The sequence below is a fragment of the Streptomyces crystallinus genome, from assembly GCF_039521265.1.
GTDB lineage: Bacteria > Actinomycetota > Actinomycetes > Streptomycetales > Streptomycetaceae > Streptomyces > Streptomyces crystallinus.
Genome location: NZ_BAAACA010000003.1, coordinates 1 through 55,452, shown reverse-complemented (window position 1 = coordinate 55,452; position 55,452 = coordinate 1). Strand labels below are relative to the sequence as shown.

The following is a 55,452-nucleotide window of genomic DNA, read 5'->3' as shown; positions in this document are numbered from 1 at the left end:
TTTCCCCCTTCCTCCACTTCGGAGCCCTCTCGGCGACCGAACTCGTCCATCTGGCGCGGCGCGAGGCGTCCTCGGGCGCCGAGGCGTTCGTACGGCAGCTGGCCTGGCGCGACTTCCACCACCAGGTCCTGGCGGCCCGCCCACAGGCGGCGCACACGGACTACCGCGCCCGGGGTGACCGCTGGCGCCACGACGAGCGCGAGATCGAGGCGTGGCGCACGGGCCGCACGGGCTACCCGCTGGTCGACGCGGCGATGCGGCAGCTCGCCCACGAGGGCTGGATGCACAACCGGGGCCGGATGCTGGCGGCGAGCTTCCTGACCAAGACGCTGTACGCCGACTGGCGCGTCGGCGCCCGCCACTTCCTGGACCTCCTGGTCGACGGCGACATCGCCAACAACCAGCTGAACTGGCAGTGGATGGCGGGAACGGGAACCGACACCCGCCCCAACCGCATCCTCAACCCCGTGGTCCAGGGCAAGCGCCTCGACCCCCGTGGCACGTACGTACGCCGCTGGATCCCGGAACTCGCCTCGGTCCCCGACCGCCACATCCACGAGCCGTGGAACCTCCCCCCGACGGAGGCGGCCGACGGGTACCCCGCGCCGCTGGTGGAGTTGGGGGAGGGGCGGGAGCGGTTCGAGAGGGCGCGGGGGCTGGTATGACGGGCTGTCCGGGGGGATGTCAGCCGTCCCCCGTGGTCAGCCGCGCCACCGTCAGCCCGCCCACAATCAGGAGCAGGGCGGCGATCCGCCCGGGCCCGAGGGGCTCGTGCCGCAGGACGACGCCGAGCACGATCGCTCCCACGGTGCCGATGCCGGTGAAGATCGCGTACGAGATTCCCGGCGGCAGGTCGGCCATGGCACGCGAGAGCAGATAAACGGCGCCCAGCATGAGGATGAGACACAGCAGGGTCTGCGGGACCTTCCGGAACCCGTCGGTCGGTTCGATGCTCTGCGACCAGGCGACTTCGACGGCACCGGCGAGCAGCAGCCAGATCCAGGGCACGGTTCAGCCCTCCCTGCCGATGCTGAAGTGGGCGAGTTTTTCGGCGAGTCGGCGGGCGGCGAGGACGGATGCCTCGTACGACTCGCGATGCTGCCCGAGGCGGGCGGCGAGCGTGGGGTCCACGTTGGCGTTGACGAGTTCCGCGCTGATGATCTCGGCGTCCTCGACGGCGTAGTGGCCACGGAAGAAGTCGAGGAGGTAGCGGCCCTGGTGGTCGTACGGCTCGCGCGGCATGCCGGGTCCGTAGGCGCCGCCGCGCGCGGAGGCGACGACGAACTTGCGCGGCGCCAGCACCATTTTGGGGAAGGTGACCTGGTCGATCCATGCCTTGAGGGCGGCGGGGACGCCGAAGTTGTACATCGGGGCCCCGATGAGCACGACGTCGGCGGCGACCAGCTCGGCGAGCAGCGGCTCGACGACCGCCCAGGCCACCCGCTCCTCGTCGGTGCGGACGGCTTCGGCGTACCGGTGGATGTCGGTGATGCCCTCGCGCAACAGCGTGTCGCAGATACGGGTCCACGCCTCCTGGATCGGCGGCACGGGCGCGGCGGCGAGGTCCCGGTAAGTGACGGTGCCTCCGCCGGCCGCCCGCCAGGTGGTCGCGAAGGTGGCTCCGACCCGGCGGGAGAAGGAGTCGCGGCGGGCGCTGGAGTCGAGGTGGAGGAGGTGCGGCATGGGGGACTCCCTGGTGGGTGCGGTGCGGGGGCTGACGGGCGCTGACGGACACACGGCTCGCTTCCGGGAACTAAGCGGACAGGGTGTCCACTTACTCCGCCGCTCGGGACGGTACGCCGAACTGGACACGCTGTCCACTTACTTCCTAGGCTTGCGGTCATGAGCGAACCCCCGCCGAAGCCCCCGCTGCCCGTCGCGCCGAGCGGCACGAGCGAGCTCCCGCTGGCGGGCGCGGCGCCCGCACCCCCGCCGGAGCGGGCGGACGCGGCCCGCAACCGGGCCCGGATCCTCGCGGCCGCCGAACGCCTCTTCTCGGAGCGCGACCCGGCCTCGGTGACGATGGACGACATCGCGAAGGCGGCGGGGGTGGGCCGGGGCACGCTCTACCGCCGCTACCCCGACCGCGCGACGATCGCCCGCGCCCTGCTGGACGAGCACGAGCGGGCCCTCCAGGAGAAGCTGCTGCGCGGCGCCCCGCCGCTGGGCCCCGGGGAGCCGGGCGCCCCGGCCCCGTCGCCGGCCGAGCGACTGGCGGCGTTCTACGAGGAGATGACGCTCCTACTGGAGGCCCACCTGCCGCTGGCACTGGGCGCGGAAACGGGCGCGACCCGCTTCACCACAGGCGCCTACGCCTTCTGGCACGCCCACGTAACCCACCTCCTACGCACTTCCCCCCACCCCACCCCCCACCCCCTGCCAGACCAACTACTGGCCCCCCTGTCCCCCGAACTCTTCCGCCACCAGCGAGAACAGGGCGTGAGCCGGGAGCGGATCGCGGAGGGGTTGGGGGGGTTGGCTCGGGGGGTGCTGGGGGCGTGAGGCGCCGCGCCGCCCCGCACCGGCCAACAAAAAAGCCCCGGGCCGACGGCCTGGGGCTTTCTGGTGGAGCGAGTGACGGGAATCGAACCCGCGCTCTGAGCTTGGGAATCAGCTACGCCTTGAGGCGCCTTCTACAGATCAGGCGTCACTTCAGCTCCAGCAACCGCGTCGAGGAAGATGTCCGGGTCGTCTTCCTTCCCGGTGTCCAGCAGCCATACCGGCCTCCACCGGCCGCTGACCTTCTGTGCAAGCAGGTTGGCGTGTTGGGGCTGGTGGCCTGTCACACGCTTGGCCAGCTGCTTTGCTTTCTCCCGCCCAATAGTTACCGCAGGCAGCTCAGGGTCGGGGTCAGGCCGAGAGGAAAAGTCCATGACGCGACCGGCCGACGTGACTGTGATGTCCAGCCGCATCGGCATCATGACGTTGTTCACGTATCGCCGGTATAGCACCACGTAAACCTTGTCCTTGCCGTCGCCGACTGGATACATTGTCCGACGGCTTTTTGTTACGCTCTGAGGAAACCATTTCCTGGCGAATTGGTCTCCGGTCTCCTCTATTTGGCTTCGCGTCAGATTCCCTATGTCGCCACGGTTGCGCTTCGACTCGGCGCGCTCCAGCGACTTGTCAGGCCACCAGCCGCTCACTTCTCCCCGGTTGGTGACCGCAGTGACATGCCATCGGCCACCATCCGCCTGGCTTCGGGTCTCTTCCACCTCAGTTCCGCGACCGAATATCTCCTCTGCTGCCTGTTCGATCCAGTCGCTCGCGCCCGAGAGGGTCTGTATTTGTGCTCGTTGGCGATCCTCTGCCGCGACGACATCGATAGAGCTCACCGAGAAGCTGAATAGGCCCACGAGAACAGAAGCGCCCGCGACAGCAACAGAGACACCCCAGCACACGTCCCTCTTCGCGTGGATGGAGCCCCTGCTGTCCAGGAGAACCCATACAGTTCCTACTCCAGAGCCAATGAGGGCGCCCAAGGCGTTTGCTGTTACATCCGTGGCGCTACATGACCGCCCCAGAGAGGCTGTCGCCTGGATAAGTTCAATGGACCCGCTGCACAGCACCGAGACGGCTGCAACCGTCGCGGGACGGCGAAACGTGATTACTGCCAGCATGGGTGCTGAAACGAACAATGCAATGTTGAGCAAAGCGCTTGACGACGTGAATAGATGCGTCGGTGCTCCAGTATCGCAATAGCCATCCATCGCCTCCCCGGCGCCGCCAGGGAGTAGCGTGACCGCAAGCACCCCAACAATGGAGACCGCGAGCAAGGTGGGCGCAATAACCGGCCGCTTTCGGGCCCGCGCAATCAGCGCCGTTGGCACGGCGGACAAGACAACCAGCACGAAGAATATCGGCAGGAGCCCGGAGACTGCCCCGATAGACGCTTTGATCAATGGAGTGCCCGTTTCGATGCTGGAGCCGGGGAGCAACAGCGCACCCCGGCATCAACGGCAAATGATCAGCAGAAGTGTACGGTCGGCGTCTCGTAGGTGCCCGTGTCCGCTGCCATGATTCCCTTGGCGGAGCAGGCCGGGTCGCTGGACCTGGCCACCACCCAGGTCTTCCCCTTCTTCTGTCCCTTCGAGATGGACTGCGAGCGGTCCTTGTAGAGGCCGTTACTCGTGTACATCTCCAGCGTGATGTTCACCGAGCTCCCGCCAGTCTTCTCGTACTGCGTCGTGCCGTACCACTTGGTGGGGTTGCCGTCCACGGCCGAGCCGTGCAGGGCCTCGAAGTAGAGCCTGCCGTTCGAAAGCTTCGTGCTCGTCGAGGCAGCGAACGCCGTGCTCCCGGTGAAGACAAGTGCGGCCGTCACGGCAGTGGCCGCCAGTGCGCGTCGGTACATACGAATCCCCTTCTGTCGCTGCGTCCCTCCCAGTCCCCCCGGGTCTCGGCAGCGTTGGAGAACCTACTCAAAGACGTAATCGAACACTTGGATTTATGTTCGATTTCAGTGGGAATCAGCCACGTTTTTACGCCCGATTCGCCCCATAAAGTCCTACTTCGTAAAGCGCGCAGGGGCAGGCGCCGGCGGCTTTACTCGGGAAGCGCACCGCACGGCCGTGAGCGCTCCCCGCCCCCCTGTGAATGGCTTGATGTGACCAGTTGAGCACGGTGAGTTTCATCTCAGGGGTGGGGCAGCATCGCCACCCTCCAGTTGGCGGCGGGGCAATGGCCAGGGAGATGCCCGGTCCCGTCTGGCACCTCCTTCACCCGGCGAAGGAAGTGATCACCCTTGGCTGGCCGTCTCCTCAGCGTCGCCGAGGCTGCTGAGCGCCTGCGAGTCGGCGAGCGGTTCATCCGTCGATTCGTCTCCTAGTGCCGCATTCGCTACGTCAAGGTGGGGCGCCCGCGCCAGAAGGCGCCGCGCCGCAGCTTCGGCGCGATACACAAGCTGCCCTCCGGGCGGTACCAGGCCCGCTATCCCGGCACGGACGGAATCCTGCGCCCGGCCCCAGAAACCGTCGAGACGAAGAAGGACGCCGAGTTCTTCCTCGCCCAGATCCAGGCCGGCTGGTCGCGCGGCGACTGGCTCGACCCGAGTGCCGGTGAGATGCCGTTCGCCGATTACGCCAATCGCTGGATCGACGAGCGCGGCGTCGTCCCGACGACGGACGAGCTGTACCGCTCCCTGTTGCGGCTCCATCTCGCCCCGGCGTTCGGGCAGCAGTACGTCAACGTCACCAGCCCTGCCAAGGTGCGCACTTGGCGGGCCAAGCGCCTCCGGGCCACCGGCAAGACCCAGGTGACCCCCTGACAACTCCCGCTGAGAGCGGGTTTTGATCGGCTCGGACCGGCGCTGTGGCGGGGCCGGCGGGTTACGGGATCAAGAACACCACCTGTTCGGAGCTGGCAGGGCAGACCCAGGCCGCGGTGTCGTCCAGTGCGGCAGCGGACATCGGGTGCGGGTGTCCTGGGCACGGGGGCAGGGCTTGGCCGTGTGTCAGCTCGATGGCCCAGTCCTGCAGCCGGTCGGCCAGGAGTACGAGAGCTTCGACGTCCTTCATGTCCGGAGGCAGGTGGACTCGCGTCGACTCGTCGGCGTTGGAGACCATCACGTGGACGCCTTCGTCCAGGGGTGGCTCATCATCGAGCGGTGCTGGCCCTGGCTGCACTGTGAGCCAGGAGTTGTACGCCTGCGTCGGGAAGGGCGCAGTAGCGGTAGGCCCGGGTTCCCTCGTGAGGACTGTGGGGTCGTACCCAACGGTCACGACCGAGATCTCGCATCGGCCCGTCAGGCCGAGACGGTCGACGATCGCCTCGGTCTGACGGGTCACCAGCTCAGGGGGATGCATGCGGGGATTATCCGTGGATCGGGACGGCGCCGCCCGCGGAGGTGAGGTGCGCCGTAGTAGGTGCGGGCCACGCGTTTTGCCTAGGTGTGCGAGCGCTCGGATTGGTCCAGACAACAAACAAGGCCCCGGTCGATGACCAGGGCCTTTGTCATGGAGCGAGTGACGGGAATCGAACCCGCGCTCTGAGCTTGGGAAGCTCATGTTCTACCATTAAACTACACTCGCGTAACGCGACGCCCCCGAAGGGCACCCGCATCGTTGCTCACCTTACCCCATGCCAGGCCCCCGGTGTATTCGCCCGGGGGCCTGTCGTGTGGGGTGTGGCGGGATTCGGGTGTGGGGGGCCGGAGTTGGGGCGTACCGTGAAGGGGGTGGGTGGGCTCGGAGTGCCGCCTGGAGTGGCGTCCCGTTCATCCCTTAATGTGGTGGTTTCTCCGTCCATGCTTGTTGTTGGGGAAGGGACTTGAGCCACTTGATGGACTCGCTGGAGCGCACCGTCGTCCGCTGTGCCGAGGGGCATGTCTTCACCACCGATTCGTTCCCGATGCAGCAGCTCGGGGCCGAGCGGATCGGGCCCGGTCGGCTGCTCCGGTGCCCCCGCTGCGCCCGGCTGCGGCACGCCGTCCCCGTCGCGGGCGAGGTCGTGGGCGACCAGCGGTAACCGGTACGCGGTGGCGCGCGCGGGTCTGTCCGATTACGGCAGCCCCGCGCACCCTGCGTATCCTCGGGACGTGCTTCTCTCAGACAAGGACATCCGGGCCGAGATCGACGCGGGTCGCGTCCGTATCGATCCGTATGACGAATCCATGGTCCAGCCGTCCAGCATCGACGTACGGCTCGACCGCTATTTCCGGGTGTTCGAGAATCACCGGTACCCGCACATCGACCCGGCGGTCGAGCAGGCGGATCTGACGCGGCTCGTGGAGCCCGACGGCGACGAGGCCTTCATCCTGCACCCGGGTGAATTCGTGCTCGCCTCGACCTACGAGGTCATCTCCCTGCCCGACGACCTCGCCTCCCGCCTGGAGGGCAAGAGCTCGCTCGGGCGGCTCGGCCTGGTCACGCACTCCACGGCCGGCTTCATCGACCCCGGCTTCTCCGGGCACGTGACGCTGGAGCTCTCCAACCTCGCGACCCTCCCGATCAAGCTCTGGCCGGGCATGAAGATCGGGCAGCTGTGTCTCTTCCGGCTGACCTCCTCCGCCGAGTCGCCCTACGGCTCGGAGCGGTACGGGTCCCGGTACCAGGGCCAGCGCGGACCGACCGCCTCGCGGTCGTACCTCAATTTCCATCGAACCCAGGTATGAGTGACATGAGCGACGTACGCGAGAACCTGACCTACGAGAAGTTCGGGGGCGCCATCCGCGACCTCGCGCAGACCATCGCGGACGACGGCTACGAGCCCGACATCGTCGTCTCCATCGCGCGCGGCGGCGTCTTCGTCGCCGGCGGCCTCGCGTACGCCCTGGACTGCAAGAACATCCACCTGGTGAATGTGGAGTTCTACACCGGCGTGGGCACCACCTTGGAAATGCCGGTCATGCTCGCGCCCGTCCCCAACGCCATCGACTTCTCCGGCAAGAAGGTCCTGATCACGGACGACGTCGCCGACACCGGCAAGACCCTCAAGCTCGTCCACGACTTCTGCGTCGACCACGTCGCCGAGGTCCGCAGCGCCGTCATCTACGAGAAGTCGCACTCGCTGGTGAAGTGCGAGTACGTCTGGAAGCGCACCGACGAGTGGATCAACTTCCCGTGGAGCGTGGAGCCGCCCGTGGTCCGGCGTGAGGGCCAGGTCCTGGACGCGTAGGCAGGCAGCCGTACGTACGTGAAGGGGCCCGGGGTTCGGCTGAACCCCCGGCCCCTTCCGCGTACCCGCTAGATCGTGCCCAGCTTGATCAGGCTCAGCAGCGCCACCAGCTGGATCGCGCTCGCGCCCAGTGCCCTCGGCCAGGCCAGGTCGTGCGACTTGCTCACCATCGACGTGAACAGCGCGCCCGCCGCCAGCCAGGTCGCCCAGCCGACCACCTGGACCAGGCCGTTGTCGCCGCCCAGGAACAGGGCGAGCAGCAGCCGTGGCCCGTCCGTGAGGGACATGATCAGCATGGAGAGGCCGACCGTCGGCTGCCAGGAGCCGTCACCGCCGAGCTGGCGCGCCATCGTGTGGGTGACCGCGCCGAGGATCAAGCCGCCGACCACGAAGACCAGACCGGTGATGAGCACCACCGGGACGGCCTTGCTGAGCGTCGTGTTGATGACGTCCTCGCGGGCCTTGTCGAAGCCGAAGACCGCCAGCAGACCGTAGAGGAACGTGATGGTCAGCGCGGGGCCCCAGACGGGGTAGTCGCGCATCTGCCAGAACGTCGGTCCCGGCCGCATCACGATGCCGTTGAGCAGTTCCTTCCAGCGCAGCCGGGGGCCGGACGGCGGCGCCGCCGCGCCGGCGCGATAGGTCGCGCCCTGGCCGTACGGGTCCTCGTCTATCCGGAACGCCTGGGTGTGGCCGGGGTTGTTGGCGTACGGGTCCTGGGCGGGCGCGTAGCCCTGCGGCATGCCCTGGCCCTGGCCGTAGCCGTCGCCGTAGCCCTGGCCGCCGCCGTGTCCCTGTGGCGCGCCCTGGCCGCCGTACGGGTCGCCGAAGTACTCCGGCTCGCCCTGATGTGGGTACGGCTGCTGCTGCCCGTACCCGTACTGCTGCTGTGCGCGCTGCTGCTGGGCGCTCGGCCACTGCTGTCCCTGGCCGTGCGCCTGCCCGTGGCCGTGCGCCTGCCCCTGGCCGTGCGCCTGCCCCTGCCGCGGTTGCCGTCGCGGGCCTCGGTCGTCCCGGCCTCGCCCCATCCTGAATCCTGCCACGCTTTCGAACGTACCTGTTCTGACGGGGCGCCAAGCCGGGGTGGGGGGAAAGGGGCGGGTTTGCGGCTGAGCTGTGACATCCCCTAGGGGGCCGGGAGAAGCGTCCCGGAGGGGTCCCGGCCCCGGCCCGGAGGCCCGCCCCCTCACCCCGCGTCCCTCACCCCTCGTACACGACAGCGGCCGGTCCTGCCCGAGGCAGAACCGGCCGCTGTGCGGTCCGCGGGCGTCAGCCCTTACTTCACCGGCTCCGGCTCCGGAGTCGACTCCGCCTCCTGCGACGGCGTCGGGTCACCCGGCGTCTTCACCGACTCGAGCAGCAGCTGAGCCACGTCCACCACCTGGACGGACTCCTTCGCCTGGCCGTCGTTCTTCTTGCCGTTGACCGAGTCGGTCAGCATGACCAGGCAGAACGGGCAGGCCGTGGAGACGATGTCGGGGTTGAGGGAGAGGGCCTCGTCGACGCGCTCGTTGTTGATGCGCTTGCCGATCCGCTCCTCCATCCACATCCGCGCGCCGCCCGCGCCACAGCAGAAGCCGCGCTCCTTGTGGCGGTGCATCTCCTCGTTGCGCAGGCCCGGCACCTTGGCGATGATCTCGCGCGGGGGCGTGTAGACCTTGTTGTGGCGGCCGAGGTAGCACGGGTCGTGGTAGGTGATCAGGCCCTCCACCGGGGTCACCGGGATCAGCTTGCCCTCGTCCACGAGGTGCTGGAGCAGCTGGGTGTGGTGGATGACCTCGTACTCGCCGCCGAGCTGCGGGTACTCGTTGGCGATGGTGTTGAAGCAGTGCGGGCAGGTCGCGACGATCTTCTTCGACGACTTGGGCTTCTTGGTCGAAGCGTCTTCGTCGTCCTCGCCGAACGCCATGTTCAGCATCGCCACGTTCTCCTGGCCGAGCTGCTGGAACAGCGGCTCGTTGCCCAGGCGGCGCGGGGAGTCGCCGGTGCACTTCTCGTCGCCGCCCATGATCGCGAACTTGACGCCCGCCATGTGCAGCAGCTCCGCGAAGGCCTTGGTGGTCTTCTTGGCGCGGTCCTCCAGGGCGCCGGCGCAGCCGACCCAGTAGAGGTAGTCGACCTCGGACAGGTCCTCGACGTCCTTGCCCACGATCGGGACCTCGAAGTCGACCTCCTTGGTCCACTCGACGCGCTGCTTCTTGGCAAGACCCCAGGGGTTGCCCTTCTTCTCCAGGTTCTTGAGCATCGTGCCCGCCTCGGACGGGAACGCGGACTCGATCATCACCTGGTAGCGGCGCATGTCGACGATGTGGTCGATGTGCTCGATGTCGACCGGGCACTGCTCGACACAGGCGCCGCAGGTGGTGCAGGACCACAGGACGTCCGGGTCGATGACGCCGTTCTCTTCGACGGTGCCGATGAGGGGGCGCTCGGCCTCGGCGAGGGCCGCGGCCGGGACGTTCGCCAGCTGCTCCGGCGTCGCCTTCTCGTTGCCCTCCATGTCCTTGCCGCCGCCCGCGAGCAGATACGGCGCCTTGGCGTGCGCGTGGTCGCGCAGCGACATGATGAGGAGCTTCGGCGAGAGCGGCTTGCCCGTGTTCCAGGCCGGGCACTGCGACTGGCAGCGGCCGCACTCGGTGCAGGTGGAGAAGTCGAGGATGCCCTTCCAGGAGAAGTGCTCGATCTGGGAGACGCCGTAGACGTCGTCGTCGCCCGGCTCCTCGAAGTCGATCGCCTTGCCGCCCGACGTCATCGGCTGGAGCGCGCCCAGCGCCGTGGAGCCGTCCGCCTCGCGCTTGAACCAGATGTTGGGGAAGCCGAGGAAGCGGTGCCAGGCCACGCCCATGTCGGTCTTGAGGGAGACCGTGATCATCCAGATGAACGAGGCGGCGATCTTGAGGCCCGCGACCGCGTAGGTGATGTTCTGGATGGTCGTCAGGCTCAGGCCCTTGAGGGCCAGGATCAGCGGGTACGAGGCGAAGAACCCGGGCTCGTAGCTGTCCACGTGGTGCTGGACGCCCTCCAGGGCGCGCAGCGTCATGATGCAGACGCCGACGATGAGGATGATCGTCTCGACGAAGTAGGCCTGGCCGGTGTTGGAGCCCGCGAACCGGGACTTGCGGCCCGGCTTGTCGGCCTTGCTCAGCTGGCGGACGATGATCAGCGTCAGGATGCCGAGCGTCGTCATCAGGCCGAGGAACTCGACGAAGATCTCGTACGGCAGCCAGTCACCGATGACCGGGATCAGCCAGTCGGCCTGGAAGAGCTGGCCCACCGCGTTCACGATCGTCAGCAGCAGCGAGAAGAAGCCCACCGCCACGAACCAGTGCGCGACGCCGACGATGCCCCAGCGGTTCATCCGGGTGTGGCCGAGGAACTCCTTGACCACGGTCACGGTGCGCTGCACGGGTTCGTCGGTGCGGGTGCCCGCGGGCACCGGCTGGCCGAGCCGGATGAACTGGTAGATCTGCCAGATCGCACGGCCGAACAGCGCTACGCCGACCGCGATTAGGACCAGCGACACGACGATCGCGGCGAGTTGCATGTGGGGGCTCCTCGGGCCTGCCAGGGATTACTAAGCAGTAACTTATCGAGCTCGTCTGAGCGTACCCATTTATGCGACGGCGATGTAGCCGCGCACGCGGTGATCTGTGTCGCTCAGGCGGCCCTCAGTGACCGGGCCGGCGGCGGGGTCGCCGGCCGGCCTGGGGGACCAGTGTCGGACAGGGTTCGGCACTTTTGAAATGTCCATCGTGTTATTCAGCCCATACACGGACATAACAATCTAACTTGGTTCGCATGATCTCCGGGCTCACGGCCGCCGTCGCCGCCCTGCTCTGCACCGCCCTGCTGGCCGCGGTGGTACGCGCGGCCGTTCTGCGCGCCGGGGCCGCCGACCGGGGCACGCGCCCCGCCCGCACCCCGCACCTCGGCGGGATCGCGGTCGCGGTGGGCACGCTCACCGCGGTCGGGGCCGGGCCGGTGCTCGGGCTCGCCCCCCTCGGGGACGGGGTGGGGCCGCTGCTCGGCGCCGCCGGGGCCGTGGCGCTGCTCGGTCTCGCCGGGGACCTGCGACCGCTGGGGGCGCGGGTGCGTATCGGGGTGCAGACCGCCGCCGCCACCGTGGTGGTCGCCCTGGCGTCCGGGCTCTCGCCCGGGCCGGGGGCGCTCGCCGTCGTCTGGATCGTGCTGGTCACCAACGCCTTCAGCCTCCTGGACGCCTCCGACGGGGCGATGGGGACGGTCGCCGGGGTCACCGCGCTCGGGCTCTCCGTCTGCGCCATCGCGGACGCGCTGCCGGGGCTCGCCCTGCTGCTGAGCGTCCTGGCCGCCTCGCTCACCGGGTTCCTGCTGCACAACTGGCACCCCGCCCGGATCGTCCTCGGCCACTGCGGCTCGCTCTTCACCGGGTTCCTGCTCGCCTCGGCCGCCGTGCTCGTCCACACCGAGGCCGACCCGGTCCGGGCCGGCGCCTCGCTGTTCGCCCTGACCGCCGTGGTGCTGGCCGACGCGGCCCTGGTCCTCCTCTCGCGCCGGCGCGCCGGGCGGGCGCTGGGCGACGGCGCCGCCGACCACATCGCGCACCGGCTGCGGCTGAGCGGGCTGACCGTGCAGGGCACGGCGGTCGTCCTCGGGCTCGCCGCGCTCGCCGGGACGGTGGTCTCGCTGCTCGTCCACGACGGCCGCCTCGCCCCGCCCGCCGTGCTGCCGCTCGTGCTGGGCGCGGCGGTCGCGGTGGTGCTGCTGCTGCGGGTGCCGGTGTACGGCGACGAGGCCCTGCGTACCCGACCGGCCCCCGGGGCCGCGCGTGAAGGAGCACCGGCGTGACCGCCATGACCGCCGCCATGACCGCCGCCGTGGGCGACCGCGCCCGTACGGCCCTGCGCCGCATCGTCCGCCCGCTCGGCGCGCCCGGCGGCCGGCTCCCCGACGACGACGGGTCGCGTCTGGTGCGGCTGCTGCGGCGGTACGAGATCGACCTCGTGCTGGACGTGGGCGCGTACGGCGGGGCGTACGGGTCCTTGCTGCGGCGCTGCGGCTACGAGGGGCGTATCGTCTCCTTCGAGCCGCTGCGCGAGCCGCGCGCCGAGCTGCGGCTGCGGGCCGCGGAGGACCCCTTCTGGTCGGTGCTGCCGTACGCGCTCGGCGAGCGGGCCGGGCCGCTGACGCTGAACATCGCGGGCGACGCGGGGGTGAGCAGCTCGGCGCTGCCCATGCTGCCGCGGCACCTCGCGGCGGCGCCGCACGCGGCGTACACCGGGACGCGCAGTGTGGAGGCGCAGCGCCTGGACGCCCTGTGGGAGGGGGTCACGGCGCCCGGCGAGCGGGTCTTTTTGCGGCTGGCCGTGCAGGGGTACGAGCGGGAGGTGCTGCGGGGGGCGGGGGCCTTCGCGGACGAGATCGTGGGGCTTCAGGCGGGGGCGTCGCTGGTGCCGCTGTACGAGGGCGGGGCGGGCTTCGACGACGTGCTGGCGTGTGCGCGGGGCGAACTGGGCCTGACGCTGATGTCGGTCCGCCCGGGGTTGACGGACCCCCGGGACGGGCGCCTGTTGCAGTGCGAACTGGTACTCCTGCGGGAGGACTAGGCCCGGCCTTCGTCTGCGGCTGTGTGGGTGGCTGGTCGCGCAGTTCCCCGCGCCCCTAGGTAGTCCGTGGCTGAGCCAGCCGCCTCGGCCAGCCGACTGATCGCCCCGCAGGGGCGCTTCAGGGGCGCGGGGAACTGCGCGAGCAACGGCCACCGGGGTGCAGGGACAGTCCGGGCACCATGAAAGTTGAGCCCGGGTGACTCAGCTCTGTTGACCGGGAGGAACTCGTCATGCATCCTTGAGTCAGTTCCACTCAAGATGTCAGTTGGAGGAATCAAAATGGCACGTGCGGTCGGCATCGACCTGGGCACGACTAACTCCGTCGTCAGCGTTCTCGAAGGCGGCGAGCCCACCGTCATCACCAACGCAGAGGGCGCCAGGACCACGCCGTCCGTCGTCGCCTTCGCCAAGAACGGCGAGGTCCTCGTCGGTGAGGTCGCCAAGCGGCAGGCCGTCACCAACGTCGACCGGACCATCCGCTCGGTCAAGCGCCACATGGGCACCGACTGGAAGATCGACCTCGACGGCAAGACCTTCAACCCGCAGCAGATGAGCGCCTTCATCCTGCAGAAGCTGAAGCGCGACGCCGAGGCGTACCTGGGCGAGAAGGTGACCGACGCGGTCATCACCGTCCCGGCGTACTTCAACGACTCCGAGCGTCAGGCGACCAAGGAGGCCGGTGAGATCGCGGGCCTCAACGTCCTGCGTATTGTCAACGAGCCGACCGCCGCCGCCCTGGCGTACGGCCTCGACAAGGACGACCAGACCATTCTCGTCTTCGACCTCGGCGGCGGCACCTTCGACGTGTCGCTCCTGGAGATCGGTGACGGCGTCGTCGAGGTGAAGGCCACCAACGGTGACAACCACCTCGGTGGTGACGACTGGGACCAGCGCGTCGTCGACTACCTGGTCAAGCAGTTCCAGTCCGGCCACGGCGTGGACCTGAGCAAGGACAAGATGGCGCTCCAGCGCCTGCGCGAGGCCGCCGAGAAGGCGAAGATCGAGCTGTCCTCGTCCACCGAGACCTCGATCAACCTGCCGTACATCACGGCGTCCGCCGAGGGCCCGCTGCACCTGGACGAGAAGCTGACCCGCGCCCAGTTCCAGCAGCTGACCGCGGACCTCCTGGAGCGCTGCAAGCACCCGTTCCACAACGTCATCAAGGACGCGGGCATCCAGCTCTCCGAGATCGACCACGTCGTTCTCGTCGGTGGCTCCACCCGTATGCCGGCCGTCGCCGAGCTCGTGCGCGAGCTGACCGGCGGCAAGGACGCCAACAAGGGCGTCAACCCGGACGAGGTCGTCGCCATCGGCGCCGCCCTCCAGGCCGGTGTCCTCAAGGGTGAGGTCAAGGACGTCCTGCTCCTCGACGTGACCCCGCTGTCCCTGGGTATCGAGACCAAGGGCGGCATCATGACGAAGCTCATCGAGCGGAACACGACGATCCCGACCAAGCGGTCGGAGATCTTCACCACCGCCGAGGACAACCAGCCCTCCGTCCAGATCCAGGTCTACCAGGGCGAGCGCGAGATCGCGGCGTACAACAAGAAGCTCGGCATGTTCGAGCTGACCGGTCTGCCGCCGGCGCCCCGCGGCGTCCCGCAGATCGAGGTCGCCTTCGACATCGACGCCAACGGCATCATGCACGTGACCGCGAAGGACCTGGGCACGGGCAAGGAGCAGAAGATGACCGTCACCGGCGGCTCCTCGCTGCCGAAGGACGAGGTCAACCGCATGCGCGAGGAGGCCGAGCAGTACGCGGAGGAGGACCACCGCCGCCGCGAGGCCGCCGAGTCCCGCAACCAGGGCGAGCAGCTCGTCTACCAGACCGAGAAGTTCCTCAAGGACAACGAGGACAAGGTCCCGGGCGAGGTCAAGACCGAGGTCGAGACCGCGGTCACCGAGCTCAAGGAGAAGCTGAAGGGCGAGGACACCGCGGAGATCCGTACCGCGACGGAGAAGCTCGCGGCCGTCTCCCAGAAGCTCGGCCAGGCGATGTACGCCGACGCCCAGGCCGCCCAGGGTGCCGCTCCCGGCGCCGAGGGCGCCCAGGCCAAGCCCGAGGACGACGTGGTCGACGCCGAGATCGTCGACGACGAGAAGCCGGGCGACGCGAAGGGTGGCGCGGCCTGATGTCTGAGGAGACCCCGGGCTTCGAGGAGAAGCCCGACGTCCCCTCCGGCGCACAGGAAGACGCCGAGCCGAAGGCCGCCGACACCTCCGAGGAGGCGAAGGCGGCCCCGGCCGGGGACGCTGCCAAGGAAATCGCCCTGCAGGCCCAGCTGGACCAGGCCCAGACCGCGCTCGGCGAGCGCACGACGGACCTCCAGCGCCTCCAGGCCGAGTACCAGAACTACCGCCGCCGGGTGGAGCGGGACCGGGTCACGGTCAAGGAGATCGCCGTCGCGGGTCTGCTGACCGAGCTGCTGCCCGTGCTCGACGACATCGGCCGGGCCCGTGAGCACGGCGAGCTGACCGGTGGCTTCAAGTCGGTGGCCGAGTCGCTGGAGACGGTCGCCGCGAAGATGGGCCTCCAGCAGTTCGGCAAGGAGGGCGAGCCCTTCGACCCGACGGTCCACGAGGCCCTGATGCACAGCTACGCGCCGGACGTCACCGAGACGACCTGCGTCGCGATCCTCCAGCCCGGGTACCGGATCGGCGAGCGCACGATCCGCCCCGCGCGGGTCGCGGTCGCCGAGCCCCAGCCGGGCGCGGCGAAGGAGGGCAAGGAAGGCAAGGCCGACGAGGAGAGCGGTGGCCCGGACAAGGGCTGACGCGGCGGCCGGGGATGAAGTGACCGTCCGGAAGGAGGGACGTCGATGAGCACGAAGGACTTCGTCGAGAAGGACTACTACAAGGTCCTCGGCGTCCCCAAGGACGCCACCGAGGCCGAGATCAAGAAGGCGTACCGCAAGCTCGCCCGCGAGTTCCACCCGGACGCCAACAAGGGCGACGCCAAGGCGGAGGAGCGCTTCAAGGAGGTCTCCGAGGCGAACGACATCCTCGGTGACCCCAAGAAGCGCAAGGAGTACGACGAGGCGCGCGCCCTCTTCGGCAACGGCGGCTTCCGGGCCGGTCCGGGCGCCGGCGGCGGCAGCTTCAACTTCGACCTGGGCGACCTCTTCGGAGGCGCCCAGGCCGGGGCGGGCGGCGGTGGCGGCTTCGGCGGCGGCCTGGGCGACGTCTTCGGCGGCCTCTTCAACCGGGGCGGCGCGGGCCCGGGCACCCGGACCCAGCCGCGCCGCGGCCAGGACCTGGAGTCCGAGGTGACGCTCAGCTTCACCGAGGCGGTCGACGGGGCCACGGTCCCGATCCGGCTCTCCAGCCAGGCCCCCTGCAAGGCCTGTTCGGGCACCGGCGACAAGAACGGCACGCCCCGGGTGTGCCCGACCTGCGTCGGCACCGGCCAGGTCTCGCGCGGCACCGGCGGCGGCTTCTCGCTCACCGACCCGTGCGTGGACTGCAAGGGCCGCGGTCTGATCGCGGAGAACCCGTGCGAGGTCTGCAAGGGCAGCGGGCGGGCCAAGTCGTCGCGGACCATGCAGGTCAGGATTCCGGCGGGCGTCTTCGACGGCCAGCGGATCCGGCTGCGCGGCAAGGGAGCGGCGGGCGAGCGGGGCGGACCCGCGGGCGACCTCTATGTGGTCGTGCACGTCGACAGCCACCCGGTCTTCGGCCGCAAGGACGACAACCTCACCGTCACCGTGCCCGTCACCTTCGTGGAGGCGACGCTCGGCGGCGAGGTCAAGGTGCCCACCCTCGGCGGGCCCCCGGTCACCCTGAAGCTCCCCGCGGGCACGCCCAACGGCCGTACGATGCGGGCCCGGGGCAAGGGCGCGGTCCGCAAGGACGGCTCCCGCGGCGACCTGCTGGTCACCGTGGAGGTCATGGTGCCCAAGGACCTCGGCGACAAGGCACGCGAAGCCCTGGAGGCGTTCCGCGAGGCGACTGCGGACGACGATCCGCGGGCAGAACTGTTCCAGGCCGCGAAGGGAGCATGAGATGGACGGCCGACGACGACGCTTCGACATGTCACAGCCGTACGAACTGACCGACGAATCGCCGGTGTACGTCATTTCGGTCGCCGCTCAGCTCTCCGGGCTGCATCCGCAGACCCTGCGCCAGTACGACCGCCTCGGCCTGGTCTCGCCCGACCGCACGGCCGGGCGCGGCCGGCGCTACTCGGCCCGCGACATCGAACTGCTCCGTACGGTGCAGACGCTGTCGCAGGACGAGGGCATCAACCTGGCCGGCATCAAGCGCATCATCGAGCTGGAGAACCAGGTGGCCGCGCTCCAGCAGCGCGTCGCCGAGCTCTCGGCGGCGGTGGACGGGGCGGCGGCCGCGATGCGGCAGCGCGAGGCCCAGGTCCACGCGTCGTACCGGCGCGATCTGGTGCCCTACCAGGACGTGCAGCAGACCAGCGCCCTGGTGGTGTGGCGGCCCAAGCGGCCGTCGGAGTAGTCCCTACGCGAAAAGGGCCCGCACCCCGTGAGGGAGTGCGGGCCCTTTTCGCGTTCCACGACAGGCTCTCAGTGGCCCGTGCCCTGCCAGACGCTCACCGCGAGGGCGGCGCAGGAGGTCAGGGCGGCGATCGCGGGCAGCGGCCAGCGGGCGCGCTCCAGCGCGTCCAGGCGGTCGTCGTGCTCGGAGAGGGTCTTGTCGGTCTGGTCGGCGCGCTGGAGCAGCAGCGCCAGATCGCCCCGGGTGGTGGCGAAGCCGACCTCCACCGACCGGCGCAGCCGTTCCAGCTCGATGGCGACCCCTTCTGCCTGGCCGCTGCTCACCATGACGGCTCCTTCGGTAGATGTCTGATCAGCACCGCGAGGCGGCGGGAGGAGAGCCGGCCGCGGTACCAGTCGAGGAGGTCCACGCCGTAGTGGCGCAGCAGCGCGGCTTCGAGCGCCTCGGCGTTGTCCTCCACGTACGCGCCGAGGCGCAGCCTTCCCCCAGGCCGAGCCCGGTGTCCCGGCCCCAGGAAGCGAGGACCGCCTCGATGTCGGGCGGCGTGGGGCGATGGCGGCGAAGGCGTGCGGACTGGGCCTCGCCGAGGAGGAGTTCGAGGGAGGCGCGCAGGTCGTCGCCGCCGAGGGCGCGCAGCCCGCGGGCGCTCTCCCGGGTGAGTTCCCGGGGCAGCTCGAAGAGCTCGCCGCCCAGCTCGAAGGCCCAGGCGCGGCCGAGCGCCTCCAGGCGCTGGGCGCGGGCCGCGTCGACCCGGGCGGCGCCGGGGGCGGGTGATACGGGTGGTCGGGGCATGCTGCCTCCGTCAAATGGCCTGATCCATCACGCTGTTGAGGGTCGAGTGGGCGTACCCGGGGGGCGGGTCAGCGGATACAGTCGGTGTCACCTCTACGGGTGAGGCAGGGGAAGAAGTGACCGTGAACGTGGACGAGGGCGAACGGCTGGCCGAGCGGTTCGAAGCCAACCGGACCCACTTGCGGGCCGTCGCCTACCGGATACTCGGCAACCTCAACGAGGCGGACGACGCCGTCCAGGAGGCGTGGCTGCGTCTCAGCCGCACCGACGCCGGCTGCGTGAAGAACCTCGGCGGCTGGCTCACCACCGTCGTGGGACGGGTCTGTCTGGACATGTTGCGCTCCCGCGACTCACGGCGTGAGCTGCTGTACGACGAGCCCGTGCCGGTGCGTGCGCGCGAGCACGAGGAGCCCGGCGACCCGGAGCACGAGGTGCTGCTCGTGGACTCGGTGGGGCTGGCGATGCTGATCGTGCTGAACACCCTGGCGCCCGCCGAGCGGATCGCCTTCGTGCTGCACGACATGTTCATGGTGCCGTTCGACGAGATCGCTCCCGTGGTGGGGCGGTCGGTGGTGGCCACCCGCCAGCTGGCCAGCCGGGCGCGGCGCCGGGTGCAGGAGTCCGCGCCGGTGCCGGACGCGGATCTGGCGCGCCAGCGGGAGGTCGTCGACGCGTTCTTCGCCGCCTCGCGGGCGGGCGACTTCGACGCGCTGCTCGCCCTGCTCGACCCGGACGTGGTGGTCCGGGCCGATCGGGCGACGGTGGAGGTCGGGGCGATGGGGGAGGTCCGGGGGGCGCTGGCGGTGGCCGGCACGTTCAAGGGGCGGGCACAGTTCGCCCAACTGGCGCTGGTGGAGGGGACGGTGGGCGCGGTGTGGGCCCCCGGCGGCGAGCTCAAGGTGGTCATCGGGTTCTCGCTGGCGGGCGGCCGGATCACCGAGATCACGCTGCGGGCCGACCCGGACCGGCTGCGGCGGCTGGACCTGGCGGTCCTGGCCGCGTAGGGCGTACGAGGGGGCCCACGGCCGGCGTTCGCGGGACGGCCGTGGGCCCCTGCTCTCGTCCGGCCCGCAGCCGCATCCGCGACCTGAGCGGGTCAGAACGCCACGATGCCCTCCGACCCGGGCGCGAGCCCGCCCGCGCTGGGGGCCAGGACCCCGGGGCTCACCACCCGCGGCGGGTCGTCGGCCACGCCGAAGCCCTTCAGGGTGGTCAGACCCGCGTTCGCCTCGATGCGGTACGCGCTGATGGACATCTTGTCGCAGTACGGCGTGCCCTCCACGTACGTGGGCAGCCGCGGGTCGGCGATCTTCTCGTCGATCCCGGCGGTGAGCACGTACATGTACAGGCCGTCGTTGGTGATCGCCATGTCCTGGGTGGCGTGCGAGTTGCGGGTGACGGCGAGGTGGCCGTCCGCCGGGAAGAGGGTGATGGCGCCCTGCTCGTCGATGCGGAAGGCGCCGATCGAACCGCTCTGCGCGTTCGCCACGTACACGACGCCCGGGTCGAGGACGCTGTTCGCCGTCCAGCAGGTGGTGAGCTCCGTGGTGGTCACCGCGGCGCTGATCACCTGGAGGGTGCCGTCGCGGTTGACGTGGTACGTGGACATGGAGCCCAGGAAGCCGGGGGCGCCGATGATCTCGGTCACCATCAGCACGTCGCCGTGGAAGGTGGCGGTGAAGGGGGCGAGGCCGGCCGACTGGTTGCGCACCGGCTCGCCCGCCCTGCCGTACGCGTCGACGGGGAAGACGTCGATGACATTGGTCTGCCGCTCGGTGACGATCAACTGGGTGCCGTCGGGCGTGAACTGGATCTGCGAGGGCCCGGCCGCCGCGCCGCCGATCAGGGACCGGTGGGAGCCCTCGATGGCGGTGAGGGTGCCGTCGTCGCCGATCTGGAAGCCGGAGATCGAGCCGTCGGTGGCGTTCACGGCGTACAGCAGGCCGCCGTGCACGGCCAGGCTGACCGGGCGGACGCCGCCGGTGGCGACCCGGCTGACCAGCCGCAGCCGCTCGCCCTCGACGGCGAGCGAGGAGACCTCGTCGCTGCCGGAGTCGACGCCGAACAGGAACCGCTGGTCCTCACTGGCGATCAGCGAGCCCTGCGAGACCAGCGGGTCGGAGGTGTCCTCCAGGTCGTAACTGCGGCCAACGCCGAGGCCGCCGGTGGGGTAGGTGCCCTTGCGGGTCAGGTTGCCGTAGACGTCACGGGTGAAGACCGTCACCGAGTTGCCGGTCTCCTGGTTGCTCATCACATAGACGAAGCCGCCGCGCCGGGACGTGGCCGGGGGCGGGTTGTCGCCGGGGTGGCCGGATCCGGGCTCGGTCACGGCCTCGGTCACGGCGTCGGTGGTCTCATTCGTTTCCACGGTGAATTCCTTTGCGGAATGCGGCTTGCGGCCGCGGAACAACAGATGCATCGGCGTGTGGCCCTAGGCCGCGGGGCCGGCCGCGCGGGAGGCGCGCAGACCGTGCCGGGCGATGTCGTTCGCGATGTCGAGTCCGAGCCGGACACCGCCGATGTTGAGACTCAGGTCCATGTCGCCCGAGGCGTTCGGGACCCAGCCGTCGTAATTCCAGTGCACGCCGAGGAAAACCCGGCTGAGGCTGTTCTCGCGGATCATTTCCCAGAGCCCGCCGGGGAAGGTGCGGACGACTCGGGTCCGGGCGATCCCGTTTGTGTCGGTGGTGGTGCCATTCAGCTCGTCGGACACGAATTCCAGACCGTCCGCGAGCTGGTCGGGGCCGTAATTCCCGTGGCGGTAGAACTGCCGTACCGACTGGAAGGCGGCGGCGCCGAGGGTGGCGTGGCCGGACGGGTAGGAGGGGAACGAGGGCGTCCTGTTGACCTTGCCGCCCGGGTTGTTGGAGTTGGGCGCGCCCAGCGGCAGCCACTCGGGGTCGGCGTCGGTGCCCAGCGCCGCCGTGCCTCTGCCGGCCGGGCCCGAGGAGATGTCCTGCTCACGGATGCCGACGACCGGCCGCCACAGGTCGTAGAAGTACTTGTCGTACCAGGCCAGGATGGCCGCGTCCGCCATGGCCGCGTTGGCCAGGGCGAACAGCCGGGCGTTCTGGCCGGTGTCGTTGTTCTGGGCCTGGGCGACCTTGCGGACGATCTGGTTGTAGAGCCGGGGCGGCGTGCCCAGGCCGACGACCCCGTCGTACGCCCAGAACGTGCCCACGGCGGTCTCCTGCTGGGAGCGCAGGCCCGCGCGCAGGTCCTGGGGCAGCGCGCCCATCAGGTGCGTGGCGATGCCCTTGGCGCGCACCTGGCGCAGCGCCGCCTGGTAGCGCGGGGTGCCCGGCTGCGGCGGGGCGTCGAGGTGGTGGCGGGTGGTGGCCGCGAAGAGGTGGGAGCGGGCGCCGTAGTAGGCCGCGTACGCGGTCTGGCCCGGGTCGACGGGGTCGGGCCGGTGGTGCGGGCGGTCGACGGAGTAGACATAGCCGTCGTCGCCGAGGCCGGGGTCGCCGTGCCGCAGCGACTGGAGGGCGCCCGCGACCTTCAGGCCGAAGGCGTGGCCGTCGCTGGTGCCCTGGCCAGCCGGGAGCCCGGCGGCCCGGTGCTGGGAGTTGAAGTAGTCCTTCTGGGTCGGGTAGAGCGCGTTGAGCGTGGCGTGCGCGGCGGCGGCGACCGCCGCGTCGGAGGAGGCGCCGACCGGTGCCTGGGGCAGTGCGGAGCCCAGGTAGCAGTCGTGGCCGGGGTGGATGCCGTAGTAGGCGTCGTGCATGGCGAGATGCACCATCGCCAGCGAGCGGGTGGCGCCGCAGGGCCCCCGTGAGCCGCTCTCGGCGGGGGCGCCCGTGGTGTGGGTGGTGCGGTCGGCCTCCAGGGCGACCGCGTTCCAGAACAGGATCTGATCCACTGGTGATGTTCCCTTCGCGATACCCCCCGGCGTGCTGGTGGTGACGCCGGCGGGAAATGCTGTGGCGCGTCGGATGGACAATGCGCCAGGGCAACACGAAGCGGCAGACCCGTCGCCCCGTAGGTGGGCGCAGTTCTGCCGCTGCGACAAGTGTGATCCAGGGCGCCGGAATCCGCAACCGGTCTTTTTTCAGGGGCATTTGGCGCCGGGCGGGAAGGCATGGGAAATGGCCCCGCCCGCAGGGGGCGAGGCCATTTCCCGATCGTCGGCAGGGGATTTCGGAGCTAGGGGTGGATCTCCTTGCGGTGTACGGTCCGCTCCGCCGCGAAGACGTCCTCGAGGCGGTACAGCAGCCGCCGGCCCTGCCTGCCGGCGGACCGCAGATGGCCGAGCTGGACCCACTTGCGGATGGTCGCGGGCGAGACGGCGACCTCGGCGGCGGCCAGATCGCCCGACACCAGCCCGGACACCGGGCCGGGCCCCGGCTTCGACACCACCCCAGGCACCGCCCCTGACACCGTCCCCGGCACCGCCCCCCGTACCGCGAACGCGCTCACGACGTCTCCTCCAGGGCCGTCTCCACGACATGGCGGCAGACCGGGTTCACACAGAGCACGGCGCCGCGCTCCGGGAAGATGCGCAGCGACACCGAGTCGCACGCCGGGCAGCGCCCGCCGAGCCGGATCATCTGCTCCGGGTCCCCGAGCTCACGGGCGCAGCGCCGGGCCATCCGCCGGGTCTCCTCCGTGAGATGGGCGGCCAGGTCGGGCAACTCCCGTATCCGGTCCAGGAGTCCGGCGACGCGGCGCAGCCGGACCACCACCGGGGCCGGGGCCGCCGGACGCAGGCCGAGCCGCTCCCGTACCGCCTCCTCCAGCTCGACCACGCCGTCGGTGATGTCCCGCACGGCGTCGGAGATGTGCAGCCGGATCGGGGCGGTGGTGGCGCGCGAGCCGCCGCCGGGCCGCTCGCGCGGGCCGGCGGGGGACGGGGCCAGCTCCGCGAGCAGGTCGGGGAAGCGGCGGGCCAGCGACTCCAGCCAGACCGCGTCCGTGTGCTCACCCGTCGCCGCGCCCGCGGCCCGCGTCGTCATCGCCCCGCCTGCCGGGAGGCGTCCGCCCTGGTCCTCTTGACCTCGCGGCCGTTGCGCCAGAGCCGTCCGCCGCTCACTCCGTCGAAGAAGGTGTGCGCGGGGTCGACGACCACCTCGCACTCCCTGCGGATGGGACATTGGTTGCATGCTCGCAATACCGGTTCCGCTTCGGAGGGAACACGGGTGAATACGGAGTGCTGTGGGAGGTTCACGCAGGCGGCGGCCCTGCGCCAGTCGAGCTCGTCCGCCGAGCGGGATAAGTCCGAGGTCAAGGGTGTCTTCGGGATGATCGTCGGTGCGGGCATGTGCAAACCCCTCCCCACGTATGGGAACACGAGTTCGGCAAATTGCGAACGCGTGATCAGGGTGGCACGGTGCGTGCGCGTACGCAAGCGACTCCTGCGCGCGAGCGCGCACCTACTGTCGTGCGAGCACCCCGGCGGTACGCTGTCCCCGGCGACGAGGGAGAGCGACCACATGGGTTCGAGCGCACGGGCCGGCGCCCGCAACGAGCAGGGCTACCGTGGCGAGGGCGGCCGCGGCCACGCGGGCGGCCTGGAGGAGTTCGCCGCCTGGATCGAGCGCCTGATGCGGCTGCGGAACTACGACATCGACAGCCCGCGCGGCGGCGGCAAGTCGAAGCTCGCGGACGACGCCGGGGTCCACCGGGCCGCCGTGAGCAGGCTGTTGCAGCGCCAGAGCATGCCCGACCTGGAGACCATGCGCAGACTGGCGGCCGTGCTCGGCGTGCCGCTGCGGGACATGCTCATCCGCTCCGGCCGGCTCTCCGAGGACGATCTGCCGATCGCCGTGAGCCGGGGCGGGCAGGACGGGGAGGGCGCCGAGGCGCTCAGCCCCGAGGAGGCCGCCCGGCGCATGGGGGTGCCTCCCGAACTGCGGGAGCTCTTCGTCCGTGTGACGCGGGCGTTCCTGCCGGAGAGCGGCGAGGGGGCGGGCGGCCCGGGGGCCTGAAGGAGGGCGGGGGATGGCGGACGGCGACGGTTCAGCGGCCGAACAGGACGCTCTGGCCCAGCTGTTGGGGGGCCTGCTGATCGAACTGGGCGAGAAGGTCCGGCGCGCCGGGCTCGACGGCGTACGTGTCCTCACCGACGCCGAGCTCCAGTCCGAGCAGTTGCGCTGGTTCCGGGAGGGCTGGGAGGAGCACGCCCGTGTCCTGGGCGGCCCCCCGGCGGGGAGGGGCGAGGACGGGCGCGGGCGGCCCCTGGAGGGGGAAGGGTATCCGGGGGGCGGGGACGCGGCCGGGCACCCCGAGGCGGGCCAACCCCCCGCGCCCGGGCGGCTGTTGCGCTTCCCCCAGTCCCCCGACGGGCGCCCCGCGCATCCGCTTCCGATCGTGGGCACGGGCGAGACGCGCGGCAGGGACCTGATGCCGCACCGCCCTCGCGGACGGCAGCGGGGAAGGGGGACGGACGAGGGCGATCCACCGGGCAGCCACCCTCACGTGTGAGCGCGCTCCGCGGCCGTGCGTACCGGTTCAGTCATCCTGCTCCAGGATCCCCGACTGGGCGATGAGATAGCCCAGTTGCGCCCGGCTGCCGCTGCCGAGCGCCGCGTTCAGCTTGGCGATGTGCGCGCGGCAGGTACGGACGTTCATCCCGAGCCGCCGGGCGATCGAGTCGTCCACATGCCCCTCCACCAGCAGCTTGGCGATGGAGCGCTGGACGCCCGTGATGCCCTCCGCCTTGGAGGAGCCGTACGGGACCTCCTCCTCCCACGGCACCGCGTGCAGCCAGAACTGGTCGAAGACGCCGACCAGGTACTGCACAAGACCCTCGTGCCGCAGTTCGAGGGCGACCCGGCGGTCGCTGCGCGCGGGGATGAAGGCCACCCGGCGGTCCACGATGATCAGCCGGTCGATGATCTCTTCCAGCGTGCGCACCTCGAGCCCGTAGGGCGCGATCCGCTCCACGTATCCGATGGTCGCGGAGTGGTGGCGGGCGGTGTGCTGGTAGAGGGTGCGCATGTCCACGCCCCGGTCGAGCAGCGGCTGGACCCGGCGCAGCCCCGACTCCAGGGTCTCGGGTCTGCGGCCGCTGCCGGGCTGGATGGTGAGCAGCTCCTTGGTGCACTCGTCGATGACGCGGTCCAGCGTCGTGTTGATGAGTTCGAGTCCCTCAAGGACCGTGATCGCGTGGGTGCTTGCCGCGTCTTCGCTGGTGATGGTCATAAACGGCTCGAAAGTGCTGGCCAGCGACATCGACAGCTTCCTGCGCTCCTGGATCTCGCGTTCCAGGGGCTGCACGAGCTGGTTCAGGACGACGGAGGGAGGGACCGGCCGCAGCTGCTCCGCGTCGTCCGCGTCGGGCCGCAGCAGCGCGAGATCGATGAGACAGGGAGCGGCCTGGGCTTCTGTGCGAGTTATTCCGCCGGTACGCAACGCGGTGGCGTAGAGGGTCTTGCCCATCTCGCACAGGTCTGTAGGGCCATGACTATGTCCGAAGTGCCCCTGATACAACCGGATTACACCCCCCTCATACTCCTGAATTACAGGAACATGATGCCTGGCCTCGCTGGTGGAAGCGCTCAGAGTGAGCCATCGTCTTGTACGCGGGGGGAGGGAATGATCATAAAGAGGTGGAGATCGGCCATGAGCAGGATGGTTCGAGCACTTAGCGCTATAGCCGTTGTCACGGCTGCTCTTTGCGCTCTCGCCGCGAACGGGGAACCCACGTGGGAGAGCACGCCGTCCCACAAGACCGTGGCGGCCCCTGGGGAGCCCACCTGGGAGCACAAGCCGGTGACGCGGATCCTGGCGGCTCCTGTGGAGCCGACCTGGGAGGTCGCGCCCGCGGGTGTAAGCGCATGAGCCTCCCGCCGGACGACCGGGTCTTCCGGCGCGAGATGGCCACGGCCTACCGCTCGGGGTGGCACTTCATCGACCTCGTCACGGCGATCCCCCATCGTGGCGATTCGTTGATGGTCACCCTGTTCGGCGAGCCGATCCTGGTCGCGCGTGAGGACGACGAGGACGTGCGTGCCTACCGGTGCCTGCGCCGGCCACGCGGGGCGCCGCAGCCGATTCGCTGTGCCGTGCGCTACGGCATGGTCTTCGTCAACCTGGACCAGCGTGACCACCAACTGTTCGACCCCGAGTCATCTACCGCCACCCCCCGCAGTGCCTGAAGCGATTCCCCCGTCGTTGTAAATCGCTCAGGCGCTTCCCCCACACAGCGGCGCCATCGTGGACCTGAACACGGTGGCGCCGCTGTGCTGCGCGCGCACGTACGCGAGGCGCCCGCGCCGTAAGGGCCGGGGGCTCAGCCCTTGCCCATCGCCCGCTCCAGGACGATCTCGATCAGCACCCGGTCCGGGTTCTCGCGCGGCACCCGCCCGTACCGCTCGGCGTACCGCGCCACCGCCCCGGCGATCTGCCCCGGCTCGGTCCGTACGTACGCCCGGCCCTCCAGCGTGGCCCAGCGGCGCCCGTCCACCTGGCAGACCGCCGCCCGCGCCCCCGCCTCCCCGGCCGCCAGGACGTTGCGCACCTTCCTGCTGTTCCGGTCGGCGATCACCCGCGCGACCCCCTCCTGCGGGTCGTAGGTCACCCCCACCGGCACCAGGTGCGGGCTGCCGTCCGGGCGCGGGGTGGTCAGCGTGCACAGATGCCGCTCGCGCCAGAAGCTGAGATAGGCCGCGTCCGGCTGGCGGGGGTCCACAGGGGTACGCGTGCGGGAGGCCGGGACGGCGGCCGTTTCGGTGCTGGTGGTCATGGGCCGGAAATCTACGCCGAACCGGATCCCGCTACCTTGAGCGGAATAGGCTCAACTTTATGTACGCTGGATGAGTCATGGAGTTCGTACCCCCTGTGCCGAGAAGGAGGGAGCGCACGTGGACGCCGAGCTGACCAACAAGAGCCGGGACGCGATCAACGCCGCCAGCAACCGGGCCGTGTCCGACGGACACCCGGACCTGACGCCCGCGCACCTGCTCCTCGCCCTCCTGACGGGCGAGGAGAACGAGAACATCGTCGACCTGCTGGCGGCCGTCGACGCCGACCAGGCCGCCGTGCGGTCGGGGGCGGAGCGGCTGCTCGCCGCGCTGCCCAGCGTCACCGGCTCCACGGTCGCCCCGCCGCAGCCCAACCGGGAGCTGCTCGCCGTCATCGCCGACGCCGCACAGCGCGCCAAGGAGCTCGGCGACGACTACCTCTCCACCGAACACCTGCTCATCGGCCTGGCCGCGAAGGGCGGACAGGCCGGCGAGCTGCTCGCCGGGCAGGGCGCCACGGCCAAGAAGGTCCTTGAGGCATTCGAGACAGTACGAGGAGGACGGCGGGTGACCACCCCCGACCCCGAGGGCCAGTACAAGGCCCTGGAGAAGTTCGGCACGGATTTCACGGCCGCGGCCCGCGAGGGCAAGCTCGACCCGGTCATCGGCCGGGACCAGGAGATCCGCCGGGTGGTGCAGGTGCTCTCCCGGCGCACCAAGAACAACCCGGTGCTCATCGGTGAGCCCGGCGTCGGCAAGACCGCGGTCGTGGAGGGCCTGGCCCAGCGGATCGTGAAGGGCGACGTCCCGGAGTCCCTGAAGAACAAGCGGCTCGTCTCGCTGGACCTGGGCGCCATGGTGGCCGGGGCGAAGTACCGGGGCGAGTTCGAGGAACGGCTGAAGACGGTCCTCGCCGAGATCAAGGAGAGCGACGGCCAGATCGTCACCTTCATCGACGAGCTGCACACGGTCGTCGGCGCGGGCGCCGGCGGCGACTCCGCCATGGACGCGGGCAACATGCTCAAGCCGATGCTGGCCCGCGGCGAGCTGCGGATGGTGGGCGCCACCACGCTCGACGAGTACCGCGAGCGCATCGAGAAGGACCCGGCCCTGGAGCGCCGCTTCCAGCAGGTGCTGGTCGCCGAGCCCACGGTCGAGGACACCATCGCCATCCTGCGCGGCCTCAAGGGCCGGTACGAGGCCCACCACAAGGTCGTGATCGCGGACAGCGCGCTGGTCGCGGCCGCCACCCTCTCCGACCGCTACATCACCTCCCGCTTCCTGCCCGACAAGGCCATCGACCTGGTCGACGAGGCCGCCTCGCGCCTCCGTATGGAGATCGACTCCTCGCCGCTGGAGATCGACGAGCTCCAGCGGGCGGTGGACCGCCTCCGCATGGAGGAGCTGGCCCTGTCCAAGGAGACGGACGCGGCGAGCAAGGAGCGCCTGGAGAAGATCCGCCGCGACCTCGCCGACAAGGAGGAGGAGCTGCGCGGCCTCACCGCCCGCTGGGAGAAGGAGAAGGAGGGCCTGAACCGGGTCGGTGAGCTCAAGGAGCGCCTCGACGACCTGCGCGGCCAGGCCGAGCGCGCCCAGCGCGACGGCGACTTCGACACCGCCTCCAAGCTGCTGTACGGCGAGATCCCGACCCTGGAGCGCGAGCTGGAGGCGGCCTCCGAGGCCGAGCAGGAGGCGGCCCGGGACACCATGGTCAAGGACGAGGTGGGCCCCGACGACATCGCGGACGTGGTCGGCTCCTGGACCGGCATCCCGGCCGGGCGCCTGCTGGAGGGCGAGACGCAGAAGCTGCTGCGCATGGAGGACGAGCTGGGCCGCCGGCTGATCGGCCAGAGCGAGGCCGTGCGCGCGGTCTCGGACGCGGTGCGGCGCACCCGGGCGGGCATCGCCGACCCCGATCGGCCCACCGGCTCCTTCCTCTTCCTCGGCCCGACCGGCGTCGGCAAGACGGAGCTGGCCAAGGCGCTGGCCGACTTCCTCTTCGACGACGAGCGGGCGATGGTCCGCATCGACATGTCGGAGTACGGCGAGAAGCACAGCGTGGCCCGGCTGGTCGGCGCCCCGCCCGGGTACGTGGGGTACGAGGAGGGCGGTCAGCTCACCGAGGCGGTGCGCCGCCGCCCGTACAGCGTGGTGCTGCTCGACGAGGTCGAGAAGGCGCACCCGGAGGTCTTCGACGTCCTGCTCCAGGTCCTCGACGACGGCCGTCTCACCGACGGCCAGGGCCGTACGGTCGACTTCCGCAACACGATCCTGGTGCTGACGTCCAACCTGGGCAGCCAGTTCCTGGTCGAGCCGCTGACCTCCGAGGAGGAGAAGAAGCAGCAGGTCCTGGAGGTGGTCAGGGCCTCCTTCAAGCCGGAGTTCCTCAACCGCCTGGACGACCTGGTGGTCTTCTCCGCGCTCAGCAAGGACGAGCTGGCGCACATCGCCGAGCTCCAGATCGGCCGCCTCGCCAAGCGCCTGGCCGACCGCCGCCTCACCCTGGACGTCACCCCCGAGGCCCTGGCCTGGCTCGCCGACGAGGGCAACGACCCGGCGTACGGCGCCCGCCCGCTGCGCCGCCTCATCCAGACCGCCATCGGCGACCGCCTCGCCAAGGAGATCCTGGCGGGCGAGGTCAAGGACGGCGACACGGTCCGCGTCGACCGCGTCGGCGACGGCCTGACCGTGGGCGCCGCGACCGGAAAGAGCCTCTAGCCGGATGAGCGCGCCGGGATTCGGTCAGCCGTCAGCGGATACCCGTGGCGGGGGTTGCCAGCCCCCGCCCGGCATGGGAGAGGATGACCGGAACCGTACGAAGGAAGATTCACGATGAGCATCGACCCGTCCTCGATTCCGAATTTCGGGGCTCAGCCCGGCCCGCAGCCCACCGGTGGACCGGCCGGGCCCGTCGTACCCGACCAGGACCTGGTCAAGCAGCTCCTGGACCAGATGGAGCTCAAGTACGTGGTGGACGACGAGGGCGACCTCGCCGCGCCGTGGGAGGAATTCCGCACGTACTTCATGTTCCGCGGCGAGGAGGACCAGCAGGTCTTCTCGGTGCGGACCTTCTACGACCGCCCCCACGGCATCGAGGACAAGCTCGCGCTGCTGGAGACGATCGACGACTGGAACCGCCGCACCCTGTGGCCCAAGGTCTACACGCACACCCACGACGACGGCGCCGTCCGCCTCATCGGTGAGGCGCAGATGCTGATCGGCACCGGCGTCGCCCTGGAGCACTTCGTGTCGTCGACGGTCAGCTGGGTCCGCGCCTCCATCGAGTTCGACAAGTGGCTCGTGGAGCAGCTCGGGCTGGAGAAGGACGCCGAGAGCGGCACCGAGGGCGACGCCCCCGGCGACGACGCCTGACGCGTACGGCTCACAGCGCCATCGGGGCCAGCGTCAGCAGATACGCCCCGTACGCGAACGACAGCCCGGCCAGGGCCGCGGTCACCGTGACCGCCGCCCTGGGCCGGGCTTTCGTCAGCGCGGCCGCCAGCGGCAGCAGCAGCGGGAAGGCCGGCAGCAGGAACCTCGGCTTGGACTCGAAGAACCCCGAGCCGCCGACGGTGATCAGCACCAGCACCGCCGTGTGCACGAGCACCGGCAGCGGCGGCCGGTCCAGCAGGAACAGCGCGAACAGCAGCAGCGCCGCCACCGTGATCAGGAACGCCATCGTGTAGCCGAGGTCGAAGGGCGCGGTGGCGAGCTTGCGGGCGAAGCGCAGCGTGCCGCGCCCGAAGTCGAACCGGGACGTCCAGGCGGCCTGGACCGCGAAGTAGCCGCCCAGCGGATCACCCCTTCGGACGCCGACCGACAGGACGTAACCGCACCAGCCGAGCGGCGCCACCGCCCCGGCCGCCCACACCCGCCAGTCCCGCCGTGCACCCGGCCCGCCGCGCCACAGGGCCGCCGCGGCCGCCGCCGTGACCGCCGCTGCCACCGCGACCGCGTTCGGCCGCGAGAGGCCCGCCAGGGCCGCGAGGGAGCCCGCCCACAGCCAGCGCCGCTCCAGCACCGCCCACAGCGCCCAGGCGGCCAGCGCCGTCATCACCGGCTCGGTGTACGCCATCGACAGCACGATGGAGTGCGGCAGCAGCCCCCACAGCAGCACCAGCGCGGTCGCCGTGCGCCGCCCCGTCAGCCGCTCGCCGACCGCGTAGATCCCCCACGCCGCCGCCCCCGCCGTCGTCCAGGAGACCAGCAGCCCGGCGGTGCCGCCCGCCACCGGCAGCACCGTCGTCACCATCCGCATCAGGGTCGGGTAGAGCGGGAAGAACGCCAGGTCGCTCTGGACCACCCCGCGCGGCCAGTACAGCGTCCGCCCGTAGCCGTTCGCCGCGATCCTGATGTACCAGTCGGCGTCCCACGCGGTGGCGAGCAGCGCGCGCGGCGAGCGCCCCAGGTGCCAGGCCCACCCCGCCAGACACAGCATCCCGGTGAGCCGGACGGCGGCGAACAGGCCGAGCGCGGGGGCCGCCCGGCGCAGCGCGGCCAGCCGGGTCGGTGTGGACAGGGCGGCGCCGGACCGGCGTACGAGGGCGGTGATCTCGGCGGACAGGGTGCACCTCCGGGCGCGCGCGTGGTCGGTCCTCCCCGGCCTTCGGCGGCGCCTCGTCCCGCGAGCTCAGCCCGCGAGCGCCTTCAGCCGGGAGACGGCCTCTTGGAGCACACTCTCCCTCTTGCAGAAGGCAAATCGGACGAAAGGCGCGCCCGCGTCCCGGTGGTCGTAGAAGACGGCGTTGGGAATCGCCACCACCCCGCAGCGCTCCGGCAGCGCGCGGCAGAAGGCGAAGCCGTCGCCGCCGTGCGAGAGCTCCACGCCCAGCGGGCGGATGTCGGTGGTGACGAAGTAGGTGCCCGCCGGGCGGTACACCGCGAAGCCGGCGGCCGCGAGGCCCGCGCTCAGCAGGTCGCGCTTGGCCCGCAGGTCCTCGCGCAGAGCGTCGAAGTACGCGTCGGGCAGCCGCAGCGCCTCGGCGACCGCGTACTGGAAGGGGCCGGAGGCCACGTACGTCAGATACTGCTTGGCCGAGCGCACGGCGGTGACCAGCTCGGGGGCGGCCGTCACCCAGCCGACCTTCCAGCCGGTGAAGGAGAACGTCTTGCCCGCCGAGCCGATGGTGACCGTCCGCTCGCGCATCCCGGGCAGCGTGGCGATCGGCAGGTGCTCGCCGTCGAAGACCAGGTGCTCGTACACCTCGTCGGTCACCACCAGCAGATCCCGCTCGCAGGCCAGCTCCGCCACCGCGGTCAGCTCCTCGCGGGTGAGCACGGTGCCGGTGGGGTTGTGCGGGGTGTTGAGCAGGATGAGGCGGGTGCGCGGGGTGACGGCGGCGCGCAGCTCGTCCAGGTCGAGGTGGTAGCGCCCGGCGTCGGGCCGCAGCGTCACCGGGACGCGCACACCGCCCGCCATGGCGATGCACGCCGCGTACGAGTCGTAGTACGGCTCCAGCGCGATCACCTCGTCCCCCGGCTCCACCAGGGCGAGCAGCGCGGCCGCGATCGCCTCGGTGGCGCCCGCCGTCACCAGCACCTCGCGGTCCGGGTCGCACGCGAGCCCGTAGCGGCGCCGCTGGTGGTCCGCGATCGCGGCGCGCAGCTCGGGTACGCCCGGGCCCGGCGGGTACTGGTTGCCGCGCCCGTCCCGCAGCGCCCGCACGGCCGCCTCGCGCACCTCCTCGGGTCCGTCGGTGTCGGGGAAGCCCTGGCCGAGGTTGATGGCTCCGGTCGACACCGCCAGGGCGGACATCTCGGCGAAGACCGTGGTGCCGAACTCGGCGAGGCGGCGGTTGAGGAGAGGGCGCGCGCTGGAGGTCATGGCGGCCATCCTGCGCGGAACCTCTGGAGTTGCTCAAGTCTGCTTTCGCGCGCGAGGGCCGAGGGAATCCCCCTGGCACAACGGAGAACGAAGGACGGTGGGGGAGATGGGATATGTGGTCGCGGGAGCCGTACTGGTCCTGATCTGGTACGTCGTCGGCAGGCTGACCAGGGGAAGCAACGCCAAGTGGCGCCGCGGGTGGTACGGACGCGGCTCCGCCGGCTCCTCCGGCTCGGGCGGTTCCTCCGGGTCCTGGTGGGCCGGGGACAGCGGCGACAGCGGTGGCGGCCACAGCCACCACGGCGGCCACTCGTGCGGCGGCGGCCACTCCTCCTGCGGGGGCGGTTCGTCCTGCGGGGGCGGCGGCTGCGGCAGCTCCAGCTGACACCCGAACGCCGGTCCCACCGACCGGCACCCACCGACCGGGGCTGACCGGGTGCGGCGGTCGCGGCTGACACGGGGCAGCCGATTCCGTCCGCACGCCCCTTCCACGCGCCCGGCGGGCCCGGACCCGCCGGGCGCCTTGGCGCGCACCCTCCGGTTGAACAGGTGAACCGTGTTGCATCCCAGGGGATGGAAACCACGTCAAGTTGGGTAAAAACGCTGTGAGCGGCGCGTAGTTCATGATTCCCTCGCTGTTGAGAAACGCAGCCCACGGCCCCCCACCGGGCGGACCTGAGCAGCGGTCCCCCTTCCCTCGCACCGGTTCCGGGGTGACCCCGGCCCTCCACCCTCCCCATGTGTGTTTTTGCGGAGCCCACCCATGCTCACGACTCTCAAGACCGTCTACACCGACACGCGTGCCAGCGATCTCGCCTGGGCTCTGGGCCGGGAGCCGCTGCCCGCCCTGGCCGTCCTCGACCTCGAACTGTCCGGTGCCAAGCTCCAGTTGAGACTGCTCGGCGCCTCCCACCAGGTGCTCCTCGAAGAGGAACAGGGCTCCTGTTCGGAGACCGTCGCCTGTATGCCCGGCAGCAGCACCCCGCTGCCCCTCGGGGTGGCGAAACGTCTCGGGGAGTGGGAGTACGAGTTCGCCGCGCGGGTGGAGACGCTGTCCGGGGGCTCGTTCGCGGGGCGCGCCCAGGAGTTGCTCGCGCTGGTCGCCGATCACCCCAACGGCCTTGCAGGGACGTTTCCCGGCTCGCCGCACGCGTTCACCGCGATGCTCGCGCAGCGCGGCGAGGGCCAGGTGCGCTGGCGGACCTGGCACGCGTACCCCCAGGAGGGGCAGTTGGTGGTGACACGAACGAGGGTCGGTGTGCGGATGGCGGCGCCCGTCGCGCTGTGAGAGTGCTTGCAGGCAGGAGGGGGTGCACCGCCACTCCGGGGGCCGTAATTCCCTCCGCCGTGCGCTAGTTGCACTCTTGTGGGTGACAGGATGCCAGCGAGTCGTGACGTAGCGTTCCCATCATGATCGAACCGTCTGTGCCCGTCCTGCCCTGTGGCATCCCGCCGCCGGCACCCCGGCGCAGCACCGCGCGGTTCATCGTGCTCGGCACCGTGTTCATCTGCGCGGCCTGCGGACTCGTCTACGAACTCGAACTGGTCGCCCTCGCCTCGTACTTGATCGGCGACTCGGTCACCCAGGCCTCCGTCGTGCTGTCCGTGATGGTCTTCGCCATGGGCATCGGCTCCCTGCTGGCCAAACGGCTGCGGCTGCGCGCCGCCGTCGGCTTCGGCCTCATCGAGGCCGCCCTGGCGCTGGTCGGCGGCTGCTCGGCGATGGTGCTGTACGCGACGTTCGCGTGGCTCGGCGGCGCGAGATACGCGCTGGTGGCGTTCTCGCTCGCCATCGGCGTCCTCATCGGCGCGGAGATCCCGCTCCTGATGACCCTGATCCAGCGCGTCTCCCGGCAGGACCCGGGCGGCACGGTCGCGGACCTCTTCGCCGCCGACTACGTGGGAGCGCTCGTCGGCGGCCTCGCCTTCCCCTTCCTGCTGCTGCCGTTACTCGGCCAGCTCACGGGGGCGCTGCTGACCGGCGCGGTCAACGCGGTGGCGGGCGGCGCCCTGGTGCTGTGGCTGTTCCGGCGGGACCTGAGCCCCCGCGCCCGCTGGTGGCTCTTCGCGGCGAACGTGCTGGTCCTCGCGGTCCTGGCGGTCACCACCGCCCTGGTCGGCGCCTTCGAGCAGGCGGCGCGGCGCGCGGTGTACGGGGGACAGGTGCGGGTCGCCGTGCAGACCGGGGTGCAGGAGATCGTCCTCACCGGCAGCCGCACCGGACACGGCCCCGGCGGCCCGCTCGACCTCTTCCTCGACGGCCGGCTGCGGGTCAGCGGCCGCGACGAGCACCGCTACCACTCGGCCCTGGTGCGCCCCGCGATGGAGAGCGGGCGGCACCGGCGCGTGTTGATCCTGGGCGGCGGGGACGGGCTGGCCGCGCGCGAGGTGCTGCGCTTCGCCGACGTGCGGTCGGTGACCCTGGTCGAGCTGGACGCGGGCGTGGTCGACCTGGCCCGCCACGACCCGGCGCTGTCGGCGCTGAACGGCCGGGCGTACGAGGACCGCCGGGTGCGGCCGGTGGTCGCGGACGCGTTCGGCTGGCTGCGCGGGCCGGGGCGGTCGGCCGGGCCGTTCGACGTGGTGATCTCCGATCTGCCGGACCCGGGCATCACCCCGTCCACCAAGCTCTACTCGGAGGAGTTCTTCGGCCTCGCCGCGCGGGTGCTGGCGCCGGGCGGGCGGTTCGTGGTGCACGGCGGCCCGGTCGCCACGCGCGCGCACACGTACTGGACGGTGGAGTCGACGGTACGGGCGGCGGGCCTGTGGACCGTGCCGTACCGCGCGACCGGCCGCCTCACCGGCTTCACGGCGGGCCCCGACCGCGCCTCGGGCGCCACCAAGGCCCCGCACGACTGGGGTTTCGTGCTGGCCTCGCCCTCCGGGCCGCCGGGCGCCCCGCTCGCCCCCGAGCTGGAGCCGCTGGGCGACGCGCGCCCCGCGCAGGAGCTGCCCCCCTCGACGCTGGTGCACCCGCGCTACACGGGATGAGGACGGGACGGGAGGGGTTCGTCCCGGGCCGCCGCCGCGTTTGCGCAGACGTGGCGGCCACCCCTGAGTAGGCTCGATTCCATGGAGCATGAGGTGTTCGTTCCGGTTGAGGTCCAGTCCCTTCGCCAGACGCTGCGGGACCCGGCGCGGGTCGCCCGCTGCGTCCCGGGGCTACAGCAGGACGCGGGAGAGCCACCGGTGGCCGGGCGGCTCAAGCTGCGCGTCGAGGGCCACACGATCACCTATCGGGGCACGATGCGGATCACCGAGCTCGACGAGGACACCTTCGGCGTGGAGGCGCAGGGCACGGAGGCGCGCGGCACGGGCGCGGGCAAGTTCTCCCTCACACTCCGGCTGGCCCCCGAGGGCGAGGGCACTCGGATGTCCTTCACCGCCACGGCGACGGCGGACGGCAGGGTGGCCACGGCGACCCCGGAGGGAGCCCGGGCCTCGGCCGCCCGTCTGCTGGACCGTTTCGGCGCGGCACTGGCGGCGGACGCCGGGAGCGCGGGGGACGAGGCCGGGGACACGGCGGCGGACGCGCCCGCGCCGGACGCCACCGAGACCGGGGCGGCGATCCAGGGGGCGGAGGCCTCCGGTCCGGACCCCACCGCGCCCGAGGCGGCCGTGCCCGATACGGCCGTGCCCGATACGGCTGTGCCCGACCCGGCCGCTCCCGGTGACGCGGCCGAGGCCGCTCCCGACGCCTCCATGCCCGATTCGGCCGCCCCCGGCGCCGCTGCTGACGCGTCCGTGCCCGACCCGGCGGCCCCCGGTGACGCGTCCGAGGCCCCTCCCACCGGCCCCACCACGTCCGGCTCCGGGACGGGCGCCGACGCTTCCGGCGACGGCCACTCCGTCTTCGACGCCGTCGTCCCGCCGCCCTCGCTCGACCCGCTCGCGGAGGAGGGGTTCGACCTCCCCGGCGACGCGGACTACGTACCCGCCGAGGCGGCGCACGCACGGCGCACGATGATCGGGCGGAGCGCGGAGGAGGTCGACCACGCCCCGCCGCGCGGCCGGTACGCCCCCGTGCCCGCCCCGGCGGGCTCCGGCGCGGCGGCCACCCTGCGCTGGGTCGCCCCGGCGGCCGCGCTCGCCCTCGCCTCCGCCGTGGTGGTCGGCCGTGTGCTGCGCCGCCGCCGCTGACGGGCGCACTCCGGCCAACACGGCGGCGTGCGCGCCGGCGGGTGCGGCGACGCAAGTAGTGTCGGGGGCGTGAGTAGCGACAAGAGTGTCCGGCTGGCGGCCGGTGACGCCGAGTTGACGGTCCGTCCGGACCTGGGGTGCCGGATCGAAAGCCTCCGTATCGGCGGTACGGAAGTGCTGCGCCAGGGCGACAAGTACGGCTCGTTCCCGATGGTCCCCTGGTGCGGACGGGTCGAGCACGGCGAGTTCCGCAACGGCGGCACCAAGCACCACCTGCCGGTGAACTCCCCGCCGCACGCCATCCACGGCACCGGCCGCGACACCGTCTGGAAGCGGGTGCGCACCGGCGAGACCGAGTCCGGGCACGCCGAGGCACACTTCACCTACGACCTGGCCGAGCCCTGGCCGTACCCCGGCCGCGTCACCCAGATCTTCGAGCTGTCCGAGAGCGCGCTGACCCTCACCATGGGTGTCGAGACGTACGGCGACTCCTTCCCCGCGCAGGTCGGCTGGCACCCCTGGTTCCGGCGCAGCCTCGGCGGCGCGGACGTCCAGCTAGGGTTCAGTCCCTCCTGGCAGGAGGAGCGCGGCGACGACCATCTGCCGACGGGCCGCCGTATCGACCCGCTGCCCGGCCCCTGGGACGACTGCTTCGGGATGCCCGAGGGCGTCGACGTCACCCTGACCTGGCCGGAGCAGCTGGAGCTGAGGGTGACCAGCCGCACCGAGTGGGTGGTCGTCTACGACGAGCAGGAGGAGGCGGTGTGCGTGGAGCCCCAGTCCGGCCCGCCCAACGGCCTGAACACCCTGCCGAGGCTGGTGACGCCGGTGGACCCGCTGGAGCTGGCGACGACGTGGAGCTGGCGGCGGCTCTGAGGATGCGCCTCTAAGCTGGCGGGCATGACTGACGTACGCGCTGACCTGCTCCAGCAGATCAAGGACAAGGCCGTGGTGCACGGCAAGGTGACCCTCTCGTCGGGTCGGGAAGCCGACTACTACATCGACCTTCGCCGGATCACCCTGGACGGCGAGGCCGCGCCGCTGGTCGGTCAGGTGATGCTCGACCTCACCGCCGACCTGGACTTCGACTGCGTGGGCGGGCTGACGCTGGGCGCCGACCCGGTGGCGACCTCGATGCTGCACGCCTCGGCCGCGCGCGGACAGCGCCTGGACGCCTTCGTCGTACGCAAGGCGCAGAAGGCGCACGGGATGCAGCGCCGGATCGAGGGCACCGAGGTCAAGGGCCGTCGCTGCCTGGTGGTCGAGGACACCTCCACCACCGGCGGCTCGCCGCTGACGGCCGTCGAGGCGGTGCGCGAGGCGGGCGGCGAGGTCGTCGCCGTGGCCACCATCGTCGACCGGGGCGCGGCCGACGCGATCACCGGTGCGGGCCTGACGTACCTCACGGGCTACCAGCTCGGCGACCTGGGTCTGGCGTAGCGGTCACCGCATAGCGGTCTCTGCGCGACGGTCATCGCGCAAGGTGGCCTCCGTCGTAGCGGTCAAGATCGACTGACGGGCACTCCGAAAGTGGTGCCCCGGAGCCCTGTGCTCTCGCACACCGGGTCTGACCTGGGCTTTCCCCGAGGGGGCGGCTGTTTCACGTGAAACAGCCGCCCCCTCGCGCACACGCAGGGTGGAGCCCGGCGCAGAGTCTGGAAAGATGGGCCGCGACGATGACGTCGCCCCCAGGTCAGGGCCAGCACATAAGCAAACCCGCACATCACAAGGAGCGGACAGATGCCCATCGCAACCCCCGAGGTCTACAACGAGATGCTCGACCGGGCGAAGGCAGGCAAGTTCGCCTACCCGGCCATCAATGTGACCTCGACGCAGACCCTGCACGCTGCCCTGCGCGGCTTCGCGGAGGCCGAGAGCGACGGCATCATCCAGATCTCCACCGGCGGTGCCGAGTTCCTGGGTGGCCAGTACAACAAGGACATGGTCACGGGCGCGGTCGCGCTGGCCGAGTTCGCGCACGTCGTCGCCGCCAAGTACGACATCACCGTCGCGCTGCACACCGACCACTGCCCCAAGGACAAGCTGGACGGCTATGTCCGTCCGCTCCTGGAGGTCTCGGCCGAGCGCGTCGCCAAGGGCCTGAACCCGCTCTTCCAGTCGCACATGTGGGACGGCTCCGCCGAGACCCTCGCGGACAACCTGGCCATCGGCCAGGAGCTGCTCGCCAAGGCCGCCGCCGCCAAGATCATCCTTGAGGTCGAGATCACCCCGACCGGCGGCGAGGAGGACGGCGTCAGCCACGAGATCAACGACGAGCTGTACACCACCGTCGACGACGCGCTGCGCACCGCCGAGGCCCTGGGCCTGGGCGAGAAGGGCCGCTACCTGCTGGCCGCCTCCTTCGGCAACGTCCACGGCGTCTACAAGCCGGGCAACGTCGTGCTGCGTCCGGAGCTCCTCAAGGACCTCCAGGAGGGCGTCGCCGCGAAGTACGGCAAGGCCTCCCCGTTCGACTTCGTCTTCCACGGCGGCTCCGGCTCCACCGAGCAGGAGATCGCGACCGCGCTGGAGAACGGCGTCGTCAAGATGAACCTCGACACCGACACCCAGTACGCCTTCACGCGTCCGGTCGCGGACCACATGTTCCGCAACTACGACGGCGTCCTGAAGGTCGACGGCGAGGTCGGCAAGAAGTCGACCTACGACCCGCGCACCTGGGGCAAGCTCGCCGAGGCCTCGATGGCCAAGCGCGTCACCGAGGCGTGCGCGAACCTGCGCTCGACCGGCACGAAGCTGAAGTAAGAGCCTGTTTCCGAACCCCCGCCTGCGCCCCCGGGCGGACGACGGGGGTTCGGAAACAGGCTCTAGGCGCGCGGGCCCACCGCCCGCGCTCCCCCGTCCGGGCCCGGCCTCCCCCTCATGGGGGGTGCCGGGTCCGTCGCGTTCGGCGAGAGTGGAGTGCATGAGCGTACGGATGGGCACGGCCAAGGGGCGGTGGGTGCTGTTCACGACCGTGCTCGGGTCCGGCATGGCGATGCTCGACTCGACCGTGGTCAATGTGGCCCTGCCGCGCATCGGGGCGGACCTCGACGCGGACATGGCGGTGCTCCAGTGGACCGTCAACGCGTACATGCTGACGCTGGCCGGGCTGATCCTGCTGGGCGGAGCGCTGGGCGACCGGTACGGACGCCGCAAGGTGTTCGTCGTCGGCGTCGTCTGGTTCGCCGCCGGCTCCCTGCTGTGCGGCCTCGCGCCCGACGCGGGCGTCCTGATCGCCGCCCGCGCCCTTCAGGGCATGGGCGGCGCGCTGCTCACCCCCGGCTCGCTCGCCCTCATCCAGGCGAGCTTCCACCCCGACGACCGGGCGGCGGCCGTGGGCGTCTGGTCCGGCCTCGGCGGCGTCGGGGCGGCCGTCGGCCCGTTCCTGGGCGGCTGGCTGGTGGACGGCCCCGGCTGGCGCTGGGTCTTCCTGCTGAACGTGCCGCTGGCCGCGCTGTGCGTGCCGGTGGCGCTGCGGCACGTACCGGAGTCCAAGGACGCGCGCGTGCACACGGCCCGGTTCGATGTGACCGGGGCGGTGCTGGGGGCGCTGGCGCTCGCGCTGGTGACGTACGCGCTGATCGAGGCCCCGGGCCGGGGTGCGTCGCCGCTGGTCCTGGTCGTGGCGGCCGCGGGCGTGGCCTTCGGCGTCGCCTTCATACGCCTCGAACGGCGCCTGGCCGACCCCATGCTGCCGCCCGAGGTCTTCGCCTCGCGCCAGTTCACGGCGGTGAACCTGGTGACGGTGTGCGTGTACGCGGCGTTCGGCGGCTTCTTCTTCCTGGCGGCGCTCCAGCTCCAGGTGGTGGCGGGGTACTCGGCGCTGGGCGCGGGCGCGGCCCTGCTCCCCACCACGGTCCTGATGCTGCTGCTGTCGGCCCGCTCGGGCGCGCTGGGCGAGCGGATCGGCCCGCGCCTGCCGCTGACCGTGGGGCCGCTGCTGTGCGCAGGCGGGATGCTGCTGATGCTGCGGGTGGGGGTGGACGCGTCGTACCTACGGGATGTGCTCCCCGCGGTCGTCGTCCTCGGCCTCGGCATGGTCACCCTGGTCGCGCCGCTCACCGCGACGGTGCTGGGGTCGGTGGACGCGGGGCGGGCGGGGCTGGCGTCCGGCATCAACAACGCGGCGGCGCGGGCGGCGGGTCTGATCGCGGTGGCGGCGCTGCCGCTGGTGGCGGGCATGTCCCCGACGGCCTACCGCTCCGCGACGGAGTTCGGCTCCACCTTCCGGCGGGCGATGCCGGTGTGTGCGGGGGTGCTGGTGGTGGGTGCCGTGCTGGCGTATGCGACGGTCCGTCGGCCTCGGGTGGGGTGCCATGCGGAGTGCCGCGTGTCGTGCGGGGTGGCGGGCCCGCCACTGGAACGCGACCGCGACGCCTGAGCGCCGGTTTTGGCCCGGTCTTTGTCTGCGGGTGGGTGGTGGGTTGCTCGCGCAGTTCCCCGCGCCCCTTTTTGGCCCGGTGTTCGTCTGCGGGTGTGTGGGTGGCTGGTCGCGCAGTTCCCCGCGCCCCTAAACCCGCCTTCGTCTGCGGGCCGGTGGCCGCTTCTCGCGCAGTTCCCCGCGCCCCTGGGTAGTCCGGCTCGCCCGGCGATGCCCCGCGCCCCTAAACCTGCCTTCGTCTGCGGGCCGGTGGCCGCTTCTCGCGCAGTTCCCCGCGCCCCTGAAAGCCTGTGGCTGAGCTGGGTTCTCCGGCTGCGACCGACCCCCTAGGGGCGCGGGGAACTGCGCGACCAGCCCACCACGACCCGCAGACGAACGAGGTTTTTGGGCACGCAGCCGCAGACGAAGTCCCGGCCAGGACAGGGGCGCGGGGGGGGGGCGTAGCCCTTGGCGGTCTGCCCTCGCCCCCACCCACCCCCGGAGGGTTAAGGGAACGGGCGGGGTGGGGGGAAAAACGCCGTTGTCGGTCGGACGCGGCAGACTGGGGGCATGTCCATTCACGAGAACCTGCTCGGCGGCCCCGCCCCGACGCACCTGCCCGACGACCCCGAGCCCCGAGAGCTGCTCGCGCAGGGCACCGCCCCCGCCGACGTCGCCGCCAAGTACCCCACGTCCTCCCTCGCCTGGGCCCAGCTCGCGGACGACGCGTTCGACGCGGGCCGCACCGTGGAGTCGTACGCGTACGCCCGCACCGGCTACCACCGCGGCCTCGACTCGCTGCGCCGCGCCGGCTGGAAGGGCCACGGCCCGGTGCCGTGGGAGCACGAGCCCAACCGCGGCTTCCTGCGCGCCCTGCACGCCCTGGCCCGCGCCGCCCAAGCCATCGGCGAGGAAGCCGAGTTCGAGCGCTGCACCACGTTCCTGCGGGACTCCTCGCCGCTCGCCGCCGACACGCTGGGCTGACCTGCGGTGCGGACTCGTACCGTCCGGACACTTTCGTACGGACGGTACGATCGCACGCACGATCGACACCGTCGGCACCACCGACACCGTCGGCACCAACCACACCATCGAATACCGGACAACTGCACAAGCTGGCGCACGAGGCCCCACACCTCCCCCCAACTCCAGCCGTGACAAGGGGAGAAGTCTGTCTTGGGCAAGCGAGCAGCCCGCAACGGAGCCCGTCGTGGCCGTGGCCACACCCGAACCCGTAGCCGTGGCAGACGCTCGGCCCGGCGCCACCCGCGCGCCCTCCTGCTCATGGGCGGCCTCCTCGGCCTCGCCCTGATCTGCGGCGCCGCCCTCGCCGAGTGGCACGGCGGCGGCGACACCCCCGAACCCGGGTACGCCGCGGAGACCCCCCTCGGCTCCCGTGAACCCCTGCCGACCGGGCCGCCCCCGTCCAGCTCTTCCAAGGACCAGAAGAAGGGCGAGAAGGAGGACGGCTCCGACGGCAAGGACGGAAGAGGCGGAAAGGACGGAAAGGGCGGCAAGGACGGAAAGAAGAAGGACGTTCCCGCCAACGGGCCCGGCACCTTCACCCCCGCCCGCGCCTCCGGCGCCCCCGTCGGCACCGGCGGCCCCCTGCGCCGCTACAAGGTCCTCGTCGAGGACGGCGTCGACGTCTCGCCCGACCAGGCCGCCAACGAGATCCAGGCGATACTCGCCCACCCCCGCAGCTGGGCCGCGCACGGCCGTGGCCGGTTCCAGCTGGTCTCCGACAGCGACCGCGCCGACGTCACCATAAAGATCGCCACCCCGGCCACCACCGACAAGCTGTGCGCGGTCAACGGCGACACCCACGGCGAGCTGAACTGCGAAGTCGCGGGCGGTGTCGTGGTCAACCTCAAGCGCTGGGTGCAGGGCTCGCCGCAGTACGACGGGCCGCCCGCCGAGTACCGGCACCTGATCATCAACCACGAGATCGGCCACATGATCGGCTTCCACCAACACATGGCCTGCCCGGGTGCGGGCAAGCCCGCGCCGGTGATGCAACAGCAGATCAAGGGCCTGAACGGCTGCAAGTCCAACGCCTGGCCGTACACCGAGGGCGGCAGCCTCGTGGAGGGGCCTTCCGTGCCCTGACGTGGGTGGAGGAGGCGTGCTTATGATGCGGGTGGGGACCGGGGCTCCGATGCCGATGAAGGAAGGGGCGGACCGCTACCCGGACACATCGAGGAGACAGCGATGTCATCAAAGATGTCCGAACCGGTGGAAACCGCCGGAGCGACCGACGCGGCCGACGCCCCCAACCTGGACTTCGCGGGCACCACGCCGTACGAGGACTACGTCCAGGCGGATGTGCTCACCCACCTCCAGCAGCTGCGCTCGGACGACCCCGGCGAGATGGTCTTCCTGGTCACCACCCAGGTCATGGAGCTGTGGTTCACGGTGATCGTGCACGAGTGGGAGACCGCCACGCGCGCGTTGCGCGAGGACCGGGTGCAGGTGGCCGTGGACGCGCTCAAGCGCTCCGTACGCGAGCTGGAGGCGCTCAACGCGTCCTGGACGCCGCTGGCGCAGCTCACCCCCGCGCAGTTCAACTCCTACCGCTCGGCCCTCGGCGAGGGCTCCGGCTTCCAGTCCGCGATGTACCGGCGGATGGAGTTCCTGCTGGGCGAGAAGTCGGCGTCCATGCTGGTGCCGCACCGGGGCGCGCCGCGGGTGTACGCCGAGCTGGAGAAGGCGCTCCAGGAGCCGAGCCTGTACGACGAGGTGCTCGCCCTGCTCGCGCGCCGCGGGCACGCCGTCCCCGCCGCTGTCCTCGACCGCGACCTCTCCCAGCGGTACGAGCCGTCGCCCGAGGTCGAGGCCGTCTGGGCGGATCTCTACGCCGGGGACCAGAACGGGGAACTCGTACGCCTGGGTGAGGCGTTGACCGATGTGGGCGAGCTCGTGTGGCGCTGGCGCAACGACCACCTGGTGGCGACGAGGAGAGCGATGGGCGCGAAGACCGGCACGGGCGGCTCGGCGGGCGTGGCCTGGCTGGAGAAGCGCGCCGCGAAGAACGTGTTCCCCGAGCTGTGGACGGCGCGCAGCCATGTCTGAGGCGCTGGCCGGGAAGGCCGCGGCGCTGGACGCCGCAGACGAACTCGCCAAGCACCGCGAGCTGTTCGCCCTCGACGACGGCACGGTCTACCTCGACGGGAACTCGCTGGGCGCGCTGCCCAAGCACGTCCCGGCGCGGATGCAGGAGGTCATCACCCGCGAGTGGGGCGAGCTGCGCATCCGCTCCTGGGACGAGAGCGGCTGGTGGACGGCGCCGGAGCGGATCGGCGACCGCATCGCCCCGCTGGTCGGCGCGGCCCCCGGCCGAATCGTGGTGGGCGACTCCACCAGTGTGAACATCTTCAAGGCCCTGGTGGCGGCGGTCCGTCTGGCGCCCTCCGACCGGGACGAGATCCTGGTGGACGAGTCCACGTTCCCGACCGACGGTTACGTGGCGTCGTCCGCGGCGCGGATGACGGGCCGGTCGATACGGGCGGTCGCGCCCGGCGAGATGGCGTCCGCGCTGGGCCCGCGCACGGCGGCGGTCCTGGTCAACCACGTCGACTACCGCACCGGCAGGCTGCACGACCTGCCCGGCATCACCGCGGCCGCGCACGCGGCGGGCGCGCTCACCGTCTGGGACCTGTGCCACAGCGCGGGCGCGCTGCCGGTGGGGCTCGACGCGCACGGGGTGGACTTCGCGGTGGGCTGCACCTACAAGTACCTGAACGGCGGCCCGGGTTCGCCCGCGTACCTGTACGTCCGGGGCGACCACCAGTCCTCCTTCGACTCCCCCCTGCCCGGGTGGAACTCGCACGAGGACCCCTTCGGGATGCGTGCGGAGTACGTGCCGGGGCAGGGCGCGACACGGGGCCGGGTGGGCACGCCGGACATCCTGTCCATGCTGGCCCTGGAGTCGGCGCTGGACGTCTGGACGGGGGTCTCCATCGAGGCCGTCCGCGCGAAGTCGCTGGCGCTGACGGACTTCTTCCTGGAGTGCGTCTTCGCGTACGTGCCGTCGGGGCGGGTCGTCTCCGTGACGCCGGCCGGGCACGCGGAGCGGGGGAGTCAGGTCGGGTTGCGGTGTGAGGGCGCCGATGCGGTGATGCGGTCGCTGATCGGGGCGGGGGTCGTGGGGGACTATCGGCGCCCGGATGTGTTGCGGTTCGGCTTCACGCCGCTGTATGTGGGCTTCGGGGATGCGGAGCGGGCGGCGCGGGCGCTGTCGTCGGCCCTGGGTTAGCCCCCCACCCCGCCCCTTCCCCAAACCCTCCGGGGGTGGGTGGGGGCGGGCCCCCGGGCCCCTGCTCACGGGGCCTGCGGCCCCGAGAACCCCGTTGTCGTCTGCGACCCGGTGACCGGCTGGTCGCGCAGTTCCCCGCGCCCCTGAACCCGCCTTCGTCCGCAGGCCGTGCTGGGTTGCCCGCGCAGTTCCCCGCGCCCCCTAGGTAGTCGGCCGCAGTTGGCGAACCCAGCTCAGGCACCTGGCTTTCAGGGGCGCGGGGAACTGCGCGACCAGCCACGCACGGTCCGCAGCCGAAAGACAGCCGGGCGCAGCCCGGGACCGCGTCCGGAGCCGCGTCCGCAGGGCGACACCGCCGCCGGAGACGCGAGCGTGCCCCGCCCCGCTGATAGCGTCCCGCCAACAAAGAGAGGTGACGTATGCACGACCCCACCGCCAGGGACGCCGCCGAGGCTGCCGCGGCCTTCGCGCACCCCCACGTCACCCCGGACAGCACCGCCCCGTACGGCCCCCACCCCGACCAGGTCATCGACTTCTACGCCCCCAGGACACAGGACCGCGGCCCCCTCGTCGTCGCCCTGCACGGCGGCGCCTGGCGCGAGCGGTACGACCGGGGGCACCTCACCCCGTTCGTGGACTTCCTCGCCCGCCGCGGCTTCGCCGTCGCCAGCGTCGAGTACCGGCGCGGCGGCCTGCTGCCCAGACAGGGCGGCGGCAGCCCGCCCGCCGGGCGCTGGCCGGACACGTTCGACGACGTGGCCGCCGCCCTCGACGCGCTCCCGGCCCTCGCCCGCACCCACCTGCCCACCGCCGACCTGCGCCGTACCGTCCTCACCGGCCACTCCGCCGGCGGCCACCTCGCGCTGTGGGCCGCGGCCCGCCACGTACTCCCGCCCGAGTCCCCGTGGCACACCCCCGCCCCCCTGCCCCTGCGCGGTGTCGTCGCCCTCGCGCCCATCGCCGACTTCGCCACGGCGCTGGCGCTGGACGTGTGCGACGGGGCCGTGCTCCAGCTTCTCGGCGGCGAGGGGAACCACGAGGCGCGCGCCGCGGCCGCCGACCCCGCGGCCCTCCTGCCCACCGGCATCGCCACCACCCTCGTCCAGGGCCGGGACGACATCGTCGTGCCGCCGGCCGTGGCCGAGGCGTACGCGGACGCCGCCGCCGAGGCCGGCGAGCCCGTCGGGCTCACCCTGCTCGAAGGCGTCGGCCACTTCCCCCTGATCGACCCGGCCGCCGACGCCTGCGCGGTCGTGGCCGAGGAGATCGCCCAGCTGGCCTACTGAACAGGAGCCGTAGTACCTGAGAGGGACCCTCGCGGATCCGTACCGCAGGGGACGCCCCGCCCACCCGCCCCCGCCTACCGTGGGCATGTGACCGACACCCTCAGCCCCCCGCCGGGCAGCACGCCGGGCAGCGGCGCGCGCAGTCCCGAGTACCTGCTCGCCATGGGCGTCTTCGGCGGGCTCCGCCAGGATCTGTTCCGGGACGCCTTCGCCTACCGGCCGCTGCCGCCGATGCGCACGGACGGCCCGCTCACCCGCCATCTGCCCGACCGGCTGCGCCGCTACGCCGCCTGGAGCCCGCACGCGGCCGTGCTCTTCGTCGCCTTCTGCGCCGCGATGATCACGTACACCGACAGATCCCAGGGCTCGGGCCCGGGGCTGGTCATCTGGGCCGGGTCGGGCCTGCTCACCGGTCTGCCGGTCGCCCTGACCCTGATACGGCCGGTCGGCGCCTGGTGGGCGGTGTGCGCGGCCACGGTGGCCTTGGGCGTCCTCAGCCCGGGCGGCGGCTTCTCCAGCTGGCCGTGGGCGCCGGGCGCGTTCCTCGCGCAGCTCGCCGTGATGGTCGTGGTGGCGCTGCGCACCCGGCCCCGGACGGCCGCCTGGATGTGGGTGCTCACGCTGCTGCTCGGCTTCGTGATGCAGTTCCCCGGCAGCCACTACGGGAACTCCGACGACGGCCCGATGGCCGTGACCTCCGCGATCCTCCTCCTGATCGCGGTCGTCGTGAACGTACGGCGGGACGCCGAGCGGAAGATCACCGTCGAGCAGTCGGTCACCGCCGTGGAACGCGACAAGCGGACCGTCCTGGAGGAGCGCACCACCATCGCGCGCGAGCTGCACGACGTGGTCGCACACCATATGTCGGTGGTCGCGATCCAGGCGGAGGCGGCGCCGTACCGCGTGGAGGACCCGCCCGAGGAGCTGACGGCGGCGTTCGCCACGATCCGCGAGAACGCGGTGGCCGCGCTGACCGAGCTGCGCCGGGTGCTCGGTGTCGTACGCGCGGAGGACTACGAGGCGCCGGACGCGCCCCAGCCCACCCTCGCCGACCTCGACCGGCTGCTGGCGAACGTACGCGACGCGGGGCTCGACGTGACCAAGGCGGTCACCGGCGCGGCGCGCGAACTCCCGCAGGGCGTCGAGCTGTCGGCGTACCGCATCATCCAGGAGGCGCTCAGCAACGCGCTGCGGCACGCGCCGGGCGCGGCCGCGCGGGTGGAGGTCGGCTACGTCCTCGGCGGGGTCGGCCTGCGGGTCGTCAACGGCCCGCCGACGGGCGCGGTGCCGGTGTCGCCCGGCAGCGGCCACGGGATCACCGGGATGCGGGAGCGGGTGGCGATGCTGGGCGGCGAGATGACGGCGGGCGAGACGGCGGACGGCGGGTACGAGGTCGCGGTCTTCATCCCGGTGGCGGCGGACACGGAGGCGCGGGCGTGAACACCGCTTCCGATATCCGCGTCCTGATCGTCGACGACCAGATGATGGTCCGGGAGGGCTTCTCCGTCCTGCTCAACGCCCAGCAGGACATCGAGGTGGTCGGCGAGGCGGTCGACGGCCGCGAGGCGGTGGCCAAGGTGCGCGAACTGCGTCCGGACGTGGTCCTGATGGACATCCGGATGCCGGAGATGAACGGGATCGAGGCGACGCGGGAGATCGTGGCGGCGGACGCGGGGGCGCGGGTGCTGGTCCTGACGACGTTCGACCTGGACGAGTACGTGTACCAGGCGCTGCGGGCGGGGGCCTCGGGGTTCCTGTTGAAGGACGCGTCCGCGCGTCAACTCGCCGAGGGGGTACGGGTGGTGGCGTCCGGCGACGCCCTCCTCGCGCCTTCCGTGACGCGCCGACTGATCACCGAGTTCGCGCGGGCGGCGCCGGTGCGGCGGGGGCCGGCGGGGCCGGTGGGGGCGGTGCAGGTGGAGGAGCTGACGGACCGCGAGACGGAGGTCCTGGTCCTGATCGCGCAGGGCCTGTCCAACGCGGAGATCGCGGACCGGTTGGTGGTGGCGGAGTCGACGATCAAGACGCATGTGAGCCGGGTGCTGGTGAAGCTGGGGTTGCGGGACCGGACTCAGGCGGCGGTGTACGCGTACGAGTCCCGCCTGGTGACCCCGTCATAGGCCCCCACCCCGCCCCTTCCCTAAACCCTCCGGGGGTGGGTGGGGGCTGAGCCCCCCGGCCCCTGAGCGGGGCTGCGCCCCTGCACCCCCTGACCGCTGCGCGCTCGTCTGCCGCCCGGTGGCCTCTTCTCGCGCAGTTCCCCGCGCCCCTTAGGTAGTACGCCCGCAGCCGGAGTACTCAGCTCAGCCACCGGCTTTTAGGGGCGCGGGGAACTGCGCGAGCAAGCGGCCACGGCCTGCGGACGAAAGGGGTTTAGGGGCGCGGGGAACTGCGCGAGTAACCGGCCACGGTCCGCAGACGAAAGAGGGGTTAGGGGCGCGGGGAACTGCGCGGGCAACCCACCACTCGTCCGCAGACGAAGGCCGGGCACAAACAGGGGTGCGGTGGGGAAAGGTCACCCCATGGACACCATCGCCCATTTCCGCCCCACCGACCCCCACTTCGTCGCCGACCCCTACCCCGCCTACACCCACCTGCGACAAACCCCTCGCCCCCACCTCCACACCCCCACCAACCAGTGGCTGATCCCCCATCACAGAGACGTCTCCGCCCTCCTCCGAGACCGCCGCCTGGGCCGTAGCTACCTCCACCGGTTCAGCCACGAGGAGTTCGGCCGCACACCCCCACCCCCCTCCCACGAGCCCTTCCACACCCTCAACGACCAGGGCATCCTCGATCTGGAAGGCCCGGACCACACCCGTATCCGGCGGCTCGTGGCCAAGGCGTTCACGCCCGGGCGCGTCGAGGAGGTCGCGCCCGTCGTCGAGCGCATCGCCCGCCGCCTCGTGGACGACTTCGTCGCGGCCGGCGGCGGGGACCTGCTCAGCGAGGTGGCTGAGCCCCTCCCCGTAGCCGTGATCGCGGAGATGCTCGGCATCCCCGAGGCCGACCGGCACCTCCTGCGGCCCTGGTCGGCCGACATCTGCGGGATGTACGAGCTCAACCCGGACGAGGACACCGCTGCCCGCGCCGTCCGCGCCTCCGTCGAGTTCTCCGCGTATCTGAAGGAGCTGATCCGGCACCGCCGCCGCACCCCCGCCCCCGACCTCGTCTCCGCCCTCATCGCCGTCCACGACACCGACGGCACCACCCTCACCGAGCAGGAGATGATCTCCACCTGCGTGTTGCTGCTCAACGCGGGCCACGAGGCCACCGTCAACACCACGGCCAACGGCTGGTGGATCCTCTTCCGCCACCCCGAGCAGCTCGCCCTGCTCCGCGCCGAGCCCGCGCTCCTGCCCGGCGCCGTCGAGGAACTGCTGCGCTACGACACCCCGTTGCAGCTCTTCGAGCGCTGGGTGCTCGACGACATCGAGGTGGGCGGCACCGTCATCCCGCGCGGGTCCGAGGTCGCGCTGCTCTTCGGCTCCGCCAACCGCGACCCCGCCGCTTTCGAGGACCCGGACACCTTCGACGTACGCCGTCCGCCCGCCACCAACCGCCACGTCAGCTTCGGCGCGGGCATCCACTACTGCCTCGGCGCCCCGCTCGCCCGTCTTGAACTGGTCACCTCGTTCGGCCTGTTGCTGCGCCGGGCCCCGCGCCTGCGGCTGGTCACCGAGCCGCGCTGGAAGCCGGGCTATGTGATCCGGGGCCTCACCGCCCTCCAGGTGGAGGTCTAGGGCCGTCCGACGGCGCCGAACGGAAAAGCCAGGCGCGTCGCCTAAGCGCCAGACCGACCGTCCCCGCGCCCCTCAGGTAGTACGCCCGTAGCCGGAAACCCAGCTCAGCCACAGGCCTCCAGGGGCGCGGGGAACTGCGCGAGCAACCCACCACTCAGCCGCAGACGAAGGCCGGGCCACATCAGGCGCGCGGGGTGGGGGAGGGCAAGGTCAGGCACCACGATCCCGTCGTCCACGTCCGGGTCCACACCGGCCCGGCCACCACAGACCCCACCCGGTACCGAAACCCCGCACCGCAGACACCCCCCGACCCACCCCCCGACCCACCCGCGGACACCGTCACCACGGAAGCCCGCGCCCGGACCACCACCCCGGACCCCCCTTCCACCACCACCTGCGCCGCCCCGCCCGCCATCGCGAGGGACACGCCCGCGACCGGGCGGTCGAGGTCGGACAGGAGCACCCCGTCCGCCTCCACCCGCAGCCGGTGGGCGAGCGCCGCCGCCACCGGGGACGGCGCCCCCACCAGCGTGCGGACCAGTGAGCGGCACGTCCCCCACACCGTGGGAGCGAGCGGTCGCGCCGGGGCCGGGATGCACAGATCCCCCAGCACCACGCCCCCGCTGTCGTCGACCAGCAGGTCCAGCCGTCGGGGCGAGCCCTCCAGAACCGCCCGGGCCGCCGCCACCGCGCCCAGCGGCACCCCCAGTGACCTGGCGAGTTCCAGCGAAGGGGCGGTCCCCACGGGCACCATCGACAGCGCCGAGGGGGCGAGGCCGCCCTCCCTCTGGAGCAAGGTCACAGTACGTAGCAGCGTGCGGTCGTCACCGACCACCACGGGCCGCCGCCCGCCCCGCCGGGCCAGGGCGCGGGAGAACTCCTCCACCCCCTCCGGCCAGCATATTTTCGCCTGTGCACCCGCACACAGCACATCTTTCGCGATCCGTACGGACTCGCCGTCGATACGGCGGGCGACCGGGTCGATGACCACCAGTAGCTGGTCGGCAGCCGACACTTCGGTCCTTCCTCGGGTAGCATCTTTGTGCAAGAGCCCCTTGCGCTATTGCGCCAGGGGCTTCGTCTATTCCGGGGCACATTGGTGAGGCGGCGGACACGCCCCTGACCTTGGACATGCCCCGCCCGGAAGGGGTGTACGCCTGTGCCCGCACTTGTGCTGCTCGGTGCTCAGTGGGGTGACGAGGGCAAGGGAAAGGCCACCGACCTCCTCGGTGGATCCGTTGACTATGTGGTGCGCTACCAGGGCGGCAACAACGCCGGCCACACGGTCGTCGTAGGCGACCAGAAGTACGCGCTGCATCTTCTCCCTTCCGGAATCCTCTCGCCGGGGTGCACCCCGGTGATCGGCAACGGAGTCGTCGTCGACCCGGCGGTCCTGCTCTCCGAGCTGAGCGGGCTGAACGAGCGCGGCGTCGACACGTCCAAGCTGCTCATCAGCGGTAACGCTCACCTGATCACCCCGTACAACGTCACCCTCGACAAGGTGACGGAACGGTTCCTCGGCTCCCGCAAGATCGGCACCACCGGTCGCGGCATCGGCCCGACCTACGCGGACAAGATCAACCGTGTGGGCATCCGCGTCCAGGACCTGTACGACGAGTCGATCCTCCAGCAGAAGGTCGAGGCGGCGCTGGAGTCGAAGAACCAGCTGCTCGCCAAGGTCTTCAACCGCCGCGCGATCGAGGCGGAGAAGATCGTCGAGGAGATGCTCCAGTACGCGGAGCAGATCAAGCCGTTCGTCGCGGACACCACGCTGATCCTCAACAACGCGATCGACGACGGCAAGGTCGTCCTCTTCGAGGGCGGCCAGGGCACGCTCCTCGACGTCGACCACGGCACGTACCCCTTCGTGACCTCGTCGAACCCGACCGCCGGCGGCGCCTGCACGGGCGCGGGCGTGGGCCCGACGAAGATCAACCGGGTCATCGGCATCCTCAAGGCGTACACGACCCGCGTCGGCGCCGGCCCGTTCCCGACCGAGCTCTTCGACCAGGACGGCGAGGACCTGCGCCGGATCGGCGGCGAGCGCGGTGTCACCACCGGCCGCGACCGCCGCTGCGGCTGGTTCGACGCGGTGATCGCCCGTTACGCGACCCGCGTCAACGGCCTCACCGACTTCTTCCTCACCAAGCTGGACGTCCTGACCGGCTGGGAGCAGATCCCCGTCTGCGTGGCGTACGAGATCGACGGCAAGCGCGTCGAGGAGCTCCCGTACTCCCAGACCGACTTCCACCACGCGAAGCCGATCTACGAGATGCTGCCGGGCTGGTCCGAGGACATCACCAAGGCGCAGACCTTCTCCGACCTGCCGAAGAACGCGCAGGCGTACGTGAAGGCGCTGGAGGAGATGTCGGGCGCGCCGATCTCCGCGATCGGTGTGGGCCCCGGCCGGACCGAGACGATCGAGATCAACTCGTTCCTGTCGTAACCGACGGGTGGGGTGCGGGGCCGCCGGTGCGTATGTGCTGGTGGCCCCGTCGTCTTTCCCCTCATCGGACCCCCTGGCCCCGTCACCCCTTCTTCTCGAAGGCCCAGTACGCCTTCACCCCGCCCGAGGGCTCCAGCCACAGGGTGCTGCCCTGGAGCCGGTACGTGTGCGGAGGGCGGCCGGCGCAGTCGCTGTGCTCGGGCTGCGGCCGCATCGGGGCGAAGTCGAGCCGCTCCCCGTCGCGCACCCGGAACAGCACGGCCGTCCAGGCGCAGGTGCGCCCGCCCGCCGTCTTCTCGACCCGGGACAGCGGTTGGCCGAGGGCGCCCTGGGTGAAGGTGACGGACACGTCGGCGGCGTCCGGCGTACTGCGCGCGGCCGTCCACCGGCCGAGGAAGGCGGCGGGCACGACCGCGTCGCTGTGCTCGACCCGTCTCAGCTGCGCCGTGTACTGGCTTCCGGCCGACCAGAGCACCGTCCCGTCCGGCTCGGCTTCCAGGGTCTGCTCCTCGATGGTCCGGCAGCTGTAGGGCACGGGGCTGCCGTCCGGCCCGACCGCGTGCTCCAGCGTGGAGAGGCCCGTGACCTTCAGCCTCGGGCCGTGCCGTTCGGCGACGCTCGTCGTCCCGCCGCACATCCGGCTGTCGTCGAGCGTGTCGACCGTGACCTTGCCCTCGGGCCGGTCCCCGGCGACCGCGACACGGATCGCCGAGCCCGAGCTCGAGCCCTCCCAGACGCCGGTGAAGTCGAAGGTGTCCGGGCCGAGGGACGGCGAGGCTCCACCGCCTCCGGTTTTCCCGAGGGCGTCCAGGACCAGGGGGCGCAGGACGAACCAGCCCAGGGCGAGGAGGACGAGGGCGAGGGCGGCGGCGGCGACGGCGCGGCCCCGGCCGACGCGCCTCTGCCCGCCCCCGCGCGGGCGGGCGGCGGCGGCCGGCGCCCGGCGGGGCGCGGCATCGTAGGACGGCGGCGGAGGGTCGGGCGGGCCGACCGGGACCAGTGGGGGCGCGGGTGGCCGGTAGCCCGGGCGGGTCGTCGGCGTCACATCGGCGTCGAGCAGCCGTGAGCTGTGCAGGGCCAGCTGGGCCAGCAGCTCGGGCGGCAGCCAGCCGTGCGCCGGGACCTCGCCCGCCGTCGCCCCGGCCACCTCCTCGGGCGTCGGCCGCCGTGCCGGGTCCTTGTCGAGACAGGCGCGTACGAGCGGCAGCAGGGCTTCCGGGACGCCCGCCAGGTCCGGCTCCTCGTGCGCGACGCGGAACATCAGGGCGGCCGCGTGGTGGTCCGCGCCCGTGCCGAAGGGCGCCCGGCCGGTCGCCGCGAACGCCAGCACCGCGCCCAGGCAGAACACGTCTCCGGGCGCCGACACCCGCTCGCCCCGCACCTGTTCGGGAGACATGAAGCCGGGCGAGCCGATCACCGCGCCGGTGCCGGTGAGGGCGGAGGCCTCGGTCAGCACCTCCAGGGCGCGCGAGATCCCGAAGTCGATGACGCGCGGGCCGTCCACGGCGAGCAGGATGTTGGACGGCTTCAGATCGCGGTGGACGAGCCCGGCCCCGTGGACGGCCTCCAGCGCCAGCGCCAGCCGGTTGGCGAGGACGAGCAGCGCGCGCTCGGGCAGCGGCCCGAAGTCGTGGTCCACGACGGTCTGGAGGCTGGGGCCCGCCACGTACGCCGTGGCCACCCAGGGGATCTCGGCCTCGACGTCCGCGTCGAGCACATGCGCGGTCCACTCACCGCCCACCCGCCGCGCCGCCGCCACCTCGCGCGCGAACCGCCGCCGGAACTCCGGCACATCGGCGAAGTGCGCCTGGACGAGCTTCACCGCGACCGTGCGCCCGCCCGCCGACCGGGCCAGATAGACCCGCCCCATCCCCCCGGCCCCTAGTCTGCCGAGCAGCCGGAACGGACCGATGTGGGTCGGATCCCCCGCCACCAGGTCATCCATGAGGGGATGTTGGCACAGCGGGGGCGGGCCGGACAGGCGATCGTGCCTACCGGCGCCGACCGGGCGGGCGCAGGCCGTATCGCCGCCGCCCCGCTGATCGTTCTGCCCGGTGTGATCACCCGTCAGCTGCTCCTCTGCCTCGGCGCGAGCGTGGCGCTGAGCCCGCTCGGCGCGCAGGTGTACGTGGCCACCGGGCAGTGCCCGCTCGGCCCCGTCGCGCCGAGGGCCGCCGCGCCCGTGGCCGCGTCGCCGGCGGTGCGGGCCCGGCCGCACCGCGAACGCCCCGGCCCCGGGGACCTCGCGCCCCCGGCCCG

The 55,452-nt window shown here is 71.6% G+C and carries 55 protein-coding genes, 1 tRNA gene and 1 pseudogene (1 of these 57 only partly in view); 36 read left to right on the top strand and 21 right to left on the bottom strand.

What is annotated here, in order from left to right:
• Positions 1 to 665, top strand: partial view of a cryptochrome/photolyase family protein gene (locus ABD236_RS01830; RefSeq protein WP_344069047.1) — the end only. It extends 688 nt beyond the left edge of the window; only the last 665 of its 1,353 coding nucleotides appear in the window; its start codon lies beyond the left edge, outside the window; it ends in the stop codon at positions 663 to 665.
• Between the two features lie 19 nt (positions 666 to 684).
• On the opposite strand, the gene ABD236_RS01825 is transcribed toward ABD236_RS01830, so the two are convergent.
• On the bottom strand, positions 685 to 1,008 hold the full coding sequence (locus ABD236_RS01825) for a DMT family transporter (RefSeq protein WP_344069044.1): 324 nt from the start codon (positions 1,006 to 1,008) through the stop codon (positions 685 to 687).
• Between the two features lie 3 nt (positions 1,009 to 1,011).
• Positions 1,012 to 1,683, bottom strand: a complete 672-nt coding sequence (locus ABD236_RS01820) for an FMN-dependent NADH-azoreductase (protein ID WP_344069042.1) — start codon at positions 1,681 to 1,683, stop codon at positions 1,012 to 1,014.
• A 159-nt stretch (positions 1,684 to 1,842) separates the two neighbouring features.
• Between ABD236_RS01820 and ABD236_RS01815 the strand changes: the two genes are divergently transcribed.
• Positions 1,843 to 2,502, top strand: coding sequence for a TetR/AcrR family transcriptional regulator (locus ABD236_RS01815; protein ID WP_344069040.1), 660 nt, complete (start codon positions 1,843 to 1,845; stop codon positions 2,500 to 2,502).
• A gap of 131 nt (positions 2,503 to 2,633) precedes the next feature.
• Here ABD236_RS01815 and ABD236_RS01810 read toward each other — a convergent pair whose 3' ends face one another.
• Both ABD236_RS01810 and ABD236_RS01805 read right to left on the bottom strand, forming a co-directional pair.
• Positions 2,634 to 3,938 (bottom strand): VanZ family protein, encoded by a 1,305-nt coding sequence (locus ABD236_RS01810; RefSeq protein ID WP_344069037.1) that lies wholly within the window; start codon positions 3,936 to 3,938, stop codon positions 2,634 to 2,636.
• Between the two features lie 29 nt (positions 3,939 to 3,967).
• On the bottom strand, positions 3,968 to 4,354 hold the full coding sequence (locus ABD236_RS01805; protein WP_344069034.1) for a hypothetical protein: 387 nt from the start codon (positions 4,352 to 4,354) through the stop codon (positions 3,968 to 3,970).
• A gap of 495 nt (positions 4,355 to 4,849) precedes the next feature.
• Between ABD236_RS01805 and ABD236_RS01800 the strand changes: the two genes are divergently transcribed.
• Positions 4,850 to 5,266 (top strand): hypothetical protein, encoded by a 417-nt coding sequence (locus ABD236_RS01800; RefSeq protein WP_344069031.1) that lies wholly within the window; start codon positions 4,850 to 4,852, stop codon positions 5,264 to 5,266.
• 61 nt (positions 5,267 to 5,327) lie between these two features.
• Here ABD236_RS01800 and ABD236_RS01795 read toward each other — a convergent pair whose 3' ends face one another.
• On the bottom strand, positions 5,328 to 5,804 hold the full coding sequence (locus ABD236_RS01795; RefSeq protein ID WP_344069028.1) for a hypothetical protein: 477 nt from the start codon (positions 5,802 to 5,804) through the stop codon (positions 5,328 to 5,330).
• 151 nt (positions 5,805 to 5,955) lie between these two features.
• Positions 5,956 to 6,029, bottom strand: a tRNA-Gly gene (locus tag ABD236_RS01790).
• A gap of 250 nt (positions 6,030 to 6,279) precedes the next feature.
• Between ABD236_RS01790 and ABD236_RS01785 the strand changes: the two genes are divergently transcribed.
• The 3 genes from ABD236_RS01785 to ABD236_RS01775 all read left to right on the top strand — a co-directional run bounded on the left by ABD236_RS01785 (position 6,280) and on the right by ABD236_RS01775 (position 7,614).
• Positions 6,280 to 6,465 carry a hypothetical protein gene (locus ABD236_RS01785; protein WP_344069157.1) on the top strand — a complete coding sequence of 62 codons (186 nt, stop codon included), beginning with the start codon at positions 6,280 to 6,282 and terminating at the stop codon, positions 6,463 to 6,465.
• A 70-nt stretch (positions 6,466 to 6,535) separates the two neighbouring features.
• Positions 6,536 to 7,111 carry a dCTP deaminase gene (gene dcd / locus ABD236_RS01780; protein WP_344069025.1) on the top strand — a complete coding sequence of 192 codons (576 nt, stop codon included), beginning with the start codon at positions 6,536 to 6,538 and terminating at the stop codon, positions 7,109 to 7,111.
• Positions 7,112 to 7,116: 5 nt separating this feature from the next.
• The gene (locus tag ABD236_RS01775) at positions 7,117 to 7,614 is read left to right on the top strand and encodes a phosphoribosyltransferase (protein ID WP_101392481.1); all 498 of its coding nucleotides are present in this window, start codon (positions 7,117 to 7,119) and stop codon (positions 7,612 to 7,614) included.
• A 68-nt stretch (positions 7,615 to 7,682) separates the two neighbouring features.
• On the opposite strand, the gene ABD236_RS01770 is transcribed toward ABD236_RS01775, so the two are convergent.
• Positions 7,683 to 8,657: a Yip1 family protein gene (locus tag ABD236_RS01770; RefSeq protein ID WP_344069017.1), complete on the bottom strand. Its 975-nt coding sequence runs from the start codon at positions 8,655 to 8,657 to the stop codon at positions 7,683 to 7,685.
• A 233-nt stretch (positions 8,658 to 8,890) separates the two neighbouring features.
• Positions 8,891 to 11,158, bottom strand: coding sequence for a (Fe-S)-binding protein (locus ABD236_RS01765; RefSeq protein ID WP_344069014.1), 2,268 nt, complete (start codon positions 11,156 to 11,158; stop codon positions 8,891 to 8,893).
• Positions 11,159 to 11,412: 254 nt separating this feature from the next.
• Between ABD236_RS01765 and ABD236_RS01760 the strand changes: the two genes are divergently transcribed.
• The 6 genes from ABD236_RS01760 to ABD236_RS01735 all read left to right on the top strand — a co-directional run bounded on the left by ABD236_RS01760 (position 11,413) and on the right by ABD236_RS01735 (position 17,663).
• A complete protein-coding gene (locus ABD236_RS01760) occupies positions 11,413 to 12,441 on the top strand; it encodes an MraY family glycosyltransferase (protein ID WP_344069011.1) in 1,029 nt (342 codons plus the stop codon).
• Between the two features lie 5 nt (positions 12,442 to 12,446).
• Positions 12,447 to 13,199 carry an FkbM family methyltransferase gene (locus tag ABD236_RS01755; protein ID WP_344069154.1) on the top strand — a complete coding sequence of 251 codons (753 nt, stop codon included), beginning with the start codon at positions 12,447 to 12,449 and terminating at the stop codon, positions 13,197 to 13,199.
• Positions 13,200 to 13,478: 279 nt separating this feature from the next.
• Positions 13,479 to 15,332 carry a molecular chaperone DnaK gene (dnaK, locus tag ABD236_RS01750; RefSeq protein WP_344069009.1) on the top strand — a complete coding sequence of 618 codons (1,854 nt, stop codon included), beginning with the start codon at positions 13,479 to 13,481 and terminating at the stop codon, positions 15,330 to 15,332.
• On the top strand, positions 15,332 to 15,973 hold the full coding sequence (gene grpE / locus ABD236_RS01745) for a nucleotide exchange factor GrpE (protein WP_344069007.1): 642 nt from the start codon (positions 15,332 to 15,334) through the stop codon (positions 15,971 to 15,973). Before dnaK ends, grpE begins: the two co-directional genes overlap by 1 nt.
• 45 nt (positions 15,974 to 16,018) lie before the next feature.
• The gene (gene dnaJ, locus ABD236_RS01740; RefSeq protein WP_344069005.1) at positions 16,019 to 17,200 is read left to right on the top strand and encodes a molecular chaperone DnaJ; all 1,182 of its coding nucleotides are present in this window, start codon (positions 16,019 to 16,021) and stop codon (positions 17,198 to 17,200) included.
• Position 17,201: 1 nt separating this feature from the next.
• Positions 17,202 to 17,663 (top strand): heat shock protein transcriptional repressor HspR, encoded by a 462-nt coding sequence (locus ABD236_RS01735; RefSeq protein ID WP_344069003.1) that lies wholly within the window; start codon positions 17,202 to 17,204, stop codon positions 17,661 to 17,663.
• Between the two features lie 68 nt (positions 17,664 to 17,731).
• Here the strand turns inward: ABD236_RS01735 and ABD236_RS01730 are convergent, their stop codons facing one another.
• The 3 genes and pseudogenes from ABD236_RS01730 to ABD236_RS01720 form a co-directional block, all read right to left on the bottom strand.
• Positions 17,732 to 17,989 carry a hypothetical protein gene (locus tag ABD236_RS01730; protein WP_344069001.1) on the bottom strand — a complete coding sequence of 86 codons (258 nt, stop codon included), beginning with the start codon at positions 17,987 to 17,989 and terminating at the stop codon, positions 17,732 to 17,734.
• Entirely contained in the window at positions 17,983 to 18,123 is a 141-nt protein-coding gene (locus ABD236_RS01725) for a hypothetical protein (protein WP_344069167.1), read from the bottom strand. The genes ABD236_RS01730 and ABD236_RS01725 overlap by 7 nt, the downstream gene beginning before the upstream one ends.
• Before the next feature lie 20 nt (positions 18,124 to 18,143).
• Positions 18,144 to 18,455, bottom strand: a pseudogene (locus ABD236_RS01720) (hypothetical protein); the annotation flags it as partial.
• A 128-nt stretch (positions 18,456 to 18,583) separates the two neighbouring features.
• On the opposite strand from ABD236_RS01720, the gene ABD236_RS01715 reads away from it, so the two are divergent.
• Positions 18,584 to 19,459, top strand: a complete 876-nt coding sequence (locus ABD236_RS01715; protein ID WP_344069149.1) for a sigma-70 family RNA polymerase sigma factor — start codon at positions 18,584 to 18,586, stop codon at positions 19,457 to 19,459.
• Between the two features lie 92 nt (positions 19,460 to 19,551).
• On the opposite strand, the gene ABD236_RS01710 is transcribed toward ABD236_RS01715, so the two are convergent.
• The 4 genes from ABD236_RS01710 to ABD236_RS01695 all read right to left on the bottom strand — a co-directional run bounded on the left by ABD236_RS01710 (position 19,552) and on the right by ABD236_RS01695 (position 23,410).
• Positions 19,552 to 20,823 (bottom strand): lactonase family protein, encoded by a 1,272-nt coding sequence (locus tag ABD236_RS01710; protein ID WP_344068999.1) that lies wholly within the window; start codon positions 20,821 to 20,823, stop codon positions 19,552 to 19,554.
• A gap of 63 nt (positions 20,824 to 20,886) precedes the next feature.
• Positions 20,887 to 22,317, bottom strand: coding sequence for a vanadium-dependent haloperoxidase (locus ABD236_RS01705; protein WP_344068997.1), 1,431 nt, complete (start codon positions 22,315 to 22,317; stop codon positions 20,887 to 20,889).
• A 284-nt stretch (positions 22,318 to 22,601) separates the two neighbouring features.
• The gene (locus tag ABD236_RS01700; protein ID WP_344069146.1) at positions 22,602 to 22,787 is read right to left on the bottom strand and encodes a helix-turn-helix domain-containing protein; all 186 of its coding nucleotides are present in this window, start codon (positions 22,785 to 22,787) and stop codon (positions 22,602 to 22,604) included.
• A gap of 83 nt (positions 22,788 to 22,870) precedes the next feature.
• Entirely contained in the window at positions 22,871 to 23,410 is a 540-nt protein-coding gene (locus tag ABD236_RS01695; protein WP_344068995.1) for a hypothetical protein, read from the bottom strand.
• 588 nt (positions 23,411 to 23,998) lie between these two features.
• Between ABD236_RS01695 and ABD236_RS01690 the strand changes: the two genes are divergently transcribed.
• Complete coding sequence (locus ABD236_RS01690) at positions 23,999 to 24,382, top strand: transcriptional regulator (protein ID WP_344069143.1); 384 nt, start codon at positions 23,999 to 24,001, stop codon at positions 24,380 to 24,382.
• Positions 24,383 to 24,395: 13 nt separating this feature from the next.
• Positions 24,396 to 24,878: a hypothetical protein gene (locus tag ABD236_RS01685; RefSeq protein ID WP_344068993.1), complete on the top strand. Its 483-nt coding sequence runs from the start codon at positions 24,396 to 24,398 to the stop codon at positions 24,876 to 24,878.
• A gap of 27 nt (positions 24,879 to 24,905) precedes the next feature.
• On the opposite strand, the gene ABD236_RS01680 is transcribed toward ABD236_RS01685, so the two are convergent.
• A complete protein-coding gene (locus tag ABD236_RS01680; RefSeq protein ID WP_344068992.1) occupies positions 24,906 to 25,835 on the bottom strand; it encodes a helix-turn-helix transcriptional regulator in 930 nt (309 codons plus the stop codon).
• Between the two features lie 398 nt (positions 25,836 to 26,233).
• On the opposite strand from ABD236_RS01680, the gene ABD236_RS01675 reads away from it, so the two are divergent.
• The gene (locus ABD236_RS01675; protein ID WP_283142738.1) at positions 26,234 to 26,554 is read left to right on the top strand and encodes a Rieske (2Fe-2S) protein; all 321 of its coding nucleotides are present in this window, start codon (positions 26,234 to 26,236) and stop codon (positions 26,552 to 26,554) included.
• 134 nt (positions 26,555 to 26,688) lie between these two features.
• On the opposite strand, the gene ABD236_RS01670 is transcribed toward ABD236_RS01675, so the two are convergent.
• Complete coding sequence (locus ABD236_RS01670; protein WP_344068991.1) at positions 26,689 to 27,141, bottom strand: pyridoxamine 5'-phosphate oxidase family protein; 453 nt, start codon at positions 27,139 to 27,141, stop codon at positions 26,689 to 26,691.
• Positions 27,142 to 27,259: 118 nt separating this feature from the next.
• Here ABD236_RS01670 and clpB point away from each other — a divergent pair, with 118 nt between their 5' ends.
• Positions 27,260 to 29,857: an ATP-dependent chaperone ClpB gene (gene clpB / locus ABD236_RS01665; protein ID WP_344068988.1), complete on the top strand. Its 2,598-nt coding sequence runs from the start codon at positions 27,260 to 27,262 to the stop codon at positions 29,855 to 29,857.
• A 114-nt stretch (positions 29,858 to 29,971) separates the two neighbouring features.
• Complete coding sequence (locus tag ABD236_RS01660) at positions 29,972 to 30,511, top strand: type III secretion system chaperone family protein (protein WP_344068986.1); 540 nt, start codon at positions 29,972 to 29,974, stop codon at positions 30,509 to 30,511.
• A 10-nt stretch (positions 30,512 to 30,521) separates the two neighbouring features.
• Here ABD236_RS01660 and ABD236_RS01655 read toward each other — a convergent pair whose 3' ends face one another.
• A complete protein-coding gene (locus ABD236_RS01655; RefSeq protein ID WP_344068984.1) occupies positions 30,522 to 31,577 on the bottom strand; it encodes a hypothetical protein in 1,056 nt (351 codons plus the stop codon).
• A gap of 192 nt (positions 31,578 to 31,769) precedes the next feature.
• Entirely contained in the window at positions 31,770 to 32,972 is a 1,203-nt protein-coding gene (locus tag ABD236_RS01650; protein ID WP_344068982.1) for a pyridoxal phosphate-dependent aminotransferase, read from the bottom strand.
• An 88-nt stretch (positions 32,973 to 33,060) separates the two neighbouring features.
• On the opposite strand from ABD236_RS01650, the gene ABD236_RS01645 reads away from it, so the two are divergent.
• From ABD236_RS01645 to ABD236_RS01570, 16 genes are all read left to right on the top strand, one after another.
• A complete protein-coding gene (locus ABD236_RS01645) occupies positions 33,061 to 33,348 on the top strand; it encodes a hypothetical protein (RefSeq protein WP_344068980.1) in 288 nt (95 codons plus the stop codon).
• Positions 33,349 to 33,726: 378 nt separating this feature from the next.
• Positions 33,727 to 34,251, top strand: a complete 525-nt coding sequence (locus ABD236_RS01640; RefSeq protein ID WP_344068978.1) for a DUF2617 family protein — start codon at positions 33,727 to 33,729, stop codon at positions 34,249 to 34,251.
• 122 nt (positions 34,252 to 34,373) lie between these two features.
• Entirely contained in the window at positions 34,374 to 35,954 is a 1,581-nt protein-coding gene (locus tag ABD236_RS01635; RefSeq protein ID WP_344068976.1) for a polyamine aminopropyltransferase, read from the top strand.
• Positions 35,955 to 36,035: 81 nt separating this feature from the next.
• Positions 36,036 to 37,103 carry an SRPBCC domain-containing protein gene (locus ABD236_RS01630; RefSeq protein WP_344068974.1) on the top strand — a complete coding sequence of 356 codons (1,068 nt, stop codon included), beginning with the start codon at positions 36,036 to 36,038 and terminating at the stop codon, positions 37,101 to 37,103.
• A 69-nt stretch (positions 37,104 to 37,172) separates the two neighbouring features.
• Positions 37,173 to 37,979 (top strand): aldose epimerase family protein, encoded by an 807-nt coding sequence (locus ABD236_RS01625; RefSeq protein ID WP_344068972.1) that lies wholly within the window; start codon positions 37,173 to 37,175, stop codon positions 37,977 to 37,979.
• A gap of 24 nt (positions 37,980 to 38,003) precedes the next feature.
• Positions 38,004 to 38,543 carry an orotate phosphoribosyltransferase gene (pyrE, locus tag ABD236_RS01620; protein ID WP_344068970.1) on the top strand — a complete coding sequence of 180 codons (540 nt, stop codon included), beginning with the start codon at positions 38,004 to 38,006 and terminating at the stop codon, positions 38,541 to 38,543.
• Positions 38,544 to 38,843: 300 nt separating this feature from the next.
• Positions 38,844 to 39,866, top strand: coding sequence for a class II fructose-bisphosphate aldolase (gene fbaA, locus ABD236_RS01615; protein ID WP_101389020.1), 1,023 nt, complete (start codon positions 38,844 to 38,846; stop codon positions 39,864 to 39,866).
• 160 nt (positions 39,867 to 40,026) lie between these two features.
• Positions 40,027 to 41,484, top strand: coding sequence for an MFS transporter (locus tag ABD236_RS01610; protein WP_344068966.1), 1,458 nt, complete (start codon positions 40,027 to 40,029; stop codon positions 41,482 to 41,484).
• Positions 41,485 to 42,033: 549 nt separating this feature from the next.
• The gene (locus tag ABD236_RS01605; protein ID WP_344068964.1) at positions 42,034 to 42,447 is read left to right on the top strand and encodes a DUF3151 domain-containing protein; all 414 of its coding nucleotides are present in this window, start codon (positions 42,034 to 42,036) and stop codon (positions 42,445 to 42,447) included.
• A 300-nt stretch (positions 42,448 to 42,747) separates the two neighbouring features.
• A complete protein-coding gene (locus ABD236_RS01600; RefSeq protein WP_344068962.1) occupies positions 42,748 to 43,572 on the top strand; it encodes a DUF3152 domain-containing protein in 825 nt (274 codons plus the stop codon).
• A gap of 102 nt (positions 43,573 to 43,674) precedes the next feature.
• Positions 43,675 to 44,535, top strand: a complete 861-nt coding sequence (locus ABD236_RS01595) for a tryptophan 2,3-dioxygenase family protein (protein ID WP_344068960.1) — start codon at positions 43,675 to 43,677, stop codon at positions 44,533 to 44,535.
• A complete protein-coding gene (gene kynU / locus ABD236_RS01590) occupies positions 44,528 to 45,718 on the top strand; it encodes a kynureninase (RefSeq protein ID WP_344068958.1) in 1,191 nt (396 codons plus the stop codon). The genes ABD236_RS01595 and kynU overlap by 8 nt, the downstream gene beginning before the upstream one ends.
• 419 nt (positions 45,719 to 46,137) lie before the next feature.
• Positions 46,138 to 47,004: an alpha/beta hydrolase gene (locus tag ABD236_RS01585; protein ID WP_344068956.1), complete on the top strand. Its 867-nt coding sequence runs from the start codon at positions 46,138 to 46,140 to the stop codon at positions 47,002 to 47,004.
• Positions 47,005 to 47,091: 87 nt separating this feature from the next.
• Entirely contained in the window at positions 47,092 to 48,444 is a 1,353-nt protein-coding gene (locus ABD236_RS01580) for a histidine kinase (protein ID WP_344068954.1), read from the top strand.
• A 41-nt stretch (positions 48,445 to 48,485) separates the two neighbouring features.
• Complete coding sequence (locus ABD236_RS01575; protein WP_425543801.1) at positions 48,486 to 49,124, top strand: response regulator; 639 nt, start codon at positions 48,486 to 48,488, stop codon at positions 49,122 to 49,124.
• 402 nt (positions 49,125 to 49,526) lie between these two features.
• Positions 49,527 to 50,747, top strand: a complete 1,221-nt coding sequence (locus ABD236_RS01570; protein ID WP_344068950.1) for a cytochrome P450 — start codon at positions 49,527 to 49,529, stop codon at positions 50,745 to 50,747.
• 181 nt (positions 50,748 to 50,928) lie between these two features.
• Here the strand turns inward: ABD236_RS01570 and ABD236_RS01565 are convergent, their stop codons facing one another.
• Positions 50,929 to 51,762 (bottom strand): diacylglycerol kinase, encoded by an 834-nt coding sequence (locus ABD236_RS01565; RefSeq protein ID WP_344068947.1) that lies wholly within the window; start codon positions 51,760 to 51,762, stop codon positions 50,929 to 50,931.
• Positions 51,763 to 51,906: 144 nt separating this feature from the next.
• Here ABD236_RS01565 and ABD236_RS01560 point away from each other — a divergent pair, with 144 nt between their 5' ends.
• Complete coding sequence (locus ABD236_RS01560) at positions 51,907 to 53,193, top strand: adenylosuccinate synthase (RefSeq protein WP_344068944.1); 1,287 nt, start codon at positions 51,907 to 51,909, stop codon at positions 53,191 to 53,193.
• An 82-nt stretch (positions 53,194 to 53,275) separates the two neighbouring features.
• Here the strand turns inward: ABD236_RS01560 and ABD236_RS01555 are convergent, their stop codons facing one another.
• Positions 53,276 to 55,138 carry a serine/threonine-protein kinase gene (locus ABD236_RS01555; RefSeq protein ID WP_344068941.1) on the bottom strand — a complete coding sequence of 621 codons (1,863 nt, stop codon included), beginning with the start codon at positions 55,136 to 55,138 and terminating at the stop codon, positions 53,276 to 53,278.
• Positions 55,139 to 55,144: 6 nt separating this feature from the next.
• Between ABD236_RS01555 and ABD236_RS01550 the strand changes: the two genes are divergently transcribed.
• A partial coding sequence (locus ABD236_RS01550; RefSeq protein WP_344068938.1) for a hypothetical protein occupies positions 55,145 to 55,452 on the top strand: 308 nt, incomplete at its 3' end.

Bases quoted from the DNA above. Each gene is read 5' to 3' on its own strand.
- ABD236_RS01820 (WP_344069042.1), bottom strand. From the start codon at position 1,683: ATGCCGCACCTCCTCCACCTCGACTCCAGCGCCCGCCGCGACTCCTTC.
- ABD236_RS01760 (WP_344069011.1), top strand. From the start codon at position 11,413: ATGATCTCCGGGCTCACGGCCGCCGTCGCCGCCCTGCTCTGCACCGCC.
- kynU (WP_344068958.1), top strand. From the start codon at position 44,528: ATGTCTGAGGCGCTGGCCGGGAAGGCCGCGGCGCTGGACGCCGCAGAC.
- ABD236_RS01595 (WP_344068960.1), top strand. From the start codon at position 43,675: ATGTCATCAAAGATGTCCGAACCGGTGGAAACCGCCGGAGCGACCGAC.
- ABD236_RS01670 (WP_344068991.1), bottom strand. From the start codon at position 27,141: ATGACCACCAGCACCGAAACGGCCGCCGTCCCGGCCTCCCGCACGCGT.
- ABD236_RS01570 (WP_344068950.1), top strand. From the start codon at position 49,527: ATGGACACCATCGCCCATTTCCGCCCCACCGACCCCCACTTCGTCGCC.
- ABD236_RS01650 (WP_344068982.1), bottom strand. From the start codon at position 32,972: ATGGCCGCCATGACCTCCAGCGCGCGCCCTCTCCTCAACCGCCGCCTC.
- ABD236_RS01610 (WP_344068966.1), top strand. From the start codon at position 40,027: ATGAGCGTACGGATGGGCACGGCCAAGGGGCGGTGGGTGCTGTTCACG.
- ABD236_RS01795 (WP_344069028.1), bottom strand. From the start codon at position 5,804: ATGCATCCCCCTGAGCTGGTGACCCGTCAGACCGAGGCGATCGTCGAC.
- ABD236_RS01730 (WP_344069001.1), bottom strand. From the start codon at position 17,989: ATGGTGAGCAGCGGCCAGGCAGAAGGGGTCGCCATCGAGCTGGAACGG.
- ABD236_RS01605 (WP_344068964.1), top strand. From the start codon at position 42,034: ATGTCCATTCACGAGAACCTGCTCGGCGGCCCCGCCCCGACGCACCTG.
- ABD236_RS01600 (WP_344068962.1), top strand. From the start codon at position 42,748: ATGGGCGGCCTCCTCGGCCTCGCCCTGATCTGCGGCGCCGCCCTCGCC.
- ABD236_RS01775 (WP_101392481.1), top strand. From the start codon at position 7,117: ATGAGCGACGTACGCGAGAACCTGACCTACGAGAAGTTCGGGGGCGCC.
- ABD236_RS01555 (WP_344068941.1), bottom strand. From the start codon at position 55,138: ATGGATGACCTGGTGGCGGGGGATCCGACCCACATCGGTCCGTTCCGG.
- ABD236_RS01805 (WP_344069034.1), bottom strand. From the start codon at position 4,354: ATGTACCGACGCGCACTGGCGGCCACTGCCGTGACGGCCGCACTTGTC.
- ABD236_RS01585 (WP_344068956.1), top strand. From the start codon at position 46,138: ATGCACGACCCCACCGCCAGGGACGCCGCCGAGGCTGCCGCGGCCTTC.
- dnaJ (WP_344069005.1), top strand. From the start codon at position 16,019: ATGAGCACGAAGGACTTCGTCGAGAAGGACTACTACAAGGTCCTCGGC.
- ABD236_RS01635 (WP_344068976.1), top strand. From the start codon at position 34,374: ATGATCGAACCGTCTGTGCCCGTCCTGCCCTGTGGCATCCCGCCGCCG.
- ABD236_RS01695 (WP_344068995.1), bottom strand. From the start codon at position 23,410: ATGACGACGCGGGCCGCGGGCGCGGCGACGGGTGAGCACACGGACGCG.
- ABD236_RS01785 (WP_344069157.1), top strand. From the start codon at position 6,280: ATGGACTCGCTGGAGCGCACCGTCGTCCGCTGTGCCGAGGGGCATGTC.
- dnaK (WP_344069009.1), top strand. From the start codon at position 13,479: ATGGCACGTGCGGTCGGCATCGACCTGGGCACGACTAACTCCGTCGTC.
- ABD236_RS01630 (WP_344068974.1), top strand. From the start codon at position 36,036: ATGGAGCATGAGGTGTTCGTTCCGGTTGAGGTCCAGTCCCTTCGCCAG.
- ABD236_RS01690 (WP_344069143.1), top strand. From the start codon at position 23,999: ATGCGGCTGCGGAACTACGACATCGACAGCCCGCGCGGCGGCGGCAAG.
- ABD236_RS01675 (WP_283142738.1), top strand. From the start codon at position 26,234: ATGAGCCTCCCGCCGGACGACCGGGTCTTCCGGCGCGAGATGGCCACG.
- ABD236_RS01655 (WP_344068984.1), bottom strand. From the start codon at position 31,577: ATGCTGTGTCTGGCGGGGTGGGCCTGGCACCTGGGGCGCTCGCCGCGC.
- ABD236_RS01735 (WP_344069003.1), top strand. From the start codon at position 17,202: ATGGACGGCCGACGACGACGCTTCGACATGTCACAGCCGTACGAACTG.
- grpE (WP_344069007.1), top strand. From the start codon at position 15,332: ATGTCTGAGGAGACCCCGGGCTTCGAGGAGAAGCCCGACGTCCCCTCC.
- ABD236_RS01755 (WP_344069154.1), top strand. From the start codon at position 12,447: ATGACCGCCGCCATGACCGCCGCCGTGGGCGACCGCGCCCGTACGGCC.
- ABD236_RS01815 (WP_344069040.1), top strand. From the start codon at position 1,843: ATGAGCGAACCCCCGCCGAAGCCCCCGCTGCCCGTCGCGCCGAGCGGC.
- ABD236_RS01685 (WP_344068993.1), top strand. From the start codon at position 24,396: ATGGCGGACGGCGACGGTTCAGCGGCCGAACAGGACGCTCTGGCCCAG.
- ABD236_RS01680 (WP_344068992.1), bottom strand. From the start codon at position 25,835: ATGGGCAAGACCCTCTACGCCACCGCGTTGCGTACCGGCGGAATAACT.
- ABD236_RS01575 (WP_425543801.1), top strand. From the start codon at position 48,486: ATGATGGTCCGGGAGGGCTTCTCCGTCCTGCTCAACGCCCAGCAGGAC.
- fbaA (WP_101389020.1), top strand. From the start codon at position 38,844: ATGCCCATCGCAACCCCCGAGGTCTACAACGAGATGCTCGACCGGGCG.
- ABD236_RS01660 (WP_344068986.1), top strand. From the start codon at position 29,972: ATGAGCATCGACCCGTCCTCGATTCCGAATTTCGGGGCTCAGCCCGGC.
- ABD236_RS01765 (WP_344069014.1), bottom strand. From the start codon at position 11,158: ATGCAACTCGCCGCGATCGTCGTGTCGCTGGTCCTAATCGCGGTCGGC.
- ABD236_RS01640 (WP_344068978.1), top strand. From the start codon at position 33,727: ATGCTCACGACTCTCAAGACCGTCTACACCGACACGCGTGCCAGCGAT.
- pyrE (WP_344068970.1), top strand. From the start codon at position 38,004: ATGACTGACGTACGCGCTGACCTGCTCCAGCAGATCAAGGACAAGGCC.